This window comes from Bordetella genomosp. 9, from assembly GCF_002261425.1.
Taxonomy (GTDB): domain Bacteria; phylum Pseudomonadota; class Gammaproteobacteria; order Burkholderiales; family Burkholderiaceae_B; genus Bordetella_C.
Genome location: NZ_NEVJ01000002.1, coordinates 1 through 56301 on the forward strand (window position 1 = coordinate 1; position 56301 = coordinate 56301).

At 64.2% G+C, this 56301-nt stretch carries 54 protein-coding genes, 1 tRNA gene and 1 other RNA gene (1 of these 56 only partly in view); 29 read left to right on the plus strand and 27 right to left on the minus strand.

Annotated elements, in window-relative coordinates; all coding sequences use genetic code 11:
* Positions 1–325: 325 nt before the first annotated feature.
* From CAL26_RS05925 to CAL26_RS06000, 16 genes are all read right to left on the minus strand, one after another.
* Positions 326–1390, minus strand: a complete 1065-nt coding sequence (locus CAL26_RS05925; RefSeq protein ID WP_094846036.1) for a phage tail protein — start codon at positions 1388–1390, stop codon at positions 326–328.
* Positions 1390–2010 carry a phage tail protein I gene (locus CAL26_RS05930; protein ID WP_094846037.1) on the minus strand — a complete coding sequence of 207 codons (621 nt, stop codon included), beginning with the start codon at positions 2008–2010 and terminating at the stop codon, positions 1390–1392. The genes CAL26_RS05925 and CAL26_RS05930 overlap by 1 nt, the downstream gene beginning before the upstream one ends.
* Positions 2003–2932: a baseplate J/gp47 family protein gene (locus tag CAL26_RS05935; RefSeq protein ID WP_094846038.1), complete on the minus strand. Its 930-nt coding sequence runs from the start codon at positions 2930–2932 to the stop codon at positions 2003–2005. Before CAL26_RS05935 ends, CAL26_RS05930 begins: the two co-directional genes overlap by 8 nt.
* A 2-nt stretch (positions 2933–2934) precedes the next feature.
* Complete coding sequence (locus CAL26_RS05940; RefSeq protein ID WP_094846943.1) at positions 2935–3279, minus strand: GPW/gp25 family protein; 345 nt, start codon at positions 3277–3279, stop codon at positions 2935–2937.
* 14 nt (positions 3280–3293) lie between these two features.
* The gene (locus CAL26_RS05945; RefSeq protein ID WP_094846039.1) at positions 3294–3920 is read right to left on the minus strand and encodes a phage baseplate assembly protein V; all 627 of its coding nucleotides are present in this window, start codon (positions 3918–3920) and stop codon (positions 3294–3296) included.
* Between the two features lie 61 nt (positions 3921–3981).
* Positions 3982–4452, minus strand: a complete 471-nt coding sequence (locus tag CAL26_RS05950; protein WP_094846040.1) for a phage virion morphogenesis protein — start codon at positions 4450–4452, stop codon at positions 3982–3984.
* Positions 4452–4946, minus strand: coding sequence for a phage tail protein (locus CAL26_RS05955; protein ID WP_094846041.1), 495 nt, complete (start codon positions 4944–4946; stop codon positions 4452–4454). Before CAL26_RS05955 ends, CAL26_RS05950 begins: the two co-directional genes overlap by 1 nt.
* Positions 4930–5307: an Rz1-like lysis system protein LysC gene (lysC, locus tag CAL26_RS28445; RefSeq protein ID WP_373454454.1), complete on the minus strand. Its 378-nt coding sequence runs from the start codon at positions 5305–5307 to the stop codon at positions 4930–4932. The genes CAL26_RS05955 and lysC overlap by 17 nt, the downstream gene beginning before the upstream one ends.
* A gap of 156 nt (positions 5308–5463) precedes the next feature.
* Positions 5464–6270: an N-acetylmuramidase domain-containing protein gene (locus tag CAL26_RS05965; protein ID WP_094846043.1), complete on the minus strand. Its 807-nt coding sequence runs from the start codon at positions 6268–6270 to the stop codon at positions 5464–5466.
* The gene (locus tag CAL26_RS05970; protein ID WP_094846044.1) at positions 6263–6553 is read right to left on the minus strand and encodes a phage holin family protein; all 291 of its coding nucleotides are present in this window, start codon (positions 6551–6553) and stop codon (positions 6263–6265) included. The genes CAL26_RS05965 and CAL26_RS05970 overlap by 8 nt, the downstream gene beginning before the upstream one ends.
* Entirely contained in the window at positions 6550–6921 is a 372-nt protein-coding gene (locus CAL26_RS05975) for a putative holin (RefSeq protein ID WP_094846045.1), read from the minus strand. Before CAL26_RS05975 ends, CAL26_RS05970 begins: the two co-directional genes overlap by 4 nt.
* Before the next feature lie 3 nt (positions 6922–6924).
* Positions 6925–7131 carry a tail protein X gene (locus CAL26_RS05980; protein WP_094846046.1) on the minus strand — a complete coding sequence of 69 codons (207 nt, stop codon included), beginning with the start codon at positions 7129–7131 and terminating at the stop codon, positions 6925–6927.
* The gene (locus tag CAL26_RS05985) at positions 7131–7601 is read right to left on the minus strand and encodes a head completion/stabilization protein (protein WP_094846047.1); all 471 of its coding nucleotides are present in this window, start codon (positions 7599–7601) and stop codon (positions 7131–7133) included. The genes CAL26_RS05980 and CAL26_RS05985 overlap by 1 nt, the downstream gene beginning before the upstream one ends.
* A gap of 93 nt (positions 7602–7694) precedes the next feature.
* Positions 7695–8399: a phage terminase small subunit gene (gene gpM, locus CAL26_RS05990; RefSeq protein WP_094846048.1), complete on the minus strand. Its 705-nt coding sequence runs from the start codon at positions 8397–8399 to the stop codon at positions 7695–7697.
* Between the two features lie 2 nt (positions 8400–8401).
* On the minus strand, positions 8402–9433 hold the full coding sequence (locus tag CAL26_RS05995; RefSeq protein WP_094846049.1) for a phage major capsid protein, P2 family: 1032 nt from the start codon (positions 9431–9433) through the stop codon (positions 8402–8404).
* Between the two features lie 54 nt (positions 9434–9487).
* Positions 9488–10300 (minus strand): GPO family capsid scaffolding protein, encoded by an 813-nt coding sequence (locus CAL26_RS06000; RefSeq protein WP_094846050.1) that lies wholly within the window; start codon positions 10298–10300, stop codon positions 9488–9490.
* Positions 10301–10458: 158 nt separating this feature from the next.
* On the opposite strand from CAL26_RS06000, the gene CAL26_RS06005 reads away from it, so the two are divergent.
* Together CAL26_RS06005 and CAL26_RS06010 are read left to right on the plus strand one after the other, a co-directional pair.
* Entirely contained in the window at positions 10459–12216 is a 1758-nt protein-coding gene (locus CAL26_RS06005; RefSeq protein ID WP_143277358.1) for a terminase ATPase subunit family protein, read from the plus strand.
* Positions 12213–13256: a phage portal protein gene (locus tag CAL26_RS06010; RefSeq protein ID WP_094846052.1), complete on the plus strand. Its 1044-nt coding sequence runs from the start codon at positions 12213–12215 to the stop codon at positions 13254–13256. Before CAL26_RS06005 ends, CAL26_RS06010 begins: the two co-directional genes overlap by 4 nt.
* Here CAL26_RS06010 and CAL26_RS06015 read toward each other — a convergent pair.
* The 6 genes from CAL26_RS06015 to CAL26_RS06045 form a co-directional block, all read right to left on the minus strand.
* Complete coding sequence (locus CAL26_RS06015; protein WP_143277359.1) at positions 13253–14275, minus strand: hypothetical protein; 1023 nt, start codon at positions 14273–14275, stop codon at positions 13253–13255. The two genes, CAL26_RS06010 and CAL26_RS06015, sit on opposite strands and share 4 nt — an antisense overlap.
* Before the next feature lie 838 nt (positions 14276–15113).
* Positions 15114–16361, minus strand: a complete 1248-nt coding sequence (locus tag CAL26_RS28035) for a hypothetical protein (RefSeq protein ID WP_143277360.1) — start codon at positions 16359–16361, stop codon at positions 15114–15116.
* 5 nt (positions 16362–16366) lie between these two features.
* Positions 16367–17476, minus strand: coding sequence for a nucleoid-associated protein (locus CAL26_RS06025; protein ID WP_094846055.1), 1110 nt, complete (start codon positions 17474–17476; stop codon positions 16367–16369).
* Between the two features lie 1278 nt (positions 17477–18754).
* Entirely contained in the window at positions 18755–19717 is a 963-nt protein-coding gene (locus CAL26_RS06035) for a Bug family tripartite tricarboxylate transporter substrate binding protein (protein ID WP_143277361.1), read from the minus strand.
* A gap of 111 nt (positions 19718–19828) precedes the next feature.
* A complete protein-coding gene (locus tag CAL26_RS06040; RefSeq protein ID WP_094846057.1) occupies positions 19829–20185 on the minus strand; it encodes a type II toxin-antitoxin system VapC family toxin in 357 nt (118 codons plus the stop codon).
* A gap of 71 nt (positions 20186–20256) precedes the next feature.
* Entirely contained in the window at positions 20257–21135 is an 879-nt protein-coding gene (locus tag CAL26_RS06045) for a hypothetical protein (RefSeq protein WP_094846058.1), read from the minus strand.
* A 169-nt stretch (positions 21136–21304) separates the two neighbouring features.
* On the opposite strand from CAL26_RS06045, the gene ffs reads away from it, so the two are divergent.
* The 12 genes from ffs to CAL26_RS06105 all read left to right on the plus strand — a co-directional run bounded on the left by ffs (position 21305) and on the right by CAL26_RS06105 (position 35416).
* Positions 21305–21402: signal recognition particle sRNA small type (gene ffs, locus CAL26_RS06050), an RNA gene on the plus strand.
* 87 nt (positions 21403–21489) lie between these two features.
* Positions 21490–23928, plus strand: coding sequence for a DNA polymerase III subunit gamma/tau (dnaX, locus tag CAL26_RS06055; protein WP_094846059.1), 2439 nt, complete (start codon positions 21490–21492; stop codon positions 23926–23928).
* A gap of 51 nt (positions 23929–23979) precedes the next feature.
* Positions 23980–24306: a YbaB/EbfC family nucleoid-associated protein gene (locus CAL26_RS06060; protein WP_094846060.1), complete on the plus strand. Its 327-nt coding sequence runs from the start codon at positions 23980–23982 to the stop codon at positions 24304–24306.
* An 82-nt stretch (positions 24307–24388) separates the two neighbouring features.
* Positions 24389–24997 carry a recombination mediator RecR gene (recR, locus tag CAL26_RS06065; RefSeq protein WP_094846061.1) on the plus strand — a complete coding sequence of 203 codons (609 nt, stop codon included), beginning with the start codon at positions 24389–24391 and terminating at the stop codon, positions 24995–24997.
* A gap of 51 nt (positions 24998–25048) precedes the next feature.
* The gene (locus CAL26_RS06070; RefSeq protein ID WP_094846062.1) at positions 25049–26284 is read left to right on the plus strand and encodes a CaiB/BaiF CoA transferase family protein; all 1236 of its coding nucleotides are present in this window, start codon (positions 25049–25051) and stop codon (positions 26282–26284) included.
* Between the two features lie 24 nt (positions 26285–26308).
* Complete coding sequence (locus tag CAL26_RS06075; protein ID WP_094846063.1) at positions 26309–27355, plus strand: ABC transporter substrate-binding protein; 1047 nt, start codon at positions 26309–26311, stop codon at positions 27353–27355.
* Complete coding sequence (locus CAL26_RS06080) at positions 27348–28154, plus strand: ABC transporter ATP-binding protein (protein ID WP_094846064.1); 807 nt, start codon at positions 27348–27350, stop codon at positions 28152–28154. The genes CAL26_RS06075 and CAL26_RS06080 overlap by 8 nt, the downstream gene beginning before the upstream one ends.
* Positions 28155–28193: 39 nt before the next feature.
* Positions 28194–28979 carry an ABC transporter permease gene (locus CAL26_RS06085; RefSeq protein ID WP_179283278.1) on the plus strand — a complete coding sequence of 262 codons (786 nt, stop codon included), beginning with the start codon at positions 28194–28196 and terminating at the stop codon, positions 28977–28979.
* A 274-nt stretch (positions 28980–29253) separates the two neighbouring features.
* Entirely contained in the window at positions 29254–30390 is a 1137-nt protein-coding gene (carA, locus tag CAL26_RS06090) for a glutamine-hydrolyzing carbamoyl-phosphate synthase small subunit (RefSeq protein ID WP_373454455.1), read from the plus strand.
* 10 nt (positions 30391–30400) lie between these two features.
* A complete protein-coding gene (gene carB, locus CAL26_RS06095; protein ID WP_094846066.1) occupies positions 30401–33646 on the plus strand; it encodes a carbamoyl-phosphate synthase large subunit in 3246 nt (1081 codons plus the stop codon).
* Between the two features lie 91 nt (positions 33647–33737).
* The gene (gene lpxO / locus CAL26_RS06100) at positions 33738–34637 is read left to right on the plus strand and encodes a lipid A hydroxylase LpxO (protein ID WP_094846067.1); all 900 of its coding nucleotides are present in this window, start codon (positions 33738–33740) and stop codon (positions 34635–34637) included.
* A 17-nt stretch (positions 34638–34654) separates the two neighbouring features.
* Positions 34655–35416 (plus strand): SDR family oxidoreductase, encoded by a 762-nt coding sequence (locus CAL26_RS06105; protein ID WP_094846068.1) that lies wholly within the window; start codon positions 34655–34657, stop codon positions 35414–35416.
* Here the strand turns inward: CAL26_RS06105 and CAL26_RS06110 are convergent.
* Both CAL26_RS06110 and CAL26_RS06115 read right to left on the minus strand, forming a co-directional pair.
* A complete protein-coding gene (locus tag CAL26_RS06110; RefSeq protein WP_094846069.1) occupies positions 35413–36054 on the minus strand; it encodes a histidine phosphatase family protein in 642 nt (213 codons plus the stop codon). The genes CAL26_RS06105 and CAL26_RS06110 overlap by 4 nt on opposite strands.
* A 139-nt stretch (positions 36055–36193) precedes the next feature.
* Positions 36194–36628: a FlxA-like family protein gene (locus CAL26_RS06115; protein ID WP_094846070.1), complete on the minus strand. Its 435-nt coding sequence runs from the start codon at positions 36626–36628 to the stop codon at positions 36194–36196.
* Positions 36629–36728: 100 nt separating this feature from the next.
* Between CAL26_RS06115 and CAL26_RS06120 the strand changes: the two genes are divergently transcribed.
* Together CAL26_RS06120 and greA are read left to right on the plus strand one after the other, a co-directional pair.
* A complete protein-coding gene (locus CAL26_RS06120; RefSeq protein WP_094846071.1) occupies positions 36729–38057 on the plus strand; it encodes a solute carrier family 23 protein in 1329 nt (442 codons plus the stop codon).
* Between the two features lie 410 nt (positions 38058–38467).
* Positions 38468–38944 carry a transcription elongation factor GreA gene (gene greA, locus CAL26_RS06125; protein ID WP_094846072.1) on the plus strand — a complete coding sequence of 159 codons (477 nt, stop codon included), beginning with the start codon at positions 38468–38470 and terminating at the stop codon, positions 38942–38944.
* Positions 38945–39032: 88 nt separating this feature from the next.
* Here the strand turns inward: greA and CAL26_RS06130 are convergent, their stop codons facing one another.
* Complete coding sequence (locus tag CAL26_RS06130) at positions 39033–39638, minus strand: YhbY family RNA-binding protein (RefSeq protein ID WP_094846073.1); 606 nt, start codon at positions 39636–39638, stop codon at positions 39033–39035.
* Positions 39639–39655: 17 nt separating this feature from the next.
* On the opposite strand from CAL26_RS06130, the gene CAL26_RS06135 reads away from it, so the two are divergent.
* The 5 genes from CAL26_RS06135 (at position 39656) to CAL26_RS06155 (ending at position 45623) form a co-directional block, all read left to right on the plus strand.
* Positions 39656–40297, plus strand: coding sequence for an RlmE family RNA methyltransferase (locus CAL26_RS06135; protein ID WP_094846074.1), 642 nt, complete (start codon positions 39656–39658; stop codon positions 40295–40297).
* Positions 40298–40448: 151 nt separating this feature from the next.
* Positions 40449–42338, plus strand: coding sequence for an ATP-dependent zinc metalloprotease FtsH (gene ftsH / locus CAL26_RS06140; protein ID WP_094846075.1), 1890 nt, complete (start codon positions 40449–40451; stop codon positions 42336–42338).
* 26 nt (positions 42339–42364) lie between these two features.
* The gene (gene folP, locus CAL26_RS06145; protein WP_094846076.1) at positions 42365–43240 is read left to right on the plus strand and encodes a dihydropteroate synthase; all 876 of its coding nucleotides are present in this window, start codon (positions 42365–42367) and stop codon (positions 43238–43240) included.
* A 41-nt stretch (positions 43241–43281) separates the two neighbouring features.
* Positions 43282–44625: a phosphoglucosamine mutase gene (glmM, locus tag CAL26_RS06150; protein WP_094846077.1), complete on the plus strand. Its 1344-nt coding sequence runs from the start codon at positions 43282–43284 to the stop codon at positions 44623–44625.
* A 143-nt stretch (positions 44626–44768) separates the two neighbouring features.
* Positions 44769–45623, plus strand: coding sequence for a GNAT family N-acetyltransferase (locus CAL26_RS06155; protein WP_094846078.1), 855 nt, complete (start codon positions 44769–44771; stop codon positions 45621–45623).
* A gap of 64 nt (positions 45624–45687) precedes the next feature.
* Here the strand turns inward: CAL26_RS06155 and ppx are convergent, their stop codons facing one another.
* Complete coding sequence (gene ppx, locus CAL26_RS06160; protein ID WP_094846079.1) at positions 45688–47178, minus strand: exopolyphosphatase; 1491 nt, start codon at positions 47176–47178, stop codon at positions 45688–45690.
* 181 nt (positions 47179–47359) lie between these two features.
* On the opposite strand from ppx, the gene ppk1 reads away from it, so the two are divergent.
* The 6 genes from ppk1 (at position 47360) to CAL26_RS06190 (ending at position 54792) form a co-directional block, all read left to right on the plus strand.
* Entirely contained in the window at positions 47360–49444 is a 2085-nt protein-coding gene (gene ppk1 / locus CAL26_RS06165) for a polyphosphate kinase 1 (protein WP_094846080.1), read from the plus strand.
* Between the two features lie 293 nt (positions 49445–49737).
* Positions 49738–50772 carry a phosphate ABC transporter substrate-binding protein PstS gene (pstS, locus tag CAL26_RS06170; protein WP_373454456.1) on the plus strand — a complete coding sequence of 345 codons (1035 nt, stop codon included), beginning with the start codon at positions 49738–49740 and terminating at the stop codon, positions 50770–50772.
* Positions 50773–50839: 67 nt separating this feature from the next.
* On the plus strand, positions 50840–51856 hold the full coding sequence (gene pstC, locus CAL26_RS06175) for a phosphate ABC transporter permease subunit PstC (RefSeq protein ID WP_094846082.1): 1017 nt from the start codon (positions 50840–50842) through the stop codon (positions 51854–51856).
* 17 nt (positions 51857–51873) lie between these two features.
* Entirely contained in the window at positions 51874–52731 is an 858-nt protein-coding gene (gene pstA / locus CAL26_RS06180; protein WP_094846083.1) for a phosphate ABC transporter permease PstA, read from the plus strand.
* Positions 52732–52784: 53 nt separating this feature from the next.
* On the plus strand, positions 52785–53561 hold the full coding sequence (gene pstB, locus CAL26_RS06185; protein ID WP_086063761.1) for a phosphate ABC transporter ATP-binding protein PstB: 777 nt from the start codon (positions 52785–52787) through the stop codon (positions 53559–53561).
* Between the two features lie 262 nt (positions 53562–53823).
* The gene (locus tag CAL26_RS06190; RefSeq protein ID WP_094846084.1) at positions 53824–54792 is read left to right on the plus strand and encodes a helix-turn-helix domain-containing protein; all 969 of its coding nucleotides are present in this window, start codon (positions 53824–53826) and stop codon (positions 54790–54792) included.
* Between the two features lie 46 nt (positions 54793–54838).
* Here CAL26_RS06190 and CAL26_RS06195 read toward each other — a convergent pair whose 3' ends face one another.
* Positions 54839–55564, minus strand: a complete 726-nt coding sequence (locus CAL26_RS06195; RefSeq protein ID WP_094846085.1) for a class II aldolase/adducin family protein — start codon at positions 55562–55564, stop codon at positions 54839–54841.
* Positions 55565–55727: 163 nt separating this feature from the next.
* Here CAL26_RS06195 and CAL26_RS06200 point away from each other — a divergent pair.
* Positions 55728–55804: transfer RNA gene (locus tag CAL26_RS06200), tRNA-Pro, on the plus strand.
* Positions 55805–56015: 211 nt separating this feature from the next.
* Positions 56016–56301 carry the 5' portion of a peroxiredoxin-like family protein gene (locus CAL26_RS06205; protein WP_094846086.1) on the plus strand. 392 nt of this gene lie beyond the right edge of the window, so only the first 286 of its 678 coding nucleotides appear in the window; its start codon is at positions 56016–56018; the stop codon falls past the right edge of the window.

The following is a 56301-nucleotide window of genomic DNA, read 5'->3' on the forward strand; positions in this document are numbered from 1 at the left end:
CAGCCCAGCACCAGGTCAGCTTCGACTCGGCTCGGGTTGAGCGATCGTCGAGCGAAACCCGCCCGGTGAACGCCGCCTACCATCCTCGCATCCATGCGTGACGTACCTTTCACTGCAAATGCAAGGGCGCTCGGATCCAGGCAGAGCGACGCGTTCAAGGCCCACAGCCACCAGCTCTCGTCCAAGTCGCTGTCTATCGGTTCCGGCGGCTTGGTAGATGTGGCTTCGAGTGCTGCTACGGGCGGCTGGGGGCTCACCACGAACACAGGCGGCGCTGAAACCCGCCCCATAAACCTAGCCTTCTTTCCGCGTCTTCATGCGTGATCTAGACATGGATTCGCGGGTTGTAGGCAGTGTTGTCCGGCCGGCTTTCAGCGCCACCGGAAGAACCAGTGGCGGTAGTCGCCAGCCCGTTGTACGGCTCGGACGAGCGCCACACAGCTCCGTTGTTCAGCGACACCAGATTAGGGACGGAATGAGTATGCGCCTTGTTCTGGTTCGATTGCCGAGAGCCCATTACCCTTGCATTTGCAGTGTCAGCGTCAGTTCCGGTGTAACGGCGGAACATGTTGCGCAGATCGGGAGCCCGGAAGTTGTTGGCGTCCACGTTCACAAAGTAGTGCGCGCCGACGTTGGCGGTCCACACGGCCTGCGTGACGACAAGGCCGTTTTCCTGGGCGTAGCCCCACAGGCGCGCGTACGCCGTCTTGCTGAGCAGCCCGCCGACCGCATCGACTTCGCTGGGTAGGGGCGTGACGGTATGGCCATCCAACGGCCGGCCGCATAGCGGCGACCGGTAGCCGGTGAAATACTCCGTCTCAGTCCAGAGCCACACCTCGCCGCACTCGATAACAATGATGGGGCCTCTGTCGGTCGTGGGCAGCGCGTTGATGGAGTACATGCGCGAGTAGTTCGCCAGCACCAGCAGGCTGTCATCGACGTATTTGCGCGTCGCCAGGACCACGGCCGGATCGATCTTGAGCACGAAAGCGTTCGTGCTCGCCACCATGATGACCATCCGTATAACCTGGGTTCGGCCGGAACCCTCTTCGAGCTGGGGTTTGTAGGTGGGCGGGCAGTTTGCCACGGCGACCAGGTCGCCGTCCTGGTCCCACAATCCCCATTCCCGGATCCATTTGCCGCCCACGTTCTCGGGCAGGACCTGCTCGGCGATCAGATAGTTGGCGTTGTTGGGATCGACGTAAAGCTGATTGATCGGGGCGCGCCGCCATTCGCCGATAAGCTGCGTCTGATTGGGATCGGGCACGGGCGTGTCGCCGCCGCCGTCGCCAACGGACAGCTCGGCAATCTGCAACTGCTGGCCCAGGGCCATGGCGTTGGCCTGCTTGGCCTCGCCGACTTTCGTGAGGATGCCGTAAAAGGTAGCCATTAGGGATATACCGTAAGGGTGTCAATGGAGTGTTCGCGCACGCCGAAGGGAATTGCCATCGGCACGTCCACGCGTTCGGTTTGATAGGGATAAACGGTCAGCTCGTCGCCGTCATAGGCCGCCACGGCGATATTCATCGGGGCGCGCACTTCCAGACTGATGGCAAGGCCAGTCATGTGCTGGGACAAGCGCTTGGCGTCGTCGATGAGCCGCTCCAGCTCGACGTACATCGCGTCCGTGATGCCGGTGTCCAGTACCCCGATGGAAAGCTGGAACGTCCCGCGCGGGCCTTCTGGCTGCGTCTCCCACCATTCGATGACTTCCAGCAGGTAGCCCAAGGGCTCGACGACGCGGCGCAGGGCGCCCACGGTGCCCTTGTGCTTGTGCACGAAAAACGCGTTGGCAATCGCCTTGCGCTTCGCATCGTCCGTCCACGCATCGTTCCAGCGATCCACGGAGCGTTCCCACGCCAGCCAGGTCAGGATGCCGGCGGGGCACGTCGTGGCCCGGCGCAGCGCGCGGATGGGAAGAGGAATGTCCTCGATGTCGGCGTTGGCGAGGGCGAGGTTGCGCTCCAGCGGCGTGGAGTTCGGCGGCAGGAGGGTGCGCTTTTCAGTCATCGTCCGTCTCGTCGCCAATTTCGATTTCCACGCCCAGACAGGTGCCGGCCTGCGTACGATCCAGCACGATATCGGCGGCGGGCTCCTCCAGGTCCAGGTGGTCGACGCCTTCGACATGTAGCGATGCCGTGATGGCGCTGCGCCAGACTGACACGCCCTGGCGACGGGAGCGGTACACATAGGCCTCGCATGCCGCTCGAGCAGCGGCCAGGGCCACGTCGCGCCCTGGCCCGTCTCCCTTCATGTACAGCACGGCCCTGACGTTGTAGCTCGTGATCTGCGAGGACTGGACCGTCACGCGGTCGCCCATGGGGCGCACGTCTTCATCGCTTAACGCCGTGCGCACCGCGGCGAGTACTCCCTCGCTGGACGTCCCGTCGTCTTCGCGAGACAGGACGGACACCAGGATGTCGCAAGGTTCGGGGCTGATCGCACTTACGTCCGCAATCTGGCCCTGCGCCGACCGCGCGTGGAACTCGTACGCGCCGCGCGGCCCGGCTGTCGACAGGCCTTCCCAGGCGAGCTGCGCACGGTAGCGCAGGTCTTCGTCGTCTTCCATGACGGCGTCGACCGGCGGGATGGCGTTGGGCTGCGCTTCCTGGATGGTCAAGCGGGTAACGCCGTATTCGGCGGAGATGTGCTCCAGGTCTTTGCCCTTGGCGAAGGCGAGCAGGACGGCGCGGGCGGCTTCGTTGATCCGCTGGCGTAGCGTCACCTCCCGTTCGCTGTTTTCCTGCAGGAGGATGGCAAGCGGTTCGGATTCCAGGGCCAGGGCCTTGGTGACGGCGGCCTGGTCATCGGACGCGAAGAGCGCGATCAGCCGCGCCTTACGGGCTTCGAGGATTTCCTCATAGTTCAGCCTTTCGACGACATCGGGCGCCGGCAACAGGGACAGGTCGATGGGGCTGGATACGTCGGCCAATGTCAGGCTCCAAGGGAAGTTGTCGCTGCAAAAGGCGTCGCGGTGCCACCGTCGGCCACGGTTTCGCCTTCCACGGTGATATCGAAGCGGCCGGGCTCGTCCGCGCTCGCCTGGGCGCTCACGCGGCGCAGCGTGATGCGCGGCTCCCAGGACATGAGGGCCGTCGCGGCGGCGGCGTAGAGCTGCACCAGGGTGGAGGCGTTGCCGGGCGCGTCGACCAGGTCCGGACCGAGCGAACCGAAGGGGCGGCGACGCAGGCGCGTGCCGATGGACGTGGAGAGCACCTTGCCGATGGACTGCGACAGGTGGTCGCGGTCGACGATCTGCAGGCCGGTGCTGGCGTTCATGCCGAGGTAGGCCATTATTTCGGCCCGTCCGTGTCACTGCCGCCGCGATTCACGCCGCCGTGCTTGTGCGTATGCACGACGACACCGTTTGACGACAGGTTGCCGCTTTCGTGGGTGATATCGCCCTTAATGGACGTGTTGTTGCCCTTGCCGTTAGTGCCGCTCATGCCGGCGCTGTAGGTGAATAGCCCCTGCACCGTCACGGCGCCCGTAAAAACCGTCTGCGGGCAGTCCACGGTGGTCAGTTCCTGCGCTTGCAGCGTGGCCGTCTTCACGCCCGTGGCGGTGAGCGCGCCGGCCGCGTGGTCGTAGACGATACGCGCGCCATCCGGGTATTCGCGCACATCCTCGTTCGCGCTGGTCGACGGCGGCGGGTTCGAAGCGGTGTTCAGGCCCGTGATGACATAGCCGGCTGCGGTGTCGCCCCCCAGGCAGAAGGCAAGCACCTGTTCGCCGATGGTCGGCGGGCTCCAGGTCTTGGTCGTGCCGGCCCGCCGCTCGGTCCATTGCAGCCAGCCGGATTCCCAGGCGCCGTCGCGCACACGCACGGCCGGCGGCGTCGTGGCGAGGTCGGCCGCGAACACCGTTCCGGTTCGGATCAGGTTCGAGAGCAGGCGGAAAAGTTCGGCGGCATCGTGCATACCGCCTATGGTGGCGACGCACCTTCGCGCGCGCACGGAGCGGGCGTTGTGACTGCGCCGCCTACAACTGCTCGCCCGCCAGGTGGCGCAGCAACATGTCCCGTATCAGGTCGATATCGTCGTCGGTGAATCCCAGCAGTTCGCGCGTCGGATACTGCACGTCCTCCATGCCCCGCGCCGGGCGGTCGCGCAGCCCGTACTGGTGTACGCGGGCGATGCGCGCGACACGGCCGAAGAAGCCGACCGAGATATCGCCCGGCGTCGCCTTGGCCTTGAGGTTGCGGTTGTTGCGCAGGCGCACGAACATGGCGCGCTTCTTGATGCGGCCCTTCTTGCCGCGCAGATTCTTGCGCGTACGGCGCGGCTCGAAGGGCGTTCCGTCCGGATTGCGCTGGCCGGCGATGCGGGCGGCCTGGCTGCGGCGCAGGGCAATGGCAATCTTCTGGTTGACCTTGCGCTGCTCGGCCGGAGACAGCCGGGCGAGCAGGGCGCCGGCCCATTTTTCGAGCTGCGTGAATGGGCGCTGCGCCATCAGGGGTTGCCGACCGGAAAGGGCATCGTGGCGATTTGCCGGTCGTGCAGGTACACCGGGCGTCGTTCGCCCTGGTCGGGCAGGGCCGGGTGGACCGGCTCGGGCACGTGCGCGACATTCACGCGCTGCGTGGCGTCGTCATAGGTGACGATCACGCGTTCGGTGAGCGCGACCTTGATCGAGATATCGACGGTCTGGTTGTTGTTCAGATCCACGTCGAATGGGATGGCGTTGTCGCGCAGCTCGGGGTTTTCGAACAGTTCCGGCTGATTGGTCCGTAGCCAGGCCAGCAGCGGCAGGAGGAGCGCATCCTCGGCGCCGGGGTAATCCGTGACGATCAGGTTCAGGGTGTACCGGTACTCATGCGACAGGGCCAGCGTGCCGGAGGCGACGATACGGCCTTCGTCCACGAACATCAGCAGCCGGTCCGGGTCGGCCTTGAGAAAGGAGTTGGAATCGGTCAGGAACGCGCGCAGGCTATTGGGTTTGAGCATTGTTCGCCTTCGTCTGGCAGCGGTAGACGGCGTCGACCTGGGCCGCGCACACGGCCCATGCCGTTTCGGCACGTTCAATGGCCAGGTTTAGATCCCCATTGCTGGTCGGCGCCGTCGCCGGGAGCACGCACGGCGTCACGGCCGGACAAGAATTCAGCATAAGCGTCGGCCCCGGTGAGGGCTGGGTGGGCGCGCATGCCTGCAATGTCATGAGGCAGTAGGCCATCAGCCCAAGCGCGAATTTCCTTGTTTTCACGTTGCAGTGCTCCGATATCGGCCTCGCGCTGACTGAGCGAGGCGCGAAAGCTGTTCTGGGTGGATTGAAGGGCGGCCAAGCCGCGTGCGTTGCTTGCGGTCGCATCGACCACGTTTTTCAGGTCGGCGCGGGCGTGCTCGAGCGAGTCCTTGTAGCTGGCGACTGTCTCGTCCAGGGCCGATACCTGGCCGTGCTGCAACCAGGCCACGCCCGCCAGGATGGCGATAAGCAGGTAGGGCGCCAGGCGCGCAAGCCACGTCGTCATGCCGCCACCTTCGCCGCGTCCGCGTAGCGATCGTAGGCGCGAGCCAGCTTCACGTCGTAGAGGTTGCGGGCGTAGGCCGGGCCGTTGTAGCCACGGGCGAACGCCGCCCACTTCCGGCCGGCCAGGGCTTTGGACAGCGCCGCGTCGGCCTGGACGTAGCGCACAAAGGCGTCGAGCTGGTCGCCCTCCGTGCGCCGCATGCGTGCCACGAAATCGTCGATGCTGGCGTAGCCCAGGCGTTGCCAGTGGTAGCCCATGACCTGGAAGGCGCCCCAGCTCGCCGCCTCCAGGGCGGCCGGCGCGCAGATGGCGGTCGCCATCGCCAGGCGCCGATACTCCGCGGCGCCGCCCGCGTAGCCGCCGGACTCCGTATTGACGATGGCCGGCAGGCGCGCGGCGTGCGGCGCCGGGTCGATGCCGTGCGCGGCCAGGCGGTCGTAGAAGACATGGCGTTCGTAGAGAATGACGGGCCGCCCATCGGGCAGGAACCCGCATCCCCGCGATTCCACTTCGTTGACCGCCTTCACGCTTGCCAGCGGTACGTCCAGCATGTCGGCCGCGCGGGCAAGGTCGGCTTCGGTGAGCAGCCGGCCGGTTTCCAGCCCCGCCAGGGCGGCGGCGGTCTTCGGCCCATAGACGCCATCCACCACAAGCCGGCGGGCGCGCTGTAGGGCGGATACGGCCGCCTCGGTGGCATCGTCATAGACGTGGGTGCGGGCGACCGCGTAGCCGGCGGCGGAAAGCGCCGCCTGCAGATCCGCAACGGCCTGGCCCTGGTCGCCGGGTTTAAGGGTGTCAGGCATCGGCACGCCTCTTCACCAGTTCGGCCAGATTGCCGCGCGCGGACCAGGCCGCGATAAGTTGCACGGCGATGACGACGGCCTCGGCCAGCGATACGGCGCTGCGGCAAACCAGGATATCGACGGCGCGGCACAGCATGGCGGCGATCAGGGCGCTGGCAAGCAGCGACACCATGCGGCGGTGGCGCGCGCCGTTGGGACGGTACCAGACGAATCGCAATGCCGTGGCGATGTAGAGCAGCGCCGCGAGGACGGCGACGGCGCCCAGGTGCGGATACGGGTTCATTGACGGCCCCCCATCAGTTTGACCAGGTAAGCGCGAATGTCGCCCGGATCCAGGTCCGAGGCGACAGCGACCAGTTTCAGTGCGATGGCGACGCTCACCAGGGACACCAGCAGCGCCGGCAGGAACGTCTGCATCGCCCATTGGCGCGCCACGAATTCGCCCGCGCCGCCGTAACCGCATAGGGCAGAGAAGAGGAACGACAGCAGCCGCTTCCACGGGCTCACGTCCTTTTTGGTGCTCGCCACCAGGGCGGCGCCCACGATGGCGCCGAATGCCGCATTGGCATCGATATGCGGCAGGATCGAAGCCAGCGCCACGCCGGACAGGAGCGTGGCGCTGGCGGCGGTGACGGTCGAGGGTTCGGCCATGGTTCAGTCCCAGAGTTTGGTTGTGGGTTGCGGGGCGGGGGCGGTGGCGACCTGCGGCAGCTCCACCAGCAGCCCATGCGGCAGGACCGGCCCAAGGTCGGCCAGGCCGGGATTCAATTCGAGCGTTTGCTCCACGACATCGCGGGTCTGGTGCAGGTTGCGCCAGCAAAGCGCGTCCACGGTGTCATGTTGCTGGGTGCGGACCTTCATCAGATCAGCTCCACGGTTGTGCGCGGCCGACCGAGAAGCGCGGTGATAGCCCAGGCCGCGTTGCGGCGCTGTTCGTCGGGCGTGGTATCCAGCCATTCAGCCCTTTTCTGGCCGGTCGCGGCCAGGTCGAAATCGGACATGCGTTCGACCAGGTCAGCCTTCGCGTAGCAGTACACAGCACGCAGGTAGCATTGGCTCGCCACACTGTTGCCGTCCACTTTGTCGCCCGGCACGTCGGCCAGGGTGGCGTATCCCTCGCCCTGGCGCGCCGCCTTCCAGTCCCGTACATCGCGCGCCGTTTCGATGACGGCGGCGATCAGCGCGTGCCGCAGGCGCGGCCCCGTGACGGTACCGTCCAGGCGCATGGCTTCGCGGGCGGCCACCAGCGACAGGTCCGGCCAGAAGCCGTCGTTGGCGATGGTGTCATCGGCCGGTGCGTCGGATACGGGGGCGGAGGCGATAAAGCTCATGGTCTGTCTCGTAACCGGCGGTGGGCGGGCGTCGGGCGATTCCGAGGAATGCCGTCAGCCCGCGCCGCCGTGCGCTTGGGGGAGCACTCTGTGTCAGCCGGCGGCGCTCGCCTCGGCTTTCTTGATGGTTCGGGAAAGCTGCTCGATGGCCTTTTTCGCGCCCACGTCCTTGTGCAGCGCCACGGCGCGATTCAGTTGCGCCAGGCCGGCGCGCGCCATGTCGAGCTGCGGGCCGGTCGGGGTGTCGCCCGCTAGGGCGGCCAGCGTTTCGCCCATGGCGCGGTGCAGCTTCGCCCGTGCCTGGTCCGGCGCATCTTTGCCTTCGGTGAGTACCGCGACCATTTGCAGGGCGCCCATGGTGTCGGAGTTGACGGGTACCTTTCCCGCCAAGACGGCGCCAGGCACTTCATCGAGCAGCAGCGCGGGCACCTTCCGGTTGTAGCGTTCCGGCAGGGCTAGGTCGTGCTTGAGGACGTAGCCGGCAATGGTCAGGCCGCGCGCGAAATCGCCTACGTCCAGGTGCCACACCATGACCGTGGCGATGACTTCGTCCTGGCCGCCCTTGTCGGCCGACAGGACGCCGTCCACATAGTCGCGGTAGGCCGGCAGCATGTCGGCCTTGGCGGCGATCTTGCGTTCGACCGATTCGATGGCTTTCAGGCGGCGCAGGTCATTGACCAGGTTCGCCATCATCAGGGCCTGGACGCCGCCTGCCGGATTCGGCGCACCGGGATCGGATTTGCCCGACTCGCGCGCGGCCAGGACGCGCGTGCGGTGACGTTGAGCGAGGCTTGCCATGGTTACGCGCCGCCTCCCGCGTCTTCGTCAGTCACGAGCTCGACGTTTTCGAGCAGTGCCGCGCAGCCGTAATCCTCCATCACGTAGTCGTCATTGGACGATTCGTAAAATTCCACGCGGTTACGCTCGGGCTTCTCCTTCACATAGCGGCGGCGCGCACCTTCCTGGATGTAGATCGAGAGGTTGTCCAGGCGCGTGATGAGCACACGCCCCTCCGGCATGAAGGGCACCGTCACGGCGGGCAGGCCGCCGATGCGCTTCTGGCTGACGATGATGTCCGCTGCCAGCTTTTCGGTGGCGGCGTCGCCGCTCTGGTTGATGAGCGGGAAATACTTGTCGTGCATGAGGCCACGGCCGACGATGGCGACAAGCTGCGTATCGTCCTGATACCAAGGTTCGAGCAGCATGCGCAGGTCGTAGACCGCCGCGTCGATGTCGCGATAGTCGCCGCCTTTGCCGATCTTGACCGTGCCGCCGCCTGCGCCCGCGTTCAGGACGCGTTCGGCCGCGCGCTCGCGCAGCTTCTGCAGCCAGCCCTTATTCACGTCCTGCAGCAGCGGGTTGGTGCCGATATCGGTGTCGGCGGCCACCGACACGCCGTTGAAACCGATCATGATGCGATCCAGGGCCTGGCGCTGGATGATGTTGTTGCGCACGCGAATCTGGAAATCCGGGAACCGCGCCCATTGGTCAAGCTGCGCGTACTTGATATGCGTGTCGAAATTAGTTTGCACGCATTCGTAGCCGTTGGAATCCATGGCGGTCAGATCGCGCGTCTGTCGATCCTTCGCGTCCGTGTTCGTGCGGCTCGCAGCCGGACCCGATACACCAAGGCCGATTTTCTCGCCCTTCTGGTCCTGGACCAGGGGCATGTTGATCCGCTGCAGGAAGCTGGAACTTTCCTGGATCTTCGTTTCCATCGTCTGTTGGACGGACGGTTCGACGCTAAAAGACTGCGTGGCGTTCTCGACGCCGTTCAACGCCGCGACCTGCGACAGGTAGGCGTTGTAGAGTTTGCGGGTAGTGTTGCGCATGTTGGCTCCGTGCTAAGGGTGTCGGGTCGCTGTCTGTGAGTGAAGGCGCTGGAATCAGCAGTCGGTACGCACCACGCCGTCGCCGCCCTTAGCGGGTGCGCGCGTGCCGGGGGTGCGGTCGGTGAGGTCGAGCTTGTCGGTCAGGGCCTGGAATTGCTCGGCGGTGACAAAGCCCGCTCCCATGCTGTCGACCTTGGCCGCGAGCGCTTCGACCGAATCGGCGGTGTCCTTCTGCGTCTGCGCATAGGCCTGCGCGAAGGCGGTAAAGGCCTGGGCCAGTTCGGAGAATTTCTCCGGCTGTGCTTTCGCCGTCATCGCCTTGAACATTTCCGTGATCTTGGTGAGCAGGCCGGCGTCGTGGTCCGATTGGTCTCCGGAAAAATCGAACTCAACCGGAATGGCCGACGTGAACAGCGTGTTCGGGTTTTGTTTGCGGCTCTTGAAGGGATGCACTTCCTCGGGGTGTTGCGCGCAGAACGCCAGCGCATCGGTGCCCAGGCTGGCCGGAGTGTCGGTGACGCCGAGCCCGAGGAGATAGGCCTTACCGGTTTCGGCGAAATTGGGATCGACCTCGATGGAGGTGTAAATCTTCTGGCGATCCTTGTTCATGGCGATGAGTGCCGGCGTCGGATCGATCTGCGCCTGCAATATCAGTTTGCCGTCGTCGCCTTCCTGGGTGCGCACGGCCGTCACGTCGCCGTAGGCCTTGAACGGGCTGTCGGGCAGCGTGCCACGCAGGTGTTCTAGCCACACGCGCGCGCCGTACGTCTGACGGTTGAATGTTTCGGCGATTTGCTCCAGCCAGGCACGCAGAATCTTGCGGCCGTCCGTGGTTTGGCCTTCCTTGGCGACGGTGAACCATTTCATGATGTTTTGCCTGTAGGTGGTGGATGGTCGGGTGTTCGGTAAGGGTGCGGTCATGGTGGACCGGGCAAACCTCGCGCTCAATCGCTTGAGGTTGTTCCTGGGCCAGTGACAAGGCGGCGCCACGCGCGCGCGCGGAAATGTCGGGCACGCTGGCGGCTATGTTGGAAATGGCCCCCGATATCGATCCGCGACGCGCCGCGCGCAACCTGTACTGGATGGGTTGGCGCGTGTCATCCATCGCCCGTCACCTGGGCGAGAAGCGCACGACCGTGCATAGCTGGAAGACCCGCGACAAGTGGGACGCGGCGTCCCCCGTTGAGAAGGTCGAGAACGCGCTCGAAACCCGCCTGGCGGTATTGATCGCCAAGACGGAAAAGGACGGACGCGATTTCAAGGAAATCGATCTCTTGGGTCGGCAGCTCGAACGCACGGCGCGGGTACGCCGATTCGATAGCGGCGGTACCGAGGCAGAGCTGAACCCTAATCTGGAGCGGCGCAACGCCGCGCCCAAGCGCCGGCCGGAGCGCAACGCGATCAGCGACGCCCAGGCGGCGCAACTCCTCGCGGCGTTCAACGATTCGCTATTCGGCTATCAGAAGGCCTGGTACCGCGCGGGCGATCAGCGTACGCGCATGATTCTGAAATCTCGGCAGATCGGGGCGACCTGGTACTTCGCGCGGGAGGCGTTCGTCGACGCCATGACGACGGGCCGAAACCAGATATTCTTATCGGCCTCCAAGGCGCAGGCGCACGTCTTCAAGCAGTACATCATCCAGTTTTGTCGCGATGCGGCCGATGTGGACCTGAAGGGCGATCCCATCGTCCTGCCCAACGGCGCGCACCTGTACTTCCTGGGTACGAATGCGCGCACGGCACAGAGCTACCACGGCAATTTCTATTTCGACGAGTTCTTCTGGGTGCCGAAGTTCGGTGAGCTGAACAAGGTCGCCAGCGGCATGGCGCTGCATAAGCAGTGGCGCAAGACGTACTTCTCCACGCCATCGAGCATTTCCCACGAGGCGTACCCGCTTTGGTCCGGCGACCAGTTCAACAAACGCCGCGGTAAGCGCGAGCAAGCGAACATCGACGTGTCGCACGCCATGTTGAAGGGCGGTCTGCTGTGCGCGGACAAGGTATGGCGGCAGATTGTCACCATCCTGGACGCGGAGGCGGGCGGGTGCAACCTGTTCGATATCGATGAGCTGCGCAACTACGAATACAGCCCGGACCAATTCGAAAACCTGCTTATGTGCAAGTTCATTGACGATACCGCGTCTGTGTTCCCGTTGGCGATGCTGCAGCCCTGCATGGTCGACGCCATGGTGGATTGGGTGGACGTGCAGTATTTTGCGCTGCGCCGCTACGGCTACTACCCCGTCGCCATCGGCTATGACCCGTCGCTGTCGGGCGATTCGGCCGGCTGCGTGATCCTCGCGCTGCCGCGCACGCCCGGCGGCAAGTTCCGGGTGCTGGAACGGCACCAATGGCGCGGGATGGACTTCGCCAAGCAGGCCGAGCGCATCAAGGAGTTGACCCAGCAATACAACGTCATCGACATCGCCATCGACGCGACCGGCATGGGGCAGGGCGTTTACCAGATTGTGAAGCAGTTTTTCCCGGCCGCGCGGCAAATCACGTATTCGCCGGAGGTCAAGACGCGCCTGGTGCTCAAGGCGGGCGACGTGATGCGCAATCGCCGCCTGGAATGGGACGCGGGCTGGACCGACCTGGCGCAATCGTTTATGGCGATACGCAAGACGCTCACGGCGAGCGGACGCCAAGTGACGTACGACGCTGGCCGCGCGCAGGACACCGGGCATGCGGACCTGGCATGGGCCTGCATGCACGCATTGGACTATGAACCCTTGGAAGGCGCCACGGCGGAAAGCCGTAGCCTTGTGGAGATATACGAATGACCCATCTCGTTGACGTGCGCGGCGCGCCGCTCACCCAGGCCTCGGCGCCGGCCGGCGCGAGCAACGCTGCGGGCGTCGAGGCTTTCAGCTTCGGCGATCCGATTCCGGTCCTGGACCGGCGCGACATCCTCGATTACATCGAGTGTCTGGATAACGGCCGATGGTACGAGCCGCCGATCAGCTTCCACGGCCTGGCGAGGTCGTTTCGGGCGAGCACGCACCATAGCTCCGCGATCTATTTCAAGGCCAACGTGCTTGCGTCCACGCTGATTCCGCATCCGCTGGTGACGCCCATGCTGGTCAAGGAATTGGCGGTGAACTTTCAGACATTTGGCAACGCCTACGTCGAGCGGCGCACCAGCATGACGGGCCGTGTGCTGTCGCTACGTCACGCGCCGGCGAAATATACTCGGGTGGGAAAGGAGGATGACCAGTTTTATTTCGCGCCGGGCGTTGCCGATGAACACCAGTTTGAAACCGGCTCCGTGTTCCACTTGAAAGAGCCAGATATCAACCAGGAAGTGTATGGCCTGCCGGAATACTTGAGCACACTACAATCGGCCTGGTTGAATGAATCCGCGACGCTCTTTCGGCGCCGTTACTACAACAACGGAAGCCATGCGGGATTCATCCTCTACATGTCGGACGCGGCCAGCAGCACCGAGGATATCGACAAAGTGCGTGAGGCGATGCGCGCGGCCAAGGGGCCGGGGAATTTTCGCAATTTGTTCCTCTACGCGCCGGCCGGCAAGAAGGACGGCGTGCAGGTCATTCCGATCAGCGAGGTTGCTGCGCGTGATGACTTTTTCAACATCAAGAACGTGACGCGCGACGACATCCTGGCCGCGCATCGCGTGCCGCCGCAGCTCATGGGCATCGTGCCGGGCAATACAGGCGGCTTCGGCGCCGTGCTGCCGGCCGCGCATGTGTTCGCACGCAATGAGATCGAGCCGCTGCAGGGCGTGTTTAAGACGATCAATGCGTGGCTCGGCTCGGAAATGTTCCGTTTCAAGGCATATACCGTTGAGATCGACGGTTAGATTATCAGTCGATCCTTCCGCGAAGAATACACATGGCGGTGCGATTGCCAAACTACGCATTGGTTGTATCGCCTCAGAAGCTCTTTATCATCGACGAGGTGTGTGAGATATACCGTTGGTGTACGTAATCGCTTGAAGTCTGCAATCACGTGCTGGGGCGTGTTCGGCGGGATAAACGAATCGATATCTGCGAACCCGTAGCGTACGAATGCGTTGGCACATAGGTTGAAGTCGAAGATAGTGACATCGTTTCTATCGCCGGGCGTGGTGAACGAGCGATCGGATAGTAAGCAAGATTCGGTGGTGTATGTACAGAGCAAGACTTGGACTTGGCTGGCTTCTGACAAAAACAATGAGTTCACCGTGCCATCTAGGATACTTGCATCGCCGTCGCCGTATTCCATGAAAAGCATGAAGAGCACCTTCAGCCAATTCACATAGTCGTTATCCGAAATTCCGATCTGTCTGCATATCCTCTCTTGATGCGGCCGTCGGCCGTTCAAAATTCGATAGAAGGCCTGCTTTAGTTTAGGCTCAGTCGGTTCGTACGCGGCGAGCACGCCGAACGTGTTCAGCATTTTGACGACGGAGAAGGGGTTGCGCGCAAAATTCAGGAGCTTTTTAGCAAACAGCTCAACCAGTTCCGTTCCGACAGCCGTGTTCCCAGCGGAGACTTTCGCCAGCACCGCACGTGTTTGAACTTCAACGGTCCGCTCATAACGCTGGAATAGGTGTTCAAAGTTCCATTGGAGGTTGTTGCCCAGCGGTGTGTCGAATGTAAATAGATTATCAAGGGCTAGATTCCGCACTATGGACACGCCACGCGCATGCTGCAGGCGTAGAGCATGTGCTTCTCGGTCAATTATTTCAAACGAATATATCCGCTGATTTTTGGCCGCAGCATGTGGGTTTGCGGCGTTTAGCCGCTGTTCAACCCTTGGCAAGAAGTGGTGGTTGCAAGCAAAGTTCGGAAGAATTTGCAACGCCGGAAGTCCGCTGTGCATTGCCGCGAGAGGCATTAGTTAGTGGGGGAAGGCACGTCGGCCGTTGCCACCATGCCGCGTCCCACCGGCGGTAATGATAGTCGCTGTAAGCAGGGACGCCACCAGGACTTGAATTGAAAACGCACTATACGTCGGGCCGCGCCCTTCGTAGCATTTCCGCATATTGATGAAGACCCCTTTTCTCGAGCTCGGTCACGAATACCGGCCATGGAGGAATGTTTGAATAGTAGGGGGTTGGTCCAGTGGATAGTCCTCCACCGGGTCCGGTGGAAAGCCCTCCACCCGGTCCAGTGGACAATCCGCCACCAGGTCCAGTAGATAACCCACCACCCGGGCCTGTCGACATTCCGCCGCCTGGTCCCGTCGAAAGGCCGCCTCCGGGGCCAGTGGATAGCCCACCACCAGGCCCCGTAGACAAGCCACCTTGCGGGCCGGTCGATGCCCCGCCACCAGGCCCAGTGGACAGACCGCCTCCAGGCCCCGTTGATTGACCGCCACGAGGGCCGGTGCTCAGGTTCCTGGGCCAACCTCTATGAATGCTCATTGGACGCTCCACGGAGTTATGTGTGCGATTGACGCAGGTCCAATATACCTTGAATGCTCATCCATTTGGCCGTGTTTGTGGGGGCCTATCACCCCTCCCAACGCATTCCCCTCCGTCCAGCGCGTGCATTAGAGACAGTTCGGGATGGGTGGTGGGCGTTTCAGACTGCTGGCGCGCGGTCATCCCCCCACCACGCCTGCCCGCTAAAGAGCACGCTTTTGACTCAGCCTTGAGTCACCTGCGTACGCCCGGAGCAATGCGCCTCTCTCGGTCCGATTGAGGGATCGCCGGGCGACGCAGATCGACGCACTATCGTAGGTAGTTAGCGACTTCCTGTACGAGCAGCCGCGCGCCGTTGGTCAGCCACGAATATTTGTCGTCGATGAGATAAATAGCGACGGCGCCTGGTAAGAACGCCGCCACAACAAACACCCAAAAGGTGAAGGTAAGCATTTTCGCCTGTTTTTTGTTTTCTTTAATATGACGTGCTATAGAGCGCCTAAGCGGGGTGGGGTAAGAATTCAATTTTCTCTTGTAATCTTCGAACACCAAATTAAAACTAGATCGAAGCCGAAAAATCTGTCTGCGCTGATTTGCAAGAACTAGTAGATAGATAATCGATACAAGAATAGCGCTACCGACTCCAAGCCAAAAGGCGTATGCAGTATCGGCCTTAGGAATAGCGATCAAGGCAACAAGTGATATAGGAAGAGCAAGCAACTTTCCAGCAATGTCTCCTAGCACTCCGCTCAACTTCGACGCGTATTCCATATCTGCGTCTGCGATCTTTTTTCGAACAACGTCAAAGGAGAAATTATTTATATATGCGCCCAGATTGTGCCGATATCGCTTTAGTACTTCGGTCCAATGACAAACCAAATAAGTGAATTGATTCCGCTGATCAGGCTCCTCCGAGAGAACATCGGAGATCGCTAGTCGCATAACTAATCTACGTTCTTCAATATGAACCTTTGCGTCAAAGTCTGGGCTGACTAAAGCCCGGAGGATATTTAAATGAGAAAGCTGATGGTTAAGTGTCGTCGGCGCAATGACTACAGGCATGGTGGCTGTCCGCTGTGGTATTTTGCCGTCGGGAGGGAGCACGAAAATCAGGCTATGGGCATTCTTGAAAGCCTGTAACTGAATTTCGCCTTCAGCGAAATTGCTTAACAGAATTAAGAATTCGCAGAGCGTTTTCAGTGCGACTACTTGAGGTGGCGGATTGCTGTCGCCGGAAAAATAATCAAGGTCGACAATATAGAAGTTGTGCGGGATATGACCCTTGCAAATGCTGGGTGTCCTGCCGATAAAGTCCTCGATATCGGCGTAAAACTGCCCAAGATCACCGCCGGGCAAGCGTCCCTCAATAACGACGAGCCCATGATCTCCATCTAATTTTTCGTATTCGCCATACCGAGGGTCCAGATTCTCGCAGGCAGAAAATGCGTCAATAACGGCGGGAGTCGGCTGCGTTTCAGCGCGAAATTCCCGGCTTCCTGCACCGGTCAGGTGGGGCCGTCCGAGAACACGATAGAGATGTACAACCGCAGAAAACATGTTCGTTAGTTTTGCGAAATTTCTTTATCTAATTTCTGTATTATAGATTCGGAAAGATTGTTGATGGTTAAAGATTTTAGAGCTTTTTTGTAAACGATGGTGGCGTTATCTTCAATGCCCAGTAGGCTGCGGTCAAACTTCAACGATATGCCATCTGGCTCAAGGCTTACGCGATAGTGTCGCCCAAGTGTTGTCGGATGGATGTGGAATTCGGCGGGGATTTTGTATTTTTCGCCGTTTAAAAATTCTGCAAGCGAGTCCATGTGTGGTGCGTCGTTTGCACTTACCAGGCTGGTCAATGCATGGCAAACGTCAGTAATCGAGGCCGGCTCTGATTTTTCTAATTGTTCTTTAAGGTAGTCAGTTAATTTTTCTTTGGCCGCCCGACGATATTGTTTCAAAGATTTATTCGAATCGAAAAACTTCTCCACGGCACGGAAGATCCGTGTGGTGGCCTTTGCTGACGAAATCCCGACCTCACAGCCCAGGGCGTCTATAAAGTAGCCTGCTGCGTTGTTGTCGCGTGTGGATAGGAATGATAGGTAGTTTGCATCTTCGTCATCTTCCTCGCCATCGCCGATTTGCTCTTGAATGCTTTGTTTGGCTATAACGTCGATGTACTGCGAGATATTTATTTGGGCTGCCTGGTGAAGTTTTGTCATATCCACCTCAGTTACCCCAATCGGAATGTAGTTTTCGTCTAGGGTAATGCCCGCTCGCTGCTTTATCATAGCGATAAGAAGGCGGAGCATCATGTCATCGCCTTCGTATACAGCAAATAGAATTAATCCCCCTGTAGAGAACCCTCGCTCATTTGCCTGGCCTATCAATTCGTCCATGGCAACATGGGTTAATGCCAGAAAGGAGGGCGCTTGAGACAGTTGGCTTACATTGTCGGCAAATGAGATCGGGAAAATTCCCCCGCGATTTACCGTATTGAAGCGCCCCCAGTTTTGACTAATGGTCTTTTGCCCCATTAGCTTCGCGATTCCCGAGACAAGGGTGCCCACTGGGTCCAACGCGGGGTCTAATACCTCCTCTCGCTTTACGACTTGCCCTACGGGCATGTGCTGTTCTTTCTCAAAGCCGTGGATGACGCTTTGGACCACACGCATTCCTCGCTCCTCTTTGATGTGATTGGTCACCGACTGTAACGCTTTAGTGGTGACTACGCCATCCCGTAAGGTCCGCGCCGGCCGGATTCCGCGAGCGCTGCCAGCCGGCGGTATCTTGCTATGCGGAGGCGGAGTAGTTGCCGGGCGCTGATAGCCACGCAATAAGGTCGGTCCCGCGCCAGACGGTGCACCTCGGGCCTATATGGAGGGGCTGGGGGGCACGCTTCGCATTTACCAGGCGGCGCCAGGTTTCGCGCCCAACTCCCACCAGCGGTTTGATATCCCTCCAGCGATACAACCCTTGTGGAGAAAGGCGTAGGTTCATAGCGACGGTGTCCTCAACAAAATTGCTGTGCATGGTGTGCTCCAGTGGTTGTGCTCAAAGGCTGCAAATCAGCAGCCCGCCACCATGTTTGCGCAATCTCTGCGCAGATCGGGGGAGGGGTCGGGAAAAGCCTAATCAGCCTAACCGGCGCGCGAAAACCCCCGTAAGTCATTGAAAAATAAACGGTAATGTAGTTAGGGTTAAAACCTAACCTGACCTAACCTAAAACCTAACCGGCTTACAAGTCATTGATTTGTAAGGAATTCTATTTTTCTTAAGATTAGGGTACGTGAACCTAACCTGGTTAGGTATTGGTTAGAAAAAGGTCAGGTTTTGCGGAAAGCCGGAAACCCGCAGGAATAAAGGCTTTCCGGCCGATCCGCTGATCCCGATTAGGAAGGTTAGGTTTTTCCCGACCCCTCCTCAAAAATCTCTGGACGGCCAGATTCGGCGGTTTTCGAGGCGTTTCTGCGTCGTCGTTCGTCCATGCGCGCGGCTGGGTGCGCAGATGTGCCGGCAGGGGTATGCCGAGCTGGCCAGCATAGGGGGCCGGCGGTGGGATGACGGCTCCGATCGGCGACCGGGGCAGGTCAGGAACATGCGGCGGACGCCGGCATACCGTGGCAACGCTGGCTGCGGCCTGGTGGCCAGCGGCCGCCGGATCGCCTGGTGCCCATCGGGCGCGCAAAGGGGCTGGCCATGCTGACCGTGAAGAAAAACAGGGGGGACGAAGCGGAAGGAACTACTACAGAACTACTACAGCAAATCCGCCAAAGCTAGCATTCATGCGGGTTGCCAGCTTGTAGCATTCGCCGTTAACTACGGCGAGATCGGCATCTTCCGGCGCCGCTCATAGCGGGCCGGGATGTGCAGGGCGCAAGTCTATCAGCACGACGTCTAACGCCAAAATTGGAGGCCCACCGAGGCGCGACGAATCGTCCGTCGATGGACGTTCAGTGTAGCGGCTTGATATTGCGCATCCGCAAGATTCCGTTCCATCGGTCGGTCTCTTCGACGATCAGCGCCTTGAACGCCATCGGCGTGTTTGGCTGCTGCGGCGTGCTAAAGGACAACCGCGCCATTGCATCATGCAGCCCCGAGTCCGTTAGCGCCGCGTTGATGGTGCGGTTCAGTTTCGCAATGACATAAGGAGGCGTGGAAGCCGGCACCAACAGGCCGGCCCAGTTCCCTAGTTCCAGTCCCGCCAATTGCGGCGCGCCAGCTTCTTCCAAAGTTGCGACATCTGGCACAGTCGGTATGCGTATGGAAGACATGGCTACGATGGGCTTGAGTTTGCCTGCCTGAATGTGCGGAAGCGCTTCGGTGACACTTGCCATATATATGTCTGTCCGGCCGCCCATCACGTCCGTCAGTGCCTGCGCCCCACCGTTGTACGGCACATGCTGCATGTCGATGTCCAGTTCCTGCTGCAGCAACTCACAGAGCAGATGCGTTGTCGTCCCCATTCCGGCAGACGCGCAGCTCATGGCCCCAGGATACGTTCGGGCGATTCTCACCACATCCTCTATGGTAGCGATCCGGGCATGCATACCGCTTACCATGACATATTGCATCGTTGCGACAAGACCCACCGGAACCAGGTCGCGTGAGAAGTCATACTTCATGCCGCCGTACATCGTTTTGTGAATGGTGTTTGGTCTGGCCCCAAGAAAGAGCGTGTAGCCGTCCGGCGCCGCACGCGAGGCATATTCGGCCCCGATATTGCCGCCGGCGCCGGGCTTGTACTGGATTATCATTTTTTGCCCGAGCGCCTCTCCCAGGTAGCGAGCAAGGAGGCGGGCCAGCGCATCGGTACTCCCGCCGGGCGGGAAACCTATCACCAGCGTAACCGCGCGCTGCGGGTAGGCCACTTCCCGATCGGATGCCATGGCTGCCCATGGCAGGGTGGTGCTCACTAACGCAAGGGCTGCACCTGTTCCGGCACGGTTGGCTACCGAGCCTCTCCGGCCGCCGTTAACGGCGGCGAGCTCGCGGCAACGGCGGCTATATGGTCCCCTCGATCAGGGCTAAGCGACCCAGTTCTCGACTTGAAGACCAGGATAGACCTGGAAATCTCGCTCGTTGTTCGTCACGAGTGTCGTTCCCAGCGCCAGGGCATGGGATGCGATCAGCTTGTCCAGTTGATCTTTCTTCCGTTCCCTCGTGGCCATACGCACTGGCCCACAGGTGCGAGCGGCGTTGGCATCGAACGGAGCGACATTGATCAAGGTGACCAGGGCGTCGAGGTTGGCGCGCTCGCGGCCAGGATTGCTGCAAGCTTCGACGCCGTATTCGAACTCGGCAAAGGTAATCGCCGACATGATGACATCGCCGACATGGCAGGTCGCGAAGCGCCGCGCGACCTGATCGGGCTGGTTCTTCATCAATCGATTTCACCGGAATGTACATCCATAGCATGTACATTCCGGTGCCGCGGCCAAGCGCTGGTGTGTCCTTACACCATTTGCCAGCTGTCGGCGCGCTCACGGGATGCCGCCGCCGTCGTTTGCGGCGAATCTGCCGCGGCTGGCGTAGCCGCCGGCGACAGGCCGGCATAGGGCCTCAACATATTCTTCAGTTCTTCGGCCATCAGGCGCGTTTGCGGGCGAATGGCTTCCAGCGCTTTTTCCCAGGCGACATCATGCGAAACCCGTTCTTTATTGCATATCTTGAAAAAGTTGTTGGAAAGCGGAAAGGGATTCCTGCCGTTGGCAACCACGTATTCGCATTGCTGTTTCACGGCCTTGCTGTAGACGACGAAAAACTGCGCGGCCTGCGCCGACGTGTCGGGATGCTGGATGGTGTTCATATTGTCCAGAACCGCATCGATGATCTCGCTGGTCTCGGCGCACTGCGGCTCGTCCGCGAGTCCGCGATGCAGGATGGCGGCCTTGGCGTTTTCCAGTACCTTGGCCAATTGCTCGCGGCAGTGTGAAGCCTGGGTATTGGCTTGCAGGCGCTGGATGGACTGTTGGAGGACTGCCTTGGTTTTCTGGTCCACGAACGGTTGGGCCAGCATGACCTGCATGGAGGCGACCGCCGAGGCTTCAGCCTGCGCGACCTTTTCGGAGTAGTACACGGGCGGCGTTGCCGGCTCCGAGGGGGTGGCGGGATTCTTGTACAGATACTTGACGAAGGCGTTGGCGCACCATGGGGCAAAGGCCGGTTCGCCATGAATTCCGCGAAAATTCTCGAAAACGATATCTTCCGGCGCCAAGTGTGTGTCCAGATACGCCACTAAAGTATTGAATTGGGCATGCCGGCTCTGGCCGTCGACAGTTTCGAAAGTCGTTCGCATGGCCGCCTGGCTCATGGGGCTGGTGTTGATGGTCACGGTGGAATCTCCTTGCTGGGACGAAGAGGGGGCCCTCTAGGCTGGCCTTCGTCCCGAGCCGTATTTGCCCGGTTCCGGCCCGTCCCTGTTTTGAGCCCTTTGCGGACCGGATAACCTCCAGGCACTCGCCGGAGCCGGCCTTACCCCCGAACCTGATAGAATTCTCCCTGGCGGGCCCCTTCGCATGGTCCGGCGGTGAACCTGGTCAGGTCGGGAACGAAGCAGCCATAGCCGTTTAGGGTCAGTGCCGGAGTAAGGCTCGCCTTCCCGAATACGCCGCAGAAGGACGGATCAGGTGCCTCGCATCGTTCCGTCCTTTCTTGTTCCGGGCGCCGCACGCTCTACAATCCCTCCATGACCTATCTCGTATTGGCCCGCAAGTGGCGGCCGCGTTCGTTCGATACCCTGGTCGGACAGGATCATGTGGTGCGCGCCCTCACGCATGCGCTGGACACCCAGCGGCTGCACCACGCCTGGCTGTTCACCGGTACGCGCGGCGTCGGCAAGACCACGCTGTCGCGCATTCTTGCCAAGTCCCTGAATTGCGAAACGGGTGTGACGTCCAAGCCCTGCGGGGTTTGCCAGGCGTGCACCGAGATCGATGCGGGGCGTTTCGTCGACTACCTGGAGCTGGACGCGGCGTCCAATCGCGGTGTCGACGAGATGACGCAGCTGCTGGAGCAGGCCGTGTACTCGCCGGGAGCGGGACGCTTCAAGGTCTACATGATCGACGAAGTGCACATGCTCACGGGCCACGCCTTCAATGCGATGCTGAAGACGCTGGAAGAGCCGCCGCCGCACGTCAAGTTCATCCTGGCGACGACCGATCCGCAGAAGATTCCGGTGACGGTGCTGTCGCGCTGCCTGCAGTTCAACCTGAAGCAGATGCCGCCGGACGCCATCGTGGGCCATCTGCGCCAGGTGCTGGGGGAAGAGCAGCTCGCCTTTGAAGTACCGGCGCTGCGGCTGATCGCTCAGGCGGCTTCGGGCTCCATGCGGGATGCCCTGTCGCTGACCGACCAGGCGATCGCCTACAGCGCCGGCAATCTGACGGAAGAAGCCGTGCGCGGCATGCTGGGGACCATCGATCAGCGGCACCTGGTGCGGCTGCTGGATGCGCTCGGCGTCGGCGACGCGCGCGCCGTGCTGGCGGTGGCCGATGAGCTCGCCACGCGTGGCCTGTCGTATGGCGGGGCGCTGGCGGACCTGGCCGGGCTGTTGTCGCGCGTGGCCATCGAGCAGCGCGTGGCGGGCGCGATCTCTTCGGACGATCCGCTGGCGGCTGATATCGCGCGGCTGGCGCACAGCCTGCATCCGGATGCGCTGCAGCTGTTTTATTCGGTCGCGGTGCATAGCCGCGGCGAACTGGCCTTGGCGCCGGACGAGTATGCAGGTTTCGTGATGGCTTGCCTGCGGATGTTGTCGCTGAGCGGCGACGCGGGGCCGCACACGCTGCCCGCCACGCCGCCGGCCACGAACGCGAGCGCGCCGGCGCCCGTGGGCGCGGCTGCCGCGCCCACGGCGCAGTCCGCTGCCGCGCAGTCCCCCGCCACGCCCGGGGCGACGCAATCCGCCGCCGTGCCCGTCGCGCCCGCAGCCGCGACGCCTGTGGCGACCCCGGCAGCGGTGCCGGCATCCGTGCCTGCACCGGCGCCAGCGGCGTCGCCGTCCGTTTCCGCGCCGATGACGCAGGCGCCCGCGGCGGCAGCCGCGCCGGCGACGCCGGCCGCAGTCGCCGCGAACGCCGAAGCCGCACCGCCTGAGGCCGGCGCGGGCTCGGTCGCCGCACCGGCCACACCTTCCGATTCCGCCGCGCCGCCGGCGTCGGGCACTGCGCGCTCGAGCACCGCCAATCTGGCCGCGACGCCGCCCGCTTCCGCGGTTGCGCCGCGCCGCGCGCCGGGCGCGGGTGTCGCGCCCTGGGAGGATGCTCCCGCCGGCAATGCGCCGGCGACTGCCGCGTCCACCATCACGCCCACCGCGCCTGCCGTCGCCACGGGCGCCGCAGCTGCCGGCCGCGCCGCGCCGGTGCCGGTCGCGCCGGCGGCGGCCACGCAGCAAGCGCCCAGCGCCGCCACGCAGCAAGCCCCCACCGCCGCCACGCAGCAAGCGCCCAGCGCCGCCACGCAGCAAGCGCCCAGCGCCGCCACGCCGCAAGCGCCCGACGACGGACCGCCGGCCTGGGTCGATGAGGCCATTCCCGACGACGCCGAAGGCGGCTACGAGTCCTTCTCCGGCCCGGCGGGCGAAGGCTTCATCGCCAGCCCGGACGACGACGATTTCGAAACCATGGCCACGGGTCCCGGCACGCCCGCGGCCGCGCCGCCGCTCGCACCGGCACGACGCGCGCCGGCATCGCGGGCCGGGTCGCGCCGCGCGCCCCGCGTGACCGATATGTCCGAAGCCAACTGGCCCGAGCTGGCCGCTCGCCTGCCGGTCACCGGCCTGGCCGCCGAGCTCGCCCGGCAAAGCGAATGGCAGGGCGTGCAGGGCGATACGGTCATCCTGCGCGTGGCGGTCCGCACGCTGGCCGACAGCGCCAGCCGCGTGCGTCTGCAAACGGTATTGTGCGAACACTTCGGCCAGAGCCTGCGCCTGGATGTCCTGGTCGGCGCCACGGGCGAAGCCACCGCGCACGCGGTGGCCCAGCAGGAGCGGGCCGAACGGCAGAAGGCGGCGGAAGCCGCCGTCGACGCCGATCCTTTCGTGCAAGTCCTCTTATCCGATTTTGGCGGCCAGGTGGTGCCCGGCTCCATCCGCCACGTCGACCCGCCGGCCGCCGCCGCCCGCTGAGCATGGCGGCCTTACTCTATTCATTTATCCGCTGAAAAGGATGCTTCCATCATGATGAAAGGACAATTGGCAGGCTTGATGCGTCAAGCCCAGCAGATGCAGGAAAACATGAAGAAGGCGCAGGAAGCGCTGGCCGACATCCTGGTCGAAGGGACGTCGGGCGGCGGCCTGGTCAAGGTCACCATGTCCTGCCGCAACGACGTCAAGCGCGTCGCCATCGACCCGTCGCTGACCGGTGACGACAAGGACATGCTGGAAGACCTCGTGGCGGCCGCCTTCAACGACGCCCTGCGCAAGGCCGAGGCCACCTCGCAGGAAAAAATGTCCGGCGTCACGGCTGGCATGCCCCTGCCGCCGGGAATGAAATTCCCCTTCTGAGCCCAGGCGGCGCGCCCGCGCGCGGCGGTCCCCACCAGGCGCCGCGGCATGCGGAATCGCCGTGCCGGCGCTCGTCCGACCCATGGAACCTACGCTTCCCGAACCCGAACCCCTGCGCGCCCTGATCGAGGCGCTGCGGCGCCTGCCCGGCGTGGGCGTGCGCTCGGCCCGGCGCATGGCGTACCACCTGCTGCAGCACGATCCGCGCGGCGCGGATCTGCTCGGCCAGGCGCTGGCGTCGGCCGTGCACAACCTGCGGCACTGCGCCCGCTGCAACAGCTTCACCGACGACGAAATCTGCGCGACCTGCAGCAATCCCAAGCGGGATCCGTCGCAGCTGTGCGTCGTGGAAACGCCAGCCGACCAGAACATGATCGAGTCCAGCCATGGCTATCGCGGGCTGTACTACGTGCTGATGGGACGCGTCGCGCCGCTGGAAGGCATAGGCCCGCGCGAGCTGGACTTCGAACGCCTGCTGGCCCGCGCCGGCGACGGCGTCGTCACGGAAGTCATCCTGGCGACGAACTTCACGGCGGAAGGCGAGACCACCGCGCATTTCCTCGGCGAAGCGCTGCGCGAACGCGGCTTGTCGGTGACCCGTCTCGCGCGCGGCGTGCCCGCCGGCAGCGAACTCGAATACGTGGATGCCGGCACCATCGCGTGGGCGCTGATGGAGCGCAAGGCAACATAAGGCGCGGGCCGCCAATGTCCGGCCCGCTCGAATCGCAACGGAGACACCGTCATGTCCGCCTTGACCGGACTGAAAGTCCTTGAACTCGGCACGCTGATCGCCGGCCCCTTCGCGGCCCGCATGTTCGGCGAATTCGGCGCCGACGTCATCAAGATCGAAACACCCGATGGCCCGGACGGCAAGGGCGGCGGCGACCCGATCCGCACCTGGCGCCACCTGCACGAAGGCAATTCGCTGTGGTGGACCGTGCAGGCCCGCAACAAGCGCTCGGTCGCGCTCAACCTGAAAGACCCGGCGGCGCGCGAAGTCGCCTTGAAGCTGGCGCTGGACGCCGACGTCATCGTCGAAAACTACCGGCCGGGCGTCCTGGAGAAATGGGGCCTGGGATACGAGCAACTGCGCGCCCTGAATCCGGCCACCATCATGGTGCGGCTGTCCGGCTACGGCCAGACCGGCCCGCTGCGCGACCGGCCGGGCTTCGGCGCGATAGGCGAATCCATGGGCGGGCTGCGCTATGTGTCCGGCCATCCGGACCGTCCGCCCGTGCGGGTCGGCATATCGATAGGCGACTCCATCGCCGCGCTGCATGGCGTCATCGGCGCCATGATGGCCCTGCGCCACCGCGACGCGACCGGCGGACGCTGGAATGGCACGTCGGGCGGGCAGGGGCAGATGGTGGACGTGGCTTTGTACGAGGCCGTCTTCAACATGATGGAAAGCCTGGTGCCGGAATACGACGTCGCCGGCGTGGTGCGCGAGCGCACCGGCGGTGCGCTGCCGGGCATCGTGCCTTCCAATACCTACACCACGCGCGACGGCCAGAACATCGTCATCGCCGGCAATGGCGACGCCATTTTCCATCGCCTGATGCTGGCCATCGGCCGCGATGACCTGGCCCACGATCCGGCGCTGGCGCGCAACGATGGCCGCGCCCGGCGCGTGGACGACATCGACGGCGCCATCCAGGCCTGGTGCGATACGCACAGCATCGACGAAGCCCTGGACACGCTGCAGCGCGCCGATGTGCCGGTGGGCAAGATCTACAGCGTCGCCGACATGTTCAGCGATCCGCAGTTTCTCGCGCGCGGCATGATCGAGCAGCATCGCTTCGCCGACGGCAGTCCGGTCAAACTGCCGGCGGTCACGCCCAAGCTGTCGGAAACGCCCGGCGGCACCCGCTGGGTGGGCCCGCGCTTAGGGGAACATACCGAGGAAGTGCTGAAATCCCTGGGGTATGATGCTGCGGCTATCGCCGCCCTGGCCGCTTCGGGCGCCATCGGTACATAGGATTCACCACCTGGAGACAAAAAAATGTCCGTGACTCGACGTGATTGGCTCAAGCTTGCCGGCGCGGCAGGCGCCCTGGGCCTGACCCCCGCCATCGTGCGGGCGCAGAAGCTGGAAAAGAAGGAAGTCGCGATTGCCGTGGGCGGCAAGCCGCTGACCTACTACCTGCCCCTGACCATCGCCGAAGTCCGCGGCTACTTCAAGGATGAAGGCCTGGACGTCACCATCGCCGACTTCGCCGGCGGCGCCAAGGCCTTGCAGGCCGTGGTGGGCGGCAGCGCGGACGTCGTCTCCGGCGCGTTCGAGCACGCGCTGAACCTGCAGTCCAAGGGCCAGTTCTATCGCGATTTCGTGCTGCAGGGCCGCGCGCCCATGATCGGCTTCGGCGTGTCCACCAAGAACATGCCCAACTACAAGTCCCCGGCCGACCTGAAAGGCAAGAAGATCGGCGTGACGGCCCCGGGTTCGTCCACCAACATGGTGGTGAACTTCTTCCTGGCCAAGCACGGCCTGAAGGCCTCCGACGTCTCCATCATCGGCGTGGGCGCCGGCGCCGGCGCCATCACCGCGCTGAAGACCGGGCAGATCGACGCGATCTCGAACACCGATCCCGTGGTGACGGCGCTGGAAAAATCGGGCGACCTGAAAATCATCGTCGACACCCGCACGCTGAAGGACACCCGGGAAATCTTCGGCGGCAACATGCCGGCCGGCTGCCTGTATTGCTCGCAGAGCTATATCGACGCCAACCCCAACACCGTGCAGGCCCTGGCCAACGCCATCGTGCGCGCCGACAAGTGGATCCAGGCGCAGCGCAACAACCTGGATGCCATCGTCAATGCGGTGCCGAAGGGCTATCTGCTGGGCGAACCGGAGGTCTACAAGGCTTCGCTGCAGGCCAGCATGGATGGCTTTTCGCCGGACGGCATAATTCCCGAGGATGGGGCCGCCACGGCGGTCAGGGCGCTGGCCGCCTTCGTGCCGGACTTCGATCCCAAGAAAGTCGATCCGTCCAAGATGTGGACCAACGAATTCGCCAAGCGCGCCAACCAGAAGTATCCGAATGGCTGAAGCAGCACTCGCGCTGGACAACATCACCTGCACCTTCGTTTCCCGGGAAGGTGATGCGCGCTATACCGCGGTCCGGGAAGCGAGCCTGTCCATCGCGCCCGGCGAGTTCGTGTCCGTCGTCGGGCCGACCGGCTGCGGCAAGTCCACGCTGCTGAACGTCGGCGCCGGCCTGCTGGCCCCGTCGTCCGGCCAGGTGCGTGTGTTCGGCCAGCCGCTGTCCGGCATCAACAGCCGGGCGGGCTACATGTTCCAGGGCGAGGCGCTGCTGCCCTGGCGCAATGCGCTGGACAACGTCACGGCCGGGCTGCAGTTCGCCCGCCTGTCGCCCCAGGAGTCCGCCGAGCGCGGCCGCGAATGGATGCGCCGCGTGGGGCTGGGCGGGTCGGAACACCGCTATCCCCACCAGATGTCCGGCGGCATGCGCAAGCGGGTGATGCTGGCGCAGACGCTGATCCGCGATCCCGACATCATCCTGATGGACGAGCCGTTTTCCGCGCTGGATATCCAGACGCGCCAACTGATGGAAAACGAAGTCCTGGAACTGTGGATGGACAAGCGCAAGGCCGTGCTGTTCATCACGCACGACCTGGACGAAGCCATCGCCATGAGCGACCGCGTCGTGGTGCTGTCGGCCGGTCCGGCCACGCATCCCATCGGCGAGTTCGTCATCGACCTGCCGCGCCCGCGCGACGTGGCGGAAGTCCGCACGCACCCGCGCTTCATCGAGCTGCACGCCGCCATCTGGAACGTGCTGCGCGAGGAAGTGCTCAAGGGCTATGCCCAGCAGAAACTGGCCTGACGGCCGTAACGGAAGGCGCCTCGGCTGCCCCTGTCCACTATGATCAAAACCGGTACCAAATCCCTGCGCATGTGGCAGGTTTCGCTCCTGGTCATCCTGCTGCTGGCCTGGCATATCGCGTCGCGCAGTCCCAATATCGCCTTTTTCTTCGGCCAGCCGCTGGAAGTCGCGCAGCGAATCTGGGCCTGGTTTGTCACCGACGGCGATATCTATCGCCATCTGTGGGTGACGCTGGCGGAAACCGTGCTGGCCTTCCTGATCGGCACGGTGGCGGGACTGGCCTGCGGCCTGTGGCTGGGGCTGTCGCCCAAGGCCAGCGCGATCCTGGACCCCTATATCACCGCCGCCAATTCCATGCCGCGGGTCATCCTGGCGCCGATTTTCGGCATGTGGTTCGGCCTGGGCATCTGGTCGAAGGTGGCGCTGGCGGTCACGCTGGTGTTCTTCATCGTGTTCTTCAACGTCTACCAGGGCGTGCGGGAAGTCAGCACGACGCTGCTCGACAATGCCCGCATGCTGGGCGCCGATCGCCGCCAGCTGCTGCGTTACGTGTACCTGCCGTCGGCCACCAGCTGGGTGTTCTCCAGCCTGCATACCTCCGTGGGCCTGGCTTTCGTCGGCGCCGTGGTGGGCGAATACCTGGGGTCGGCCAGCGGGGTCGGCTACCTGATCCTGCAGGCCGAAGGCACGCTGGACGTCAACACCGTGTTCGCCGGCATCGTCGTGCTGACCGCGTTCGCGCTGGTGCTCGACGGTATCGTCACCCTGGTGGAACGCCGCCTGATGAAGTGGCAGCCGCGCGCCGGAGAGACTGAGAAGCTGTAGCCCACCCCCCGAAGCGCTGCGCGCTTCCCCCCTCAAGGGGGGCGACGCTGGAGGACCGGCGGAGCCGGATCCTCGGCGTCCCCGCCTTCCGGGGCCCGTCTCATCATGCGGACGGGTATCCTTGCACGGGCCGGAAAGCCTTGCCTGGCGCGGGTTTCCGGGGAAAAAGGCGGTTCAGGGTATAATCCCAAGGTTTGATTACTGAATTCTCAAGCCGGGGTTTATCGTGCTGCCGCAACTATTTCCAGGGGTTTTTTCCGAGGGGTCCGATGGAGTGCATCGGCCTTCTCCCGCTATTCTGGCCCTGGCGGACGGTACCGTATTTCGCGGAATTTCCATAGGGGCGCCGGGCCATACCGTGGCCGAGGTCGTGTTCAACACGTCCATGACCGGCTACCAGGAAATCCTGACCGACCCCAGCTACGCCGGCCAGATCGTCACGCTGACCTATCCGCACATCGGCAATACCGGCGTCAACCATGAAGATGTCGAGTCGCGCCAGGTGTTCGCCTCCGGGCTGATCGTGCGCGACTGCCCCGCCCGCGTGTCGAACTTCCGTTCCACCAGCTCGCTGCCCGACTACCTGAAGGCGCAGGGCATCGTCGCCATCGCCGGCATCGATACCCGCAAGCTGACGCGCATCCTGCGTGAAAAGGGCGCCCAGGGCGGTTGCATCCTGGCGGGCGACGACGTCGACCGTGCCCTGGAGCTGGCGCGCGCCTTCCCCGGCATGGCGGGCCAGGACCTGGCCAAGACGGTGTCCATCGACAAGCGGGGCGAATGGTCGGAAGGCACCTGGCAGCTGGGCCAGGGCTTCAGCCACCCCAAGGGCGACAAGTTCCACGTCGTCGCCTACGACTTCGGCGTCAAGAGCAACATCCTGCGCCTGCTGGCCGATCGTGGCTGCAGGATCACCCTGGTGCCGGCGCAGACCCCGGCCGAAGAAGCGCTGAAACTGAAGCCGGACGGCCTGTTCCTGGCCAACGGCCCCGGCGACCCCGAACCCTGCGACTACGCCGTCGACGCCACCCGCGCCTTCCTGGACCGCAAGCTGCCGGTATTCGGCATCTGCCTGGGCCACCAGATCATGGGCCTGGCGGTGGGCGGCAAGACCCGCAAGATGAAGACCGGCCACCACGGCGCCAACCACCCCGTGCAGGACGTCAACAGCAAGCGCGTCTTCATCACCAGCCAGAACCACGGCTTCGAGGTGGACGCCGCCAGCCTGCCGAAGAACGCCCGCGTGACCCATATTTCCTTGTTCGACGGCACGTTGCAGGGCTTCGAACTGACCGACCGGCCCGCCTTCTGCTTCCAGGGACACCCCGAAGCCAGCCCCGGGCCGCACGACATCCTCGTGCTGTTCGACAAGTTCATCAGCCAGATGTCCGGCCAAGCCAAGACTGCCTAAAGATTGCACCATGCCCAAGCGTACAGACATAAAGAGCATATTGATCATCGGGGCCGGCCCCATCATCATCGGCCAGGCCTGCGAATTCGACTATTCGGGCGCACAGGCCTGCAAGGCGCTGAAGGCCGAGGGCTATCGCACCATCCTGGTCAACAGCAACCCCGCCACCATCATGACGGACCCGGAAACGGCGGACGTCACCTACATCGAGCCGATCACCTGGCAGGCGGTGGAAAAGATCATCGAGCGTGAACGCCCCGATGCGCTGTTGCCCACCATGGGCGGCCAGACCGCGCTGAATTGCGCGCTGGACCTCGCCCACAACGGCGTGCTGGAACGCTACAAGGTCGAACTGATCGGCGCCAACGAGCAGGCCATCGAAAAGGCCGAGGACCGCCAGAAGTTCAAGCAGGCCATGACCGACATCGGCCTGGAGTCCGCCAAGTCCGGCGTCGCCCACTCCATGGACGAAGCCTGGGAAGTGCAGAAGCGCATCGCCGCCGAATTGAACACCTCGGGCTTTCCCGCGGTCATCCGCCCCAGCTTCACGCTGGGCGGCACCGGCGGCGGCATCGCCTACAACGCCGAAGAGTTCGAAACCATCTGCCGCCGCGGGCTGGAAGCCTCGCCCACCAATGAGCTGCTGATCGAAGAATCGCTGCTGGGCTGGAAGGAATTCGAGATGGAAGTCGTGCGCGACAGCGCCGACAACTGCATCATCGTGTGCTCGATCGAAAACCTCGATCCCATGGGCGTGCACACCGGCGATTCCATCACGGTCGCGCCGGCGCAGACGCTGACGGACAAGGAATACCAGATCATGCGCGATGCCTCCATCGCCGTGCTGCGCGAAATCGGCGTGGATACCGGGGGCTCGAACGTGCAGTTCGCGGTCAATCCCGCCAACGGCCGCATGATCGTCATCGAAATGAACCCGCGCGTGTCGCGGTCGTCGGCGCTGGCCTCCAAGGCCACCGGCTTCCCCATCGCCAAGGTCGCGGCGCGCCTGGCCGTCGGCTACACGCTGGACGAACTGCGCAACGAAATCACCGGCGGCGCGACGCCGGCGTCCTTCGAGCCGACCATCGACTACGTGGTCACCAAGGTGCCGCGTTTCGCCTTCGAAAAATTCCCCACCGCCGACGCGCGCCTGACCACGCAGATGAAATCCGTCGGCGAAGTCATGGCCATCGGCCGCACCTTCCAGGAATCCTTCCAGAAGGCCCTGCGCGGCCTGGAAGTCGGCGTGGACGGCCTGAACCAGAAGACCACCGACCGCGAAAAGCTGCAGGTCGAGCTGGGCGAGCCCGGTCCGGAACGCATCTGGTACGTGGGTGACGCCTTCGCACAGGGCTTCACGCTGGACGAAGTGCACAACCTGACGCACATCGATCCCTGGTTCCTGGCCCAGATCAAGGAAATCGTCGATATCGAGCTGGCGCTGGAACAGAAGACCCTGGCCGAGCTGGATTACGACACGCTGTGGCAGCTGAAGCGCCGCGGCTTTTCCGACCGCCGCCTGGCGTTCCTGCTGGACACCTCCGAATCCGAGGTGCGCCGCCTGCGCCATCAGTTGAACGTGCGTCCGGTCTACAAGCGCGTGGATACCTGCGCGGCGGAATTCGCCACGCGTACCGCCTACATGTACTCCACGTACGAAGAAGAGTGCGAAGCCGCGCCCACCGACCGCAAGAAGATCGTCGTGCTGGGCGGCGGACCGAACCGTATCGGCCAGGGCATCGAGTTCGACTACTGCTGCGTGCACGCCGCGCTGGCGCTGCGTGAAGACGGGTATGAGACCATCATGGTCAACTGCAACCCGGAAACCGTGTCGACCGACTACGACACGTCCGATCGCCTGTATTTCGAGCCGCTGACGCTGGAAGACGTGCTGGAAATCGTCCACAAGGAAAATCCCGCGGGCATGATCGTCCAGTACGGCGGCCAGACGCCGCTGAAGCTGGCACGCGCGCTGGAAGCCAATGGCGTGCCCATCATCGGCACCAGCCCGGAATCCATCGACGTCGCGGAAGATCGCGAACGTTTCCAGAAGCTGCTCAACAAGCTGGGCCTGCGCCAGCCGCCCAACCGCACCGCGCGCACGGAAGCGGAAGCCCTGGCCCACGCATCGGAAATCGGCTATCCCCTGGTCGTGCGCCCCAGCTACGTGCTGGGCGGCCGCGCCATGGAAATCGTGCACGAGCAGCAGGACCTGGAGCGCTACATGCGCGAGGCGGTCAAGGTCAGCAACGATTCGCCGGTGCTGCTGGACCGCTTCCTGAACAACGCCACCGAAGTGGACGTGGACTGCCTGGCCGATGGCGAAACCGTCTTCATCGGCGGCGTCATGGAGCATATCGAACAGGCCGGCGTGCACTCGGGCGACTCGGCCTGCAGCCTGCCGCCGTATTCCCTGTCGGAAGAGATCATCGCCGAGATCAAGCGCCAGACCACGATGATGGCCAAGGCGCTCAACGTCAGCGGCCTGATGAACGTGCAGTTCGCCATCCAGGACGGCGACGTGTACGTGCTGGAAGTGAACCCGCGCGCATCGCGCACGGTGCCGTACGTATCCAAGGCGACCGGCCTGCAGCTGGCCAAGATCGCCGCACGCGCCATGTCCGGCAAGTCGCTGGCGTCGCAGGGCGTCACGCGCGAGGTCGTGCCCAGCTACTTCTCCGTCAAGGAAGCGGTGTTCCCCTTCGTCAAGTTCCCGGGCGTGGACACCATCCTGGGACCGGAAATGAAGTCCACCGGCGAAGTCATGGGCGTGGGCGCCAGCTTCGGCGAAGCCTTCGTCAAGTCGCAGATGGCCGCCGGTATCCGCCTGCCGGAAAGCGGTACGGCTTTCATCAGCGTCAAGACGCAGGACAAGCCCCGCGCCGTGGAAGTGGCGCGCGGCCTGCATGCCCTGGGCTTCAAGCTGGTGGCCACGCGCGGCACCGCGGCGGAAATCGACGCGGCCGGCATCCCCGTGCAGGTCGTCAACAAGGTCACGGAAGGCCGCCCGCACATCGTGGACATGTTGAAGAACGGCGAAGTCTCGCTGGTCATCAACACGGTCGAAGAACGCCGCAATGCCATCGCCGATTCGCGTGCCATCCGCACGCAATCGCTGGCGGCGCGCGTCACCTTCTACACCACGATCGCCGGCGCGCGCGCCGCGGTGGAAGGCATGCAGTACATGCGCCAGGGCCACGGCCTGCAGGTGTATCCTTTGCAGGCGCTGCACGAGTCCCTCGTGACGACGGGCTGAAAGGCCCCGGGATCGTCGGTATGGATCGTCGGTATCACTTCGGCTAACGCCAAGGACCAGAACGGTAATTCGCTGTGCGGTGGAGGTCGAAATGAAATGGTGGATACTGGCGTTATTCATAGTCTGCGCGACGATCGTGCATTTCCGGGGCAGGGTGCGGCACCGCTTCGCCCGCCAGGCCCTGGACCATTCCACCTTTACCGCGCCCATCAATGTGTTCATGTACGCGTTCTCGCGCGTGCCGAACGAACCGTACCTGGCGCTGTCGGAATTCCCGGAACTCAAGGTGCTGCAGCAACGCTGGCAGGACATCCGGGCCGAGGCGGAAGCGCTGTTTTCGGCGGGCCATATCAAGGTGTCCAACACCTATAACGACGCCGGCTTCAACTCCTTCTTCAAGAGCGGCTGGAAACGGTTCTACCTGAAGTGGTACGACGCCGACCATCCGTCGGCCCGGGCCCTGTGCCCGGTCACCACCAGCCTGCTGGCCGGCATCCCGTCCATCAAGGGGGCGATGTTCGCCGCGCTGCCGCCGGGCAGCCGCTTGCCCCGCCATCGCGATCCGTATGCGGGATCCCTGCGCTTCCACATGGGGCTGATCACGCCCAACGACGCGGATTGCTATATCGACGTCGACGGCCAGACCTACTACTGGCGTGACGGCGAAGCGGTGGTGTTCGACGAGACCTTCATCCACTACGCCGAAAACAAGACCGACATCAACCGCATCATCCTGTTCGCCGACGTCGAGCGCCCCATGCGCTATCGCTGGGCGCAGGCGGTCAATCATTTCATCGGCAGTGTCCTGCTGCGCGCGGCGGCCTCGCCCAACCAGGAAGGCGACCGCACCGGCGGCATCAACCGCATCTTCGGTTCGGTGTATGCCGTGCGGCGTTTCGGCAAGCGCATCAAGAAGCAGAACAAGACCCTGTACTACGTGGTCAAGTGGGGCATCGTGCTGGGTATCCTGGCCTGGATTTTCTGGCCCTGACCACGGGCCGGCCCAGGATGCGCCACGTCTTCATCACGGGAGCAAGCAGCGGGCTGGGGCAGGCGCTGGCGCGCCACTACGCGGCCCGCGGTATTTCGCTGGGCCTGGTCGGGCGACGCGAAGACGCCCTGCGGGAACTGGCCGGGTCATTGCCGGGATCGCATGCCTGGTATGCCGTGGACGTGCGGGATCGCGCCGCGCTGCACGCGGCCGCGCGGGACTTTCTCGCGCGCAGCGGCGGCTTGGTGGACGGCGTGATCGCCAGCGCCGGGATCAGCGCCGGCACGCTCACCGAACAGGCCGAGGATTTCGCCGTTTTCGACGCCATCGTCCAGACCAATCTGCTGGCGACTGTGGCCACCTTCGAACCCTTCATCGATGCCATGCGCCGCGCGCGATCGGGCCGGCTGGTCGGTATCTCGAGCGTGGCGGGCATACGCGGCCTGCCCGGCGCCGGCGCCTACAGCGCTTCCAAGGCGGCGGTCACGGTCTATTGCGAAAGCCTGCGCAATGAGCTGGCCGGCGACGGCGTGCGTGTCGTGACCATCGCGCCGGGCTACATCCGCACCGCGATGACGGCGCACAATCCCTATCGCATGCCCTTCCTGATGGACGCCGACGATTTCGCCGCGCGCGCGGCGATGGCGATCGAGCGCGGGCGCAGCTACACGGTCATTCCCTGGCAGATGGGCGTCGTGGCGAAGCTGATGCGCGCCTTGCCCGACGCCCTGTACGACAGGCTGGCGCGCAATGCGCCGCGCAAGCCGCGCCAGCGCTAGACGATATCGTCAGCCGACAGCGTGGCGATGTGCGTGACGTCGCCCCATCCCATCACATGCCATTTGCGGTTTTCCACCGCGAGCCGGTTCACGCCCGCGTTCAGCAGCGCGGCGTCGCGGGGGTGCGTGAGCGGTATGCCATGCGCATGGCGCCAGACGATGTCCAGCACCCCGCCATGGGTGAAGACGAGCACCCGGCCGCCGTCATGGCGCTCGGCGATGTCGTCGATGGTGGCGACGATGCGGTTGTGGAACTGGCGCAGCGATTCGCCGCCGTCCAGCGGGCGGTCGGGCTCGCGGCTCTTCCAGGCGGCGGCCGCTTCGGGCTGCTCGATGTCCAGGCGATCCATGGTGACGCCTTCCAGCACGCCGTAGCAGCGTTCGCGCAGGCCGGGCTCGGGCCGGACCGGCAGATCCAGGCGCGCCGCCGCCGGCTCGGCGGTATGCAGGGTGCGCTGCAGGTCGCTGCTGTACAGGGCGTCGAAGCCGCCGTTACGGGCGTCCTCGTCCAGGCGTTCGGCCAGGCGGCGCGCCTGGTTCGCGCCATGGGCGTTCAGCGGCGTGTCCTGCCAGCCTTGCAGCCTGCGGGCACGGTTCCAGTCGGTTTCTCCATGGCGGATCAGCCAGATTTCGGTCATGAGATTCGGGGGATAAAAGAGATGCGTAGACGCCGGCGCGTTCGGTCGATCGCGCGCCGCAAACCACGATAGTATCCACAAATCCCACGGTCGGCCGGCCGCGCAGGAAATCGGCGCCGGCCGCGCTGGCCCTGCCGTCTCAGGCAGTGATCGAGCCCTTGGCCGCCTCGGCCTGCTGCTGACGCAGGGCGGCGATCTGCGCCTGCAGGGTGGCGGCTTCACCGCTCAGCGCCTGCAGCTGTCCGGCTTTTTGCTCTTGGGGGATTGAACTCGCCGTCAGCCGCTGGATCTGCAACTGCACCTGGCGCAGCTGTTGTTCCAGCATCTTGATCGTACGGCTGATGGGGTCATCGCTTTCGCCCTGGTCGGCGGCCTGGGCGCCCGGCGCCGGCCTGGCCTGGAAGTTGGTGCTGCCGCGCTGGCTGTCGGCCGCTGGCGCATCGTTGCCACTGGCTGCGGCCGTGCCGACCGGCTGTCCCTTGGCGTCCGCTGTGTTCTCCTGCACCGAGCGGGGACCCAGCGGCGACGACACGTAGGCCGAGGCGAGCGTGGAGGAAATCACGGAAATCGTCATGTCAGTTCCTGGATAGCCTGATCTGAGTTACGGCACGCTACCGTAAAAACTTGAGCCCCGATAAACTTGCGGCCGATTCTTACATCAGCAGGGGGAAGACATGTCCGGTTCCTATTTCCCGCGTTGGCGGCTGGTCCGTGAAATCGCGCCCGGCGCGGTCATGGCGCCCGATGAGCGCCTGCCTTGGCCCAAGACCGCCGCGATGGGCTTGCAGCACGTGGTCGCCATGTTCGGCTCCACGGTGCTGGCGCCATTGCTCATGGGTTTCGACCCCAATGTGGCCATCCTGATGTCGGGCATAGGATCACTGATCTTTTTCGTGTTCGTGGGCGGCCGCGTGCCCAGCTACCTGGGCTCCAGCTTTGCGTTCATCGGCGGCGTGATCGCCGTCACGGGCTACGCGGGCGCGGGTCCGAACCCCAATATCGGCGTCGCCTTGGGCGGCATCATCCTGTGCGGACTGGTATACGCGCTGCTTGGCGTCCTGGTCTGGACCGCCAATGCGGGAAGCGGGGGCGGGGCGCGCTGGATCGAAGCGTTGATGCCGCCGGTCGTGACAGGCGCCGTCGTGGCCGTCATCGGCCTGAACCTGGCGCCGGTCGCCGCCAAGGGCGCCATGGGCGCGTCCGGCTTCGACGCCTGCATGGCCATCGTCACCATACTGTGCGTGGGCGGCATCGCCGTGTACACCCGCGGGATGCTGCAGCGACTGCTGATCCTGGCCGGGCTGATCCTGGCCTGCGTGGTCTACGCCATCTGCGCCAACGGCCTGGGCCTGGGCAAACCCATGGACTTTTCCGGGGTGGCGGCCGCCGCCTGGCTAGGCCTGCCGCGTTTCGCCACGCCGGTTTTCCAGGCGTCCGCGATGGGCCTGCTGGTGCCGGTGGCCATCATCCTGGTGGCGGAAAACCTGGGGCACATCAAGGCGGTCAGCGCGATGACCGGCCGCGACCTGGACCGCTACCTGGGCCGCGCCTTCGTCGGCGACGGCATCGCCACCATGGTCTCCGGCGCAGTGGGCGGCACGGGCGTGACCACCTATGCCGAGAACATCGGCGTCATGGCCGTCACGCGCATCTATTCGACCGTGGTGTTCGCCGTCGCCGCGCTGATCGCCATCCTGCTGGGGTTTTCGCCCAAGTTCGGGGCGCTGATCCAGACCATCCCGGGACCGGTCCTGGGCGGCATGTCGGTGGTCGTCTTCGGGCTGATCGCGGTGGCCGGCGCGCGCATCTGGGTCGTCAACCGGGTGGACTTCAGCGACAACCGCAACCTGATCGTGGCGGCCGTCACCCTGGTCCTGGGAGCAGGGGACTTCACCGTGCGCCTGGGCGAGTTCGCCCTGAGCGGCATCGGGACCGCCACGTTCGGCGCCATCATCCTGTACGCCCTGCTGCGCCCGCTGGGGCAGGGCGGCCGCGACGGCTGAGCCCGGCGGCGCGCCTGCCCCGGCCCCGCCGGGACACGGTTCCCGGCACGGGGGACGTGCCCCGCCCCGCCGGCTTGCAATTCAGTCCGACTTTGACCACAATGATGCTTGATCGCCCCGGTTTCCGAGCCGGGGTTTTGTTTTGGTCGAAGCTTGCCGCAGCCGGCGTGGACGCCGGCAGGGAAGAGCAGGCACGGCGGGAGGCACCGCTAGGAAACTGGCAAGGAAACCCGGCGGGTTTCCTCCAGGCAGGGTAATGGCGCGGCCCGCGCGGCGGCGCCCGCCCGTTGCCGTGCGAGATAGCACTGTCCCTGTTTGTACATCCCTGGCCGGCTTGAAGCCGCCGCGCTTTGACCGTTACTGAAACGCCCCCGGCGGGGGCGTTTTCCACTTTTAGTAGAGATTGCGATATGTCAGCCATTCCGTTGACGGTGGACGGCGCCGAACGCCTGCGCGTCGAATTGCACCGGCTCAAGACCGTTGAGCGACCCTCCGTGATCAATGCCATCGCGGAGGCTCGCGCGCAAGGCGATCTGTCCGAAAACGCCGAATACGATGCCGCGCGCGAGCGCCAGGGCTTCATCGAGGCGCGCATCGCCGAACTCGAGGCCACGCTGTCGAACGCGCACGTGATCAATCCTTTGGAGCTCGAGGCCGATGGCCGGGCGGTTTTTGGCGCGACGGTGGAAATCGAGGACCTGGATTCGGGCGACCGGCTGGTTTATCAGATCGTCGGCGACGTCGAGGCCGACATCCGCGCGAACAAGATTTCGGTGTCCAGCCCGGTCGCGCGCGCGCTGATCGGCAAGAGCGAAGGCGATGTCGTGGAAGTGCAGGCACCTTCGGGCGTGCGCGAGTACGAGGTGATCGGCGTCCGCTACCTGTAGGTCTTGGCCGGTGCGAGCGCCAGCCGCCGCGGTCGCGGATGGCGGACCGGCCAGGGAGCGCGGCCGCCCAGCGGGCCGGCCGACGCCCCTAGCGCTTGACGGTCTTGCGGGCCGGCCGCTGGACGGCGCCCCGGGCGCCGGCACGCAGGCTGAGCGCGCTGCCCGAACGCCGCGGAATGCCATGCGACGGCGCCGCGGCCTTGCGCGTACTGGGACGTACCGGCTTGCCGGCCTTGTTCAGTTCGCCGCGGTCGGGCCGGCGGGTGTCTTCCGCATCCTCGGCCGCCTTGCGGGTCGCCCGGGTAGGCTTCGCCACGCTTTTGCCTTCCGCCGCCAGCTTCTTGGGGGTATAAGGCTCCGAGGCCTTGCGCTTGGGCTGGCCCGCCGGCGCGGCGGGCGCGACCGGGGTGGGCATGGCGGCGCTGGGCCGATACAGGATCAGGACTTTACCCAGGTGATGAACGGGCGCGCAGGACAGCGAGTCGCAGATGGACGCCAGCATTTCCTCGCGCGTGTCGCGGTCTTCGCCTCCGGCGCGCACCTTGATCAGGCCGTGCGAAGTCAGGTTGGCGTCGATTTCCTTGAGGACCGCGTCCGACAGTCCCTTGTCGCCGATCAGGACGACGGGGCGCAGGGCGTGGGCGGCGGACCGCAACGCACTACGCTCTCGAGATGTAATTTCTAATATAGGCATGGCGGAATTGTACGGGAATGGCCAAGAATAAATTCTCCAAGGACTGGCTGCACCAGCATATCAACGATCCCTACGTGAAGATGGCGCAGCAGAAGGGTTATCGCGCCCGCGCCGCCTTCAAATTGATCGAACTCCTGGACACCGAAAAGCTCATGCGCCGCGGCGACGTGGTGGTCGACCTGGGGTCGGCCCCGGGCAGCTGGTCGCAGGTGGCGCGCGAACGCCTGGCGGGGCCGGGCGGGATCGTCGACGGCCGTATCGTCGCGCTCGATATCCTGCCCATGGAGCCCGTGGCGGGGGTGGAGTTCCTGCAGGGGGACTTTCGCGAGGAATCGATGCTGGAAATATTGGAGAAAACCCTGGGAGGGCAGTCGGTGGACCTTGTGATTTCCGATATGGCCCCCAACCTGTCGGGAGTAGGTGACGCCGATGCGGCGCGCATCCAGCACGTGTGCGAACTGGCGCTGGAGTTTTCGCTGGCCCATTTGAAGCCGGACGGCGCGCTGATCGTCAAAGCCTTTCACGGCAGCGGGTTTTCCCAGATCGTGCAACTGTTCAAGCAGCATTTCAAGCGGGTGGTGGAGCGCAAACCGAAGGCATCGCGCTCCAATTCGTCTGAAACCTTCATTGTCGCGAGGTCCCTGAAACATCCGGGCTGAGGTCGCCAAGAGCCCTGAAAAGGCCGTTCTCCGGGGAACGGCCCACTTAAGCCCCTCGACGGGGTAGAATCGCTATTGACATCCTTGTGGTTGTGTCCTATGGCAGAGGCTGCCGCAATCACTGGTCGGAATCGAAAGCAGGAGATCGACCTTGAATAATTCATTTTCCAAAGTTGCGGTGTGGATGGTGATAGCGCTCGTGCTGTTCACCGTCTTCAAGCAATTCGACGGGCGTACCCAGTCCCAGGACGGCGTCAGCTATACGCAGTTCATGGACGACGCCAAGGCGGGGCGCATCCGCAAGGTCGACGTGCAGGGCGACATGCTCTACGTGACGCCGGATGCCGGCCGTCCGTACACGCTGACGTCGCCGGGCGACCTCTGGATGGTCTCCGACCTGCTCAAGTACGGCGTGCAGGTGTCCGGCAAGGCCCGCGAAGAACAGTCGCTGCTGATGAACATCTTCGTCTCGTGGTTCCCCATGCTGCTGCTGATCGGCGTGTGGATCTTCTTCATGAGACAGATGCAGGGCGGTGGGCGCGGCGGCGCATTCAGCTTCGGCAAATCGCGCGCGCGCATGCTGGATGAGAACACCAACCAGATCACCTTCTCGGACGTCGCCGGGTGCGACGAAGCCAAGGAAGACGTGCAGGAGCTGGTCGATTTCCTGCGCGATCCCAGCAAGTTCCAGAAGCTGGGCGGCCGTATTCCGCGCGGCGTGCTGATGGTGGGTTCGCCCGGTACCGGCAAGACGCTGCTGGCCAAGGCCATCGCCGGCGAGGCCAAGGTGCCTTTCTTCAGTATTTCCGGTTCGGACTTCGTGGAAATGTTCGTCGGCGTGGGCGCGGCCCGCGTGCGCGACATGTTCGAGAACGCCAAGAAGCACGCCCCCTGCATCATCTTCATCGATGAAATCGACGCGGTGGGCCGCCAGCGTGGCGCCGGCCTGGGCGGCGGCAACGACGAACGCGAACAGACCCTGAACCAGATGCTGGTGGAAATGGACGGCTTCGAGTCCGGCCAGGGCGTCATCGTGATCGCCGCCACCAACCGTCCTGACGTGCTGGATCCGGCGCTGCTGCGCCCGGGCCGCTTCGACCGCCAGGTCGTGGTGCCGCTGCCCGACATCCGTGGCCGCGAACAGATCCTGAAAGTGCACATGCGCAAGGTTCCGTTGTCGCCGAACGTGGACGCCTCCGTCCTGGCGCGCGGCACCCCGGGCTTTTCCGGCGCCGACCTGGCCAACCTGGTCAACGAAGCCGCGCTGTTCGCCGCGCGCCGCAACGGCCGCACGGTCGATATGTCGGACTTCGAAAAGGCCAAGGACAAGATCATCATGGGCGCGGAACGCCGCTCCATCGTGATGCCTGAAGAAGAGCGCAAGAACACGGCGTACCACGAATCCGGCCACGCCATCGTGGCGCGCATGCTGCCCAAGACCGATCCGGTCCACAAGGTCACCATCATTCCGCGTGGCCGTGCGCTGGGCGTCACCATGCAGCTGCCGGAAAGCGACCGCTACAGCATGGACAAGCAGCGCCTGCTGAGCACCATCGCGGTGCTGTTCGGTGGCCGTATCGCCGAAGAGCTGTTCATGGACCAGATGACCACGGGCGCCTCGAACGACTTCGAACGGGCGACCGCTATCGCGCGCGATATCGTCACCCGCTACGGCATGGACCAGGACCTGGGCCCCATGGTCTACGCGGAAAACGAAGGCGAAGTCTTCCTGGGGCGCAGCGTCACCAAGACGACGCACGTGTCCGAAGCCACCATGCAGAAGGTGGACTCGTCGATCCGCCGTATCATCGACGAGCAGTACGACGTGGCGCGCAAGATCCTGGAGGGCAATCGCGACAAGGTGGAAGCCATGGCGGCCGCCCTGCTCGAATGGGAAACCATCGATTCCGACCAGATCGAGGACATCATCTCCGGCCGGCCGCCGCGCCCGCCCAAGACCCCGCAGGGTCCGTCCGATACCGCCGACAGTCCGCCCAGCGGCCTGGCGCCCGGCGGCAACAGCACCGCGCCCGCGGTCTGAGGACTCACCCGCGCGACGCGTTATAGATGGCCAATAACTTCCTGTGCGGGCGCTTCGAGTTCGACCTCGAGCGCCCGTTGGTCATGGGTATCGTCAATGTCACGCCGGATTCGTTTTCGGATGGCGGCGAACACGACACCGCCGATGCCGCGATTGCCCATGCCCGCCAACTGGTGGAAGAGGGCGCCCACATCCTGGACATAGGCGGGGAATCGACCCGCCCCGGCGCCGCGCCGGTGTCCGAACAGGACGAACTGGCGCGCGTGCTGCCTCTGATCGAAGGCCTGCGCGACTGCGGCGTCCCGCTTTCCATCGATACCTTCAAGCCGGCGGTGATGCGGGCGGTGCTGGATGCCGGCGCCGACATGATCAACGACATCTACGGTTTCAGGCAGCCCGGCGCCATCGAGGCCGTCGCCGCGTCGCGCTGCGGGCTCTGCGTCATGCACATGAAAGGCGAGCCGCGCACCATGCAGGAAAAGCCGGAGTACGGCGATCTGCTGGGCGAGATCGGCTTGTTCCTGGGATCGCGCGCGCAGAAGCTGCGCAGCGCCTGGGTCGACCCGCGCCGTATCGTTCTGGATCCGGGCTTCGGCTTCGGCAAGACGGCGGACCAGAACTATCAACTGGCCCGGCGGCTGGGCAGCCTGCGGGTGTCCAGCTATCCCCTGCTGGTGGGCGTTTCGCGCAAGTCGATGATCGGCCATGCCACGGGACGCGACGTGCAGGGCCGCCTGCCCGGCAGCATCGCCGCGGCACTGGCCTGCGTCGCGCGCGGCGCGGCCATCGTCCGCGTGCACGACGTGGCCGCGACGGTTGATGCCCTCAAAGTGTGGCAAGCTGTCGAGCAGGGGGGCATCCCCACCGATATCCGCAATCCCGTCAGGGAAAGCAGCAAGTAGGCCGGTGAGCAATCCGGCGCTTCGCCATAGGACGCACACACATGAGTACACGTAAATACTTCGGCACGGATGGCGTGCGGGGCGAGGTCGGCGGTCCCGTCATCAATGCGGAGTTCGCCTTGCGGCTGGGGTATGCGGCAGGCAAGGTGCTGGCCCGCGACACGCGCGCCGGCAGCCGTCCCAAGGTATTGATCGGCAAGGACACCCGGATCTCCGGCTATATGCTGGAATCGGCCCTGGAGGCCGGTTTTTCCGCGGCGGGCATCGACGTGCTGCTGGCGGGTCCGCTGCCCACGCCCGCCATTGCCTACCTCACGCGCGTGTTGCGGCAGACCGCAGGCATCGTCATCAGCGCGTCGCACAATCCTTATCACGACAACGGCATCAAGTTCTTTTCGGGCCGCGGCATGAAGCTGCCCGACGACACGGAAGCCGCCATCGAGGCCGCCCTGGACGAACCGCTGGGTTGCGTCAGTTCGGAAGCGCTGGGGCGCGCGCGCCGGCTGGATGACGCCGCCGGACGCTACATCGAGTTCTGCAAAAGCACCTTCCCCAACGACCTGGACCTGAACGGCTTGAGCCTGGTGGTGGACGCGGCGCATGGCGCCGCGTATCACATCGCTCCCCACGTGTTCCGGGAACTGGGTGCCGACGTGCACGCGGTCGGTGTCCAGCCGGACGGCTTCAATATCAACAAGGGCGTCGGCGCCCTGTACCCCGAAGCCCTGGCGGCGGAAGTGCGCTCGCGCGGCGCGCACCTGGGCATCGCGCTGGACGGCGACGCGGATCGCCTGCAGATGGTCGACGCCAGCGGCCGCATCTACAACGGCGACGAATTGCTCTACGCCATCATCAAGGAACGCATGCAGCGTGGCGCCGTGGCCGGCGCCGTCGGCACGCTGATGACCAACTACGGGCTGGAACGCCGCCTGGAACAGGTGGGCGTCGGATTCCATCGCGCCGACGTGGGCGACCGCTACGTCCTGGAGCAGATGCAGGCGCGTGGCTGGCTGTACGGCGGCGAAAGCTCCGGTCACCTGATCTGCCTGGATTGCCACACCACGGGCGACGGCATCATCGCCGCCCTGCAGGTCCTGACCGCGTTGCGCCGTAACGACAGCACGCTGGCGGACTGGATCGGCGATCTTCGCATGTACCCCCAGCAGATGATCAACGTTCCTTTGACGCCCGGCCAGGACTGGAAGTCGCATCCGGGACTGCAGGCGGCGCAGCGCGAGTGCGAAGCGCAACTATCCGGACGCGGCCGCGTGCTGATCCGTGCGTCCGGCACCGAACCCAAATTGCGCCTGATGGTCGAAGCGGAAGAGCCATCGCTCGCCATGTCATGCGCCCAGAGCCTGGCTGCCAGCCTGTCGTCAGCTTAGCCTTGTCACCTTTTTCCTTGCGGTAAAAACCCGCAATTTACGGCCAGACTCCGACGCACGATGGTTCACAGTCACGTAACATGTCGGTCAAATACCTGACATACATGACGCCCACACTACTCGGACACCTAGGAGTTGGCCGAATGCTTGAACTAGTCCGCATCGACCCCGATCGCACCACCACGCCGGATACGTGGACCAATCCCGCCGAAGGCGGCCTCGTTGTCGGCCTGGCGCGAACCGCGGACGAGATCGAGGAAATCCAGCGCCTGCGCTTCCGTGTGTTCACGGAAGACATGGGCGCCGTGTTCCCCGACGCCCACGACGGCATAGACCAGGATCGCTTCGACGCCTGGTGCGAGCACGTCATGGTGCGCGAGCTGCACACCGGCCGTGTCGTCGGCACCTATCGCCTGCTGACGCCGGAAAACGCCCGCGCGGCCGGCGGCTATTACTCCGAGTCGGAATTCGACCTGTCGGGCCTGGGCCCGGTGCGCGAACGGCTCGTCGAAGCCGGCCGCTCGTGCACGCATCCCGACTACCGCAACGGCGCGGTGATCATGCTGCTGTGGTCGGGCGTCGCCGAAGTCATGCGGCGCGGCGGCTACGACTATCTGCTGGGCTGCGCCAGCGTCAGCCTGCGCGATGACGGCGTCACCGCGGCGGAGGTCTGGCGCGCGGTATCCGGCCATCTGGGCGACATCACGCTGCCTCGCGTGCGGCCGCTGCACCGCTATCCGCTGGAAAAGCTCAACAGCACCACGCTGCCGGCCCGCGTGCCGCCGCTGATCAAGGGTTACCTGAAGCTGGGCGCCAGGATCTGCGGCGAACCCGCCTGGGATCCTGACTTCAATGCGGCGGACTTTCCGGTGCTGCTGGAAATGAAGCGCATGGACGAACGGTATCGCCGCCACTTCGGCCTGCCGTCGCTGGCGGAGGAAACGGAAGTCGCCGCGCCGGCGCAAGCCACCGGCCGCCCGGTACGCAAGGCGGCATGATCCGGGCCTGATGCCGGCCTGATGTGGGACGGAACCTGGGTCGGAACCCGGGCCGGAACCCGGGTCAGAACTCCAGCAATTCGAAGGAAAATCCCACCTTGCGCCATTCCGATTCTTCGGCGCGCAAGGTGAAGTCGCTGAGCGGGTGATCCGCCAGCCATTCTTGCCGCACCCGTATCACGATCGAGTCGCCGCGCACCGAAATGGTCAGCGGCAGGGTGTCCAGGTCTTCGCGCCGGCGGAACAGCAGCACCGCCAGCCGCAGGCACAGGATGGTCAGCCATTCTTCCCGGTTGCGCACCAGCGGTTCCAGCTTGGCGAGCTTGCCATGATGCCCCAGCGCCAGCAGGGCCAGCAGGCGCTGGTCGTCGCGCGAAAAGCCGGGCATGTCGGCGTTGCCCAGCACATAGGCGGAATGCTTGTGATAGTCGTTGTGCGCGATCGACAGGCCGATCTCGTGCAGGTCGGCGGCCCAGCCCAGGGCGTGCGCCAGTTCGCGGCGTTCGGAGCTGTCTTGAATGCCGGCTTCCTGGAACAGGGTCAGCGCGGCGCGGCGGACGCGCGCGGCCTGGTTGACGTCGATGTGGTAGCGCTTCATGAACTGCCGCACCGATTCGTCGCGCTTGTCGTGCTGGTCGTCGCGGCCCAGCAGGTCGTACAGCACCCCCAGGCGCAGGGCGCCATCGCCGGTGTGCATGACGTCGATGTTCAGTTCGTCGAACAGGGCGCTCATGATGGCGAGCCCGCCGGGCAGCACGTCGGCGCGTTCGACCTTGATGCCAGGCAGTTCCGACGGGATGACGCGGCCAGAACGGACGATGCGGTCCTTGAGCTTGTTCAGCCCGGCACGCGTGATGCCCCGGTCGGAGAAGCCGCATTCGGTCAGGATGGCGTACAAGGCCTTGGCCGTGCCGGAGGAGCCGTAGGCTTCTTTCCAGCCCATCTTGCGGTACTGCTTGGCGATGACTTCGGCTTCGCGGCGGGCGGCCAGTTCGGCCAATTTCATCTGATGGGCATCGACGACGCCGTCGCGGAAGAACTGGCGGCTGTAGCTCACGCAGCCCATGTACAGCGAGGACATCAGGCCGGGTTCGTAGGCCTTGCCGATGATGACTTCGGTGGATCCGCCGCCGATGTCGATCACCAGGCGCTTGTTGGGCGAGGGGGGCAGGGTGTGGACCACGCCGGAGAAAATCAGGCGCGCTTCTTCCCGGCCGGCGATGACTTCGATGGGAAAACCCAGTGCCGCTTCGGCGCGGGGCAGGAATTCCCCCGTATTGCGGGCCACGCGGAAGGTGTTGGTGGCGACCGCCCGCACCCGGCTGGGATGGAAGCTGCGCAGTCTTTCGCCAAAGCGCTCCAGCACTTCGATGGCGCGCTCCACGGCATCGCGCGACAGGCGTTTGTCGGCATCCAGGCCGGCGGCCAGCCGCACCGTTTCCTTCAGCCGGTCGATCTGGTAGATCTGTGCCGCGCCTTCCTGCTGGACGACGCGTCCTATGGAGAGGCGGAAGCTGTTTGAACCCAGGTCGACGGCGGCCAGTAGATGATCCATGCGGCAGAAAGCAAGAAAGCGGGGGACGCGCCATTATAGAGAGCTGCGACTTGACGCATGGTCGCTTGGGGCGGAAATTCGGCGTAGCCTTGCAGGGTTGGATACCAACTTGTCATGGAATGGTCATAAAACTGACGTAAAACCGCCCGCTGAAATCAAAAATTAAAGATACGGACTCCGAATGACATCGAACGTGGCTTCTCCTCCCTTGTTCTTGAACCGGGAACTGTCGCTGCTCAAGTTCAACGAGCGCGTCCTGGCCATGGCGGAAAACCCGGCGACGCCCCTGCTGGAACGGCTGCGCTATGTGTGCATCGTCAGCTCGAATCTGGACGAATTCTTTGAAATCCGTATTTCCAGTCTCAAGGAACAGCAGAGGCAAACGCCCAACCTGGTGGGCGCGGACGGCCTGACCCCCGGCGAAGCCTATGCACAGGTGCAGGCCGCCGCGCACATCCTGGTGGATCGCCAGTACGACCTGCTGAACGACGACATACTGCCCCGGCTGCACGAGCAGGGTATTGCGCTGCATCATGCATCCGAATGGAACGAGGCGCAGCAGGCCTGGGCGCGCGAAATCTTCCATCGCGACGTCATGCCGCTGCTGACCCCGATCGGGCTGGATCCCGCGCACCCGTTCCCGCGCGTGTACAACAAGAGCCTGAACTTCATCGTGGCCTTGCGCGGCGTCGATGCCTTCGGACGCAAGGCCTCCATCGCCATCGTGCAGGCGCCGCGGGCGCTGCCGCGCCTGATCGCCATGCCGGAAGCGCTGTCCGGCCAGCCGAACGGCTACGTGCTGCTGACGTCGCTGATGCGGGCCTTCGTGGGGGAGCTGTTCCCCGGGCTGGAGATGCAGGGGTGCTATCAATGGCGCGTGACGCGCAACAGCGACCTGTTCGTCGACGAGGAAGAAGTCACCAATCTGCGGCAGGCGCTGCAGGGCGAGCTGTCGCAGCGCAACTTCGGTTCGGCCGTGCGCCTGGAAATCGACAAGCTGACGCCGCCGGAGCTGGAAACCTTCCTGCAGCGTGAATTCTCGCTGTCGGCCACCGACACCTACCGTGTGAACGGGCCGGTGAATCTGTCGCGCCTGATGCAGCTCTGCAATGTCCCCGATCGGCCGGGCCTGCTGTTTCCCGAATACCGGGCGCCCGTGCCGGCGCCCTTCAACCAGACGGCCGTCGATCCCGGCACCCTGTTCGCCGCCATCGCCGCGGGCGACCGGCTGCTGCACCATCCCTATCAGTCCTTCCAGCCGGTGATCGATTTCCTGACCGCCGCGGCGCTGGATCCGGACGTAATGGCGATCAAGCAGACCATCTACCGCACCGGCGAGGACTCCGAGCTGATGCAGATCCTGCTGGCGGCGGCGCGCGCCGGCAAGGAGGTGACGGTGGTCGTCGAGCTGATGGCGCGCTTCGACGAGCAGACCAATATCAACTGGGCGGCGCGGCTGGAAGAAGTCGGCGCCCACGTGGTGTACGGGGTGGTGGGCCACAAGACCCACGCCAAGATGGCCGTCGTCCTGCGGCGCGAGCAGGGGCGGCTGCGCCGCTACGCCCACCTGGGCACCGGCAATTACCACCCCCGCACCGCAAGGCTGTATACGGACTTCGGCCTGCTGACGGCCGATCCGGCCATCTGCGAGGACATGGACAAGGTGTTTTCGCAGTTGACGGGGCTGGGCGCGCGCCGCCCCTTGAAGTCCCTGCTGCAGTCGCCGTTCACCCTGCACGAAAGCATGGTGGCGCTGATCCGCGCCGAGGCGCGGGCGGCGCGCGAAGGCCGCAAGGCCCGCATCATGGCCAAGATGAACTCGCTGCTGGAAACCGGGGTCATCGAGGAGCTGTACGAGGCCAGCCAGGCCGGCGTCAAGATCGACCTGATCGTGCGCGGCGTCTGCGCCTTGCGCGGGGGCGTTCGCGGCTTGTCGGAGAACATCCGGGTGCGATCCATCGTCGGGCGCTTCCTGGAACACTCCCGGGTGTTCTATTTCCATGCCGACGGCAAGGAAACGGTGTACCTGTCGTCCGCCGACTGGATGGACCGCAATTTCTTCAGGCGCGTGGAGATCGCCTTCCCCGTCCAGGACAAGGCCCTGAAAAAAAGGGTCATAGATGAAGCGTTCACCTACGCCTTGCGCGACAACCAGCTGGCCTGGCAGCAGCAACCCGACGGCGACTACGTCCGCGTGCGGAGCCGCGCGGCGGCCTTCAACCTGCACGAGTACCTGATGGGCAAGCTTGGCGGCGGCGCCGCATAACCCCAAATTGACCCGGGTTTAATTCGCCACAGAAGCACCCTCAACACTACACAGGTGCCACCCGATCGCAGACGCCGAGGATCCGGGCGGGCGGCCAGCCCTCCGCCGGTCCTCTGGCGTCGCCCCCTTGAGGGGGAAGCGCGCAGCGCTTCGGGGGTGGACCTAATATGACTGTCACTAGCTTGTCATTTTCGGTGCTTAAGATGCCGGGCATGACGACATTGGGACGGCAGGACTCACAGTAGTGCTCACCCGACCCACGGTCATTTACCCCCGACGATAAGGAAATCCCAATGCGTGTGTTCAAGCAGATCTCCCTGGGCGTCGCCCTGAGCGCTGCGGTTTTCGCCGTGCAGGCCGCGGACATCACCGGTGCTGGCGCCTCCTTCCCGTACCCCGTCTACGCCAAGTGGGCGTCGGACTACAAGGCGGCCACGGGCACCGCGGTGAACTATCAATCCATCGGCTCGGGCGGCGGCCAGCAGCAGATCATCGCCAAGACCGTGGACTTCGGCGCGTCGGATGATCCGATGGGCGGCGCGGATCTGGACAAGAACGGCCTGCTGCAATTCCCGGCCGTGATCGGCGGCACCGTCGCCGTGGTGAACATCGACGGCGTCCAGGCTGGCCAACTGAAGCTGTCCGGCCCGGTGCTGGCCGACATCTTCCAGGGCAAGATCAAGAAGTGGAACGACGCCCAGATCACGGCGATGAACCCCGACGTCAAGCTGCCGTCGGCCGACATCATCGTGGTGCACCGTTCGGACGGCTCGGGCACGACCTTCGGCTGGACCAACTACCTGTCCAAGGTGTCGGCCGACTGGAAGTCGCAAGTCGGTGAAGGCAAGGCCGTCAAGTGGCCCGTGGGCCAGGGCGGCAAGGGCAACGAAGGCGTGTCCGCCTACGTCGGCCAGCTGAAGAACTCGATCGGCTACGTCGAATACGCCTACGCCAAGCAGAACAAGCTGGCCTGGACGCAGCTGAAGAACGAAGCCGGCAAGTTCGTGCAGCCGGAACAGTCCGCCTTCGCCGCCGCCGCCGCCAACGCCGACTGGAAGAGCGCGCCCGGCATGGGCGTGGTTCTGACCAACGAGCCGGGCGAAAAGTCCTGGCCCGTGACGTCGGCCACCTTCATCCTGGTGCACAAGGTCCAGGACAAGCCCGCCCAGGGCGAGGCCGTGTTGAAGTTCTTCGACTGGGCCTTCAAGAACGGCCAGCAGTCCGCCGCCGCGCTGGACTACGTGCCCCTGCCTGACGCCGTGACGACGCAGATCCGCGCGTCCTGGAGCCAGATCAAGGCTGCCGACGGCAAGGCTGTCTGGAAGTAATAGCGGTTCCCCGAAAGGCCCGGGCACGGTCGCCCGGGCCTTTGTCCCCCCCAAGGAAAGCCCATCCATGAGCGCGGTAGTGGATAATAATGTGCCGATTCCGCACGATGCGGAAGTCTCCGCACTTCACGGCACACCCTCCCCAATGAAGCAAAACAACAACGCGCTGATGGATGCGCTGTTCAGGAACCTGACGCGTCTGTTCGCCTTTCTGGTATTCAGCCTGCTGGCGGCGGTACTGGTTTCGTTGATCTACGGCAGCCGCGAGACCCTGTCCCAATATGGGCTGTCGTTTCTCTTCACCAATGACTGGGATCCGGTCAAGCGCAACTTCGGCGCCGTGGTGCCCATCTACGGCACGCTGGCGACGTCCATCATCGCGCTGCTGATCGCCGTGCCGGTCTCGTTCGGCATCGCCATCTTCCTGACCGAACTGTCGCCCACCTGGCTGCGCCGTCCCCTGGGCACCGCCATCGAAATGCTGGCGGCGATTCCGTCCATCATCTACGGCATGTGGGGCCTGTTCGTCTTCGTGCCGGTGTTCCAGCAGTACGTGCAGCCGACCCTGATCGACGTGCTGGGCAGCATCCCGCTGATCGGCGGCTGGTTCGCCGGCCCGCCGTTCGGCATCGGCATCTTCACCGCCGGGCTGATCCTGTCCATCATGATCATCCCCTTCATCACGGCCGTGATGCGCGACGTGTTCGAGCTGGTGCCGCCGATGCTGAAGGAATCCGCCTACGGCCTGGGCAGCACCACCTGGGAAGTCATGTGGAAGGTGGTCCTGCCCTTCACCAAGTCCGGCGTCATCGGCGGCGTGATGCTGGGGCTGGGCCGTGCGCTGGGCGAAACCATGGCGGTGACCTTCGTCATCGGGAATTCGTTCTCGTTGAACAGTTCGCTGTTCTCGCCCGGCAACTCCATCGCTTCCGCGCTGGCCAACGAGTTCAACGAAGCGGGCGGCATACAGAAGTCCGCGCTGCTGGAACTGGGCCTGGTGCTGTTCATCATCACTACCATCGTCCTCGCGCTGTCGAAGCTGCTGCTGGTTCGGCTGTCGCTGCAGGAAGGCAAGAAAAACTGAAGCGTCCGGGAATCGTCATGGCCGTATCCGTCATCAATATGCAGAACGCCATCTACCGGCGCCGCAGTGTCGTCAATAAGGTCATGCTGACCCTGTCGATGGCGGCGCTGGTATTCGGCCTGTTCTGGCTGTTCTGGATCATCGTCACGCTGCTGGTGAAGGGCGGCGCCGCGATCTCGTTTGCGCTGTTCACCGAAATCACGCCGCCGCCGGGACAGGCGGGCGGACTGATCAACGCCATCACCGGCAGCCTGCTGATGGTCGGCGTGGGCACCTTGATCGGCACGCCGGTGGGCATCCTGGCCGGCACCTACCTGGCTGAATACGGCCGCAGCGGCTGGCTGGCGCCCGCCACGCGCTTCCTGAACGACGTGCTGCTGTCGGCGCCGTCCATCATCATCGGCCTGTTCATCTATGCCGTGTACGTCGCCCAGGTGGGCCACTACTCGGGCTGGGCGGGCTCGCTGGCGCTGGCCATCCTGGTGGTGCCGGTGGTGGTCCGCACGACCGACAACATGCTGCTGCTGGTGCCGAACGGCCTGCGCGAAGCCACCGCGGCGCTGGGTTGCCCCAAGTGGCGCATGATCACCATGGTGTGCTATCGCGCCGCCCGGTCGGGCATCATGACCGGCGTGCTGCTGGCCATCGCCCGCATCTCCGGCGAAACCGCGCCGCTGCTGTTCACCGCGCTTTCCAACCAGTTCATGTCCCTGAACATGAACGCCCCCATGGCCAACCTGCCGGTAGTGATCTACCAGTTCGCGGCCAGCCCGTTCAAGGAATGGAACAACCTGGCCTGGGCCGGCGCCGGTTTGATCACGCTGGTCGTCCTGGCGATCAACATCGTCGCCCGCAACATGTTCCGCAAGTCCTGACCCGACCGACCTGATCCGCCGCTCGCGCCGCTGGCGCGGCCTTGGGAAACGATATGGAAAACACCGCACAATCCACCACCTCGAAACTCGAGGTCAAGAACCTGAACTTCTACTACGGCAAGTTCCACGCGATCCGCAACGTGAACATGTCGATCCGGGAAAAGAAGGTCACCGCCTTCATCGGCCCGTCCGGTTGCGGCAAGTCGACGCTGCTGCGCACGTTCAACCGCATGTTCGAGCTGTATCCCGGCCAGCGCGCGGAAGGCGAAATCCTGCTGGACGGCGAAAACCTGCTGACCACCAAGACGGACATTTCGCTGATCCGCGCCAAGGTCGGCATGGTGTTCCAGAAGCCGACGCCGTTCCCCATGAGCATCTACGACAACATTGCCTTCGGCGTGCGCCTGTTCGAGCGCCTGAGCAAGGGCGAAATGGATGAGCGCGTGGAATGGGCGCTGACCAAGGCCGCGCTGTGGAACGAGGTCAAGGACAAGATCCATCAAAGCGGCAACAGCCTGTCGGGCGGCCAGCAGCAGCGCCTGTGCATCGCGCGCGGCGTGGCGATCAAGCCGGAAGTCCTGCTGCTGGACGAGCCGTGCTCGGCGCTGGATCCGATTTCCACCGCCAAAATCGAGGAACTGATCGCCGAACTCAAGAACGAGTACACGGTGGTCATCGTCACCCACAACATGCAGCAGGCGGCCCGCTGCTCCGACTACACCGCCTACATGTACCTGGGCGAATTGATGGAGTTCGGCGACACCGACCAGATCTTCGTCAAGCCGCGCCGCAAGGAAACGGAAGACTACATCACGGGCCGCTTCGGCTGAGTCTTCGCATCCGCAGTGCAAAGGGCCGCGTTCGCGGCCCTTTGCGTTTCAGGCGGACATCGGGACGCGAGCGTGCGAAACGCGCCCACGATCTTGGCGCGCGGGCCGCTGCGGTGCACGCCGGGCGGTTTTGCCGCTCGCGCTGCCCCACCGTACCAGAATTGGTCCGCCGCTATACAATCCGCACACCGCGGGGCGGCAGCGTCCGTCCGCGCCGGGCCGGCCTGGAATCGCGCGGCCGCTGGGAGACAGGAGTCATTGAATGCGCTGGCGCTATGAAGATATAGGAAAACGGGTAAAGGCCTTCCGCATGGCGTCGGGCCTGAGCGCCGACGAGGTCGCCCAGAAGATCGGGATCTCGCGCACCGCGCTGTACCGCGTGGAGAAGGGCGAGATCGCCAAGGTGGACACGCTGGAGCGCCTGTCCGACCTGCTGGATGTCTCCATGCCGACGCTGCTGGGTGTGGGCATCGAGTACATGGCATCGGCGGTCAGCTATTTCGAGCGCACGCGGCAGCTGGAAGAAAGCGCCGACCAGATCATCGTGCTGGCGGGGCCCGTGTCCTTCCTGCTGGCGTCCGACGAGTTCAACGGCAACCTGGAACAGGTGCTGCGCGAAAGCGTCCCGGAAGACGCGCCGCGCCGCAAGCGTACGCTGGCGGACATCGACCTGATCATGGAGATCCTGCGCGAGCGCAAGCGCACCTATATGCGCCGGCGTCCCAGCATCGTCAACCTGATCTCGGCCGAGCAGATCAAGCGTTTCCTGAACGGCGGACTGCTGGGGCGTGGCGACCTGCCCGAGAAGACCCTGCAGGAACGCCACGCGGCCACTCGCGCGGAGATCGAACACCTGGCCGGATTGATCGAGGCCGACAACCTGGGCGTGCAGGTCGGGATCGTCACGGATACCCTGCCGCTGAACGGATTCCAGATATTCCGCCAGGCGGAGCGCAGCACGCTCACCATCAGTCCTTTCCGCCTGGGCGCGCAGCCCAATATCCGGGTGGGGGTGGCCATGCTGACGTCGGCGCCCGAGGCCTTGAAGCTGCATGACCAGATCGTCAAGGACGCCTGGAAGACCGCGCTGAAGGGGAGCGCTGCGGTGGATTATCTGCGTGCCCTGTTGGACGCGGACCCGGCCCTCCAGGGCGGGGGGTCGAAAGAGGGCGCCGCGGGCGGTGCGTCGAAAGGCGCGCGGCGCGGCAAGGCGGCGGCGACGTCCGAGTAGGCGCGACGCGGCGGTCGGGCGGCCGCGCCTGGCTCGGACCCTGGCGCTACGCCTCGGGCAGCGCCAGGCTGGGCGACATCACCGCCGTCCAGTGCGACCAGCAGCGCATGATGGGGTCGGGCCGCAGCGTGCCCGCCAGGTTCTGTTCCTGTTCGCTGAGCACCTGCACGGGTCCCAAGGCCGCGGCGCGTATCTGGCTGGCGGCATCGGCACAGCCATGGACCGTGCGGAAGATGCATTCATGCAGGTCGCGTCCCGCCACGGTGGCGCCATGCCGCCGCATCAGCACCGTCCACCAGGGTCCCAACGCGCGCGCCAGCGAGTCGCCTTCGGCCTGCGTGACGACCAGCAGGCGCGTGTCGCCGAACTCGTCCCGGCTATCCCAGTAGGGCACTTGCGCGCCCATGGCCGCGCCTGTCTGGCAGCTCGGCTTCAGCGGCGCGCCCGTCTGCGCGAAAGGCATGATGGCCGGCGAATGATGATGGCAGACGGCGCCGACGTCCGGGCGGGCGCGGAAGATGGCGCTGTGGATGATGCGCTCGGAAAACAGCCCCGCCGGCGTCGGCTCGACCGGCTCCGCGTTCATGTCGTATTCGATGATGTCGTCGGGGGTCACGCGGCTGGGCGCGCCGGCGACGGGCAGCAGGAAACGGTCGGGGCGATCGGGATGCCGCACGCTGACGTGGCCGAACGCGTCCATCGCGCCTTGGTCCACCAGCAGGCGATGCGCCAATGCCAGGTCGCGTTTCAGGGATTTCAGGTCTGTCGTCATGGGCGTTGCTCCTATCCGCAAAAAATACCATATTTGGGACTTATTCCGTATTGGGAACAAACCCTTTGTTGATTCGGACGAGGGCTCCAATGTGCGCGGCGCGGAAAAGGGTGCCAGTCGACTCAGGTACAATGCAGGCCCGTTCGGGATCCCGGACGGCCGTCGGGGCGTAGCGCAGCCTGGTAGCGCATCTGCTTTGGGAGCAGAGGGTCGCGAGTTCGAATCCCGCCGCCCCGACCATTGAAATCAAAGGGTTAGCTGATGTCTTCGGCTAGCCCTTTGTTGTTTTCGGGGCTGGGTCTCCGTCATGGCGATGCCCTCCTTCGGTGAACGACGACAGGGGGTTCATGCCTTTCATCGCCCCTCAACCGCTGCGTTGCGCAGTATTGGAGCGAGTGATATAAAACCTGCGCGGCACGCTGTTCCTGCGTGTCATTTAGAAGAAATTCAGATGCCAGAGATAGACCTCGAGCAGCAGCTCCGAGAATATCAAGCACATTTTGCGCTCACCGCTCCTTCCGGCCGGCCGGCTCTGTACCAGGCCAAGATAGATGAATTGCGGTCGGAATTTGCGTTCCAATCCGCGCTCAAGGTTGGCGATCGTGTGCCGGACTTCACGCTGTCGAACGCCCGGGGATCCGCCGTTTCCGTGGCTTCCGCGCTGGCGCGAGGTTCCGCCATCGTCACGTTCTATCGTGGTGGCTGGTGTCCCTACTGCAACTTGCAGCTGCGGGCGT

Excerpts from the sequence above, each read along its gene's own strand:
- CAL26_RS05985 (WP_094846047.1), bottom strand. The coding sequence starts at position 7,601 with ATGAGCTTTATCGCCTCCGCCCCCGTATCCGACGCACCGGCCGATGAC.
- CAL26_RS05965 (WP_094846043.1), bottom strand. The coding sequence starts at position 6,270 with ATGCCTGACACCCTTAAACCCGGCGACCAGGGCCAGGCCGTTGCGGAT.
- carB (WP_094846066.1), top strand. The coding sequence starts at position 30,401 with ATGCCCAAGCGTACAGACATAAAGAGCATATTGATCATCGGGGCCGGC.
- CAL26_RS06155 (WP_094846078.1), top strand. The coding sequence starts at position 44,769 with ATGCTTGAACTAGTCCGCATCGACCCCGATCGCACCACCACGCCGGAT.
- glmM (WP_094846077.1), top strand. The coding sequence starts at position 43,282 with ATGAGTACACGTAAATACTTCGGCACGGATGGCGTGCGGGGCGAGGTC.
- ppx (WP_094846079.1), bottom strand. The coding sequence starts at position 47,178 with ATGGATCATCTACTGGCCGCCGTCGACCTGGGTTCAAACAGCTTCCGC.
- CAL26_RS06195 (WP_094846085.1), bottom strand. The coding sequence starts at position 55,564 with ATGACGACAGACCTGAAATCCCTGAAACGCGACCTGGCATTGGCGCAT.
- CAL26_RS05995 (WP_094846049.1), bottom strand. The coding sequence starts at position 9,433 with ATGCGCAACACTACCCGCAAACTCTACAACGCCTACCTGTCGCAGGTC.
- CAL26_RS05950 (WP_094846040.1), bottom strand. The coding sequence starts at position 4,452 with ATGGCGCAGCGCCCATTCACGCAGCTCGAAAAATGGGCCGGCGCCCTG.
- CAL26_RS06040 (WP_094846057.1), bottom strand. The coding sequence starts at position 20,185 with ATGAAGAACCAGCCCGATCAGGTCGCGCGGCGCTTCGCGACCTGCCAT.
- CAL26_RS28035 (WP_143277360.1), bottom strand. The coding sequence starts at position 16,361 with ATGTTTTCTGCGGTTGTACATCTCTATCGTGTTCTCGGACGGCCCCAC.
- pstC (WP_094846082.1), top strand. The coding sequence starts at position 50,840 with ATGAGCGCGGTAGTGGATAATAATGTGCCGATTCCGCACGATGCGGAA.
- greA (WP_094846072.1), top strand. The coding sequence starts at position 38,468 with ATGTCAGCCATTCCGTTGACGGTGGACGGCGCCGAACGCCTGCGCGTC.
- CAL26_RS05945 (WP_094846039.1), bottom strand. The coding sequence starts at position 3,920 with ATGCACGATGCCGCCGAACTTTTCCGCCTGCTCTCGAACCTGATCCGA.
- CAL26_RS06080 (WP_094846064.1), top strand. The coding sequence starts at position 27,348 with ATGGCTGAAGCAGCACTCGCGCTGGACAACATCACCTGCACCTTCGTT.
- CAL26_RS06105 (WP_094846068.1), top strand. The coding sequence starts at position 34,655 with ATGCGCCACGTCTTCATCACGGGAGCAAGCAGCGGGCTGGGGCAGGCG.
- CAL26_RS05940 (WP_094846943.1), bottom strand. The coding sequence starts at position 3,279 with ATGAACGCCAGCACCGGCCTGCAGATCGTCGACCGCGACCACCTGTCG.
- CAL26_RS05970 (WP_094846044.1), bottom strand. The coding sequence starts at position 6,553 with ATGAACCCGTATCCGCACCTGGGCGCCGTCGCCGTCCTCGCGGCGCTG.
- gpM (WP_094846048.1), bottom strand. The coding sequence starts at position 8,399 with ATGGCAAGCCTCGCTCAACGTCACCGCACGCGCGTCCTGGCCGCGCGC.
- CAL26_RS06135 (WP_094846074.1), top strand. The coding sequence starts at position 39,656 with ATGGCCAAGAATAAATTCTCCAAGGACTGGCTGCACCAGCATATCAAC.
- CAL26_RS06130 (WP_094846073.1), bottom strand. The coding sequence starts at position 39,638 with ATGCCTATATTAGAAATTACATCTCGAGAGCGTAGTGCGTTGCGGTCC.
- CAL26_RS05980 (WP_094846046.1), bottom strand. The coding sequence starts at position 7,131 with ATGAAGGTCCGCACCCAGCAACATGACACCGTGGACGCGCTTTGCTGG.
- CAL26_RS06075 (WP_094846063.1), top strand. The coding sequence starts at position 26,309 with ATGTCCGTGACTCGACGTGATTGGCTCAAGCTTGCCGGCGCGGCAGGC.
- lysC (WP_373454454.1), bottom strand. The coding sequence starts at position 5,307 with ATGCGACCGCAAGCAACGCACGCGGCTTGGCCGCCCTTCAATCCACCC.
- CAL26_RS06000 (WP_094846050.1), bottom strand. The coding sequence starts at position 10,300 with ATGAAATGGTTCACCGTCGCCAAGGAAGGCCAAACCACGGACGGCCGC.
- CAL26_RS06190 (WP_094846084.1), top strand. The coding sequence starts at position 53,824 with ATGCGCTGGCGCTATGAAGATATAGGAAAACGGGTAAAGGCCTTCCGC.
- CAL26_RS06120 (WP_094846071.1), top strand. The coding sequence starts at position 36,729 with ATGTCCGGTTCCTATTTCCCGCGTTGGCGGCTGGTCCGTGAAATCGCG.
- pstS (WP_373454456.1), top strand. The coding sequence starts at position 49,738 with ATGCGTGTGTTCAAGCAGATCTCCCTGGGCGTCGCCCTGAGCGCTGCG.
- dnaX (WP_094846059.1), top strand. The coding sequence starts at position 21,490 with ATGACCTATCTCGTATTGGCCCGCAAGTGGCGGCCGCGTTCGTTCGAT.
- CAL26_RS05975 (WP_094846045.1), bottom strand. The coding sequence starts at position 6,921 with ATGGCCGAACCCTCGACCGTCACCGCCGCCAGCGCCACGCTCCTGTCC.
- CAL26_RS06015 (WP_143277359.1), bottom strand. The coding sequence starts at position 14,275 with ATGCCTCTCGCGGCAATGCACAGCGGACTTCCGGCGTTGCAAATTCTT.
- CAL26_RS05925 (WP_094846036.1), bottom strand. The coding sequence starts at position 1,390 with ATGGCTACCTTTTACGGCATCCTCACGAAAGTCGGCGAGGCCAAGCAG.
- CAL26_RS06010 (WP_094846052.1), top strand. The coding sequence starts at position 12,213 with ATGACCCATCTCGTTGACGTGCGCGGCGCGCCGCTCACCCAGGCCTCG.
- CAL26_RS06115 (WP_094846070.1), bottom strand. The coding sequence starts at position 36,628 with ATGACGATTTCCGTGATTTCCTCCACGCTCGCCTCGGCCTACGTGTCG.
- pstA (WP_094846083.1), top strand. The coding sequence starts at position 51,874 with ATGGCCGTATCCGTCATCAATATGCAGAACGCCATCTACCGGCGCCGC.
- CAL26_RS06070 (WP_094846062.1), top strand. The coding sequence starts at position 25,049 with ATGTCCGCCTTGACCGGACTGAAAGTCCTTGAACTCGGCACGCTGATC.
- folP (WP_094846076.1), top strand. The coding sequence starts at position 42,365 with ATGGCCAATAACTTCCTGTGCGGGCGCTTCGAGTTCGACCTCGAGCGC.
- lpxO (WP_094846067.1), top strand. The coding sequence starts at position 33,738 with ATGAAATGGTGGATACTGGCGTTATTCATAGTCTGCGCGACGATCGTG.
- CAL26_RS06005 (WP_143277358.1), top strand. The coding sequence starts at position 10,459 with ATGTTGGAAATGGCCCCCGATATCGATCCGCGACGCGCCGCGCGCAAC.
- CAL26_RS06085 (WP_179283278.1), top strand. The coding sequence starts at position 28,194 with ATGATCAAAACCGGTACCAAATCCCTGCGCATGTGGCAGGTTTCGCTC.
- pstB (WP_086063761.1), top strand. The coding sequence starts at position 52,785 with ATGGAAAACACCGCACAATCCACCACCTCGAAACTCGAGGTCAAGAAC.
- recR (WP_094846061.1), top strand. The coding sequence starts at position 24,389 with ATGGAACCTACGCTTCCCGAACCCGAACCCCTGCGCGCCCTGATCGAG.
- CAL26_RS06110 (WP_094846069.1), bottom strand. The coding sequence starts at position 36,054 with ATGACCGAAATCTGGCTGATCCGCCATGGAGAAACCGACTGGAACCGT.
- CAL26_RS05955 (WP_094846041.1), bottom strand. The coding sequence starts at position 4,946 with ATGCTCAAACCCAATAGCCTGCGCGCGTTCCTGACCGATTCCAACTCC.
- CAL26_RS06025 (WP_094846055.1), bottom strand. The coding sequence starts at position 17,476 with ATGCGTGTGGTCCAAAGCGTCATCCACGGCTTTGAGAAAGAACAGCAC.
- CAL26_RS05930 (WP_094846037.1), bottom strand. The coding sequence starts at position 2,010 with ATGACTGAAAAGCGCACCCTCCTGCCGCCGAACTCCACGCCGCTGGAG.
- ppk1 (WP_094846080.1), top strand. The coding sequence starts at position 47,360 with ATGACATCGAACGTGGCTTCTCCTCCCTTGTTCTTGAACCGGGAACTG.
- CAL26_RS06060 (WP_094846060.1), top strand. The coding sequence starts at position 23,980 with ATGATGAAAGGACAATTGGCAGGCTTGATGCGTCAAGCCCAGCAGATG.